Genomic DNA, 57,671 nt, shown 5'->3' on the forward strand with positions numbered 1-57,671 from the left:
GTCCGTCGGCGCCGACAGTCCCGGCGGCGGTGTGCATGGTCCGCGCCGGCTCGGTGGAGGCGGGCGCGGCCTCGCTCGCGCCGCCGAACGGCCGCCAGCCGCGGGTGATGTTCCACGCCGCCCAGGCCAGGGCCAGCAGCAGCAGGACGTAGATGATCGAGCCCAAAAACAGGGTCAGGATCGGGCGGGTCTCGGCCACGGCGGCGGCCGGGTCGTCGCCGATGGCCGCTATCACTGGTCCCAGCGCCGCCAGCACGCCCGCGCCGCCCAGGGTCAGCAGCATCGGGGTGAAGGCCAGGGCGCTGGCGGTCTTGATCCAGCCTTCGAACAGGCCGCGCGTGCGGGGAAAGAGCGCCAGCACGACGAACACGGGGCCGACCGCCAGCAACACCGCCAGCACGATGCGGGCGACGATCAGCAGGCCCGCCGTACTGATCAGCAGCATCAGGGCGCTGGCCCAGGTCAGCTTGACGGCCGTCTGCACCTGCGGGTCGTTGGCCGGTCCAGCCTGGCCGAGGTCCTTGGCCAGATCCGCCACCTGCTCGAACACCACGTCCAACCGCGCGGCGAAGGCCCTGGCCGCGCCGTGCGGCGCTCCCAGTAGGGCGGAGGCGATCTGGTCGGGTCCGCCGGTCAGCAGGCCGTAGACCACGGTCTGATAGGCCGGCCAGGCGGTGGCGAAGGTCAGGACGAGGCCCAGCACCACCATGCGCGGCGTCAGGGTCGACAGGCCAAGGCGCGTGCGGCCGGTGATCAGGCCGTAGGCGACGAAGGCGACATAGATGGTCAGCAGCCCGGTCAGGGTCGCGCCGAACACGCCGCCCATCCCGAACAGCCGGCCGTAGCCGGCGCTGACCGCCAGGTTCAGCTGGCAGTCCAGCGCCGCCATGCCGTCGGCCAGGCCGCCGTCGGCGGTCAGCAGGGCGGGGCAGGCGCTCACGAGACCGCGCTCCGCAGCGGGATGACGTCCTCGCTGGCGGCGGCGATGACCGCCACCGGCGTCGGGCCCGGATAGGGCGTCCCGGTCAGCTCCTGCCACCAGAAGGCCGGGTGGTCGCCCAGCCGCCGGCGCAGTTCGTCCAGGCGGCGCACCGTGGTCTCGCGGCCCGACAGCACGGTGACGATCTCGGGCATGTCCGACAGGTCCAGCCGCGCCACCACGCTGTGGGCGCCGTGCTTGACCAGGAAGCAGCGGGCGTGGGCGGGCAGGGCGCGCACCAGGTCCAGCTCGTGCTCGGTCAGGCCGAAGCCGTCGGCGTAATCCTCGGCCTGGGCGCGCGGATTGGGCATGAAGATCTGGGTGGCGGCCTGCTCGATGATCGCCGTCGAGACCTGGCTCTCCAGGGCGTCGCGGGCGCTCTGGGTGCCGAAGCCCAGGATAGCGTTGCGCTTGCGCAGGGTCTTCATCCAGTCGCGGATGCGGGCGGCGAACACCGGATCGTCCAGGGCCTTCCAGCCCTCGTCGATCAGGATCATGGTCGGCTCGCCGTCCAGCCGCTCCTCGACGCGATGGAACAGGTACATCATCGCCGGGGTGCGAAGGACGGGAGAGTCCAGCAGCTGGGTCATGTCGAAGCCCAGCACCTTGGCGTCGAGATCCAGGCGGTCGGTCTCGTTGTCGAACAGCCAGGCGTGCGGACCCTCGCCGCACCACGGGGCCAGCCGCGCGGCCAGGTCACTCGGCGCGGGCCGGCGGCGACCGCCCAGCAGTTCGCGGAAGTAGCGCAGGCGGCGGAAGGCCGGATCCTGATCGTAGTTGGCGTCCACCGCCCCGGCGACCAGCGCGGCCTCGTCCGGCGTCAGGGTCTCGCCCGATCCGCAGGCCAGGCGTGCGATCCAGTCGCGCAGGAAGGCGCGGTTGACCGGGCTGTCGGGCAGTTGCAGCGGGTTGAAACCGGTCGGCTCGCCCGGCCGCAGCACCGAGTAGCCGCCGCCGATGGCCCGCACGAAGATCTCGGCCCCACGGTCCTTGTCGAAGATCACGGTGCGCGGGCGGGCCTTCTGGGCCTGGGCGGCCAGGAAGTTCATCACCACCGTCTTGCCCGAGCCCGACGGGCCGATGATCGTGAAGTTACCGAGGTCGGCGGCGTGGAAGTTGAAGAAATAGGGCGTGGCCGAGGTGGTCTCGAGCACGGTGATCGCCTGGCCCCAGTGCACGCCCTTGGCGCGACCGGTCGGGAAGCTGTGCAGCGAAGCCAGGCTGGCGAAGGCGCCGGTCGAGATCAGCGCCCGGCGCGCGCCATAGGCCTCGTTGCCCGGGAACTGCGCCCAGAACGCCGGCTCCAGCCCCAGGTCCTCGCGCACCGCCACGGCGCCCAGGTCGGCGAGGGTCGAGAGGCAGGCCGCGGCCGCGCCGTCCAGGCTGGCCAGGTCCGGCGCGCGGACCAGCAGGCTCATCTGGTGCTCGCCCAGCACCGAGCGGCCGGACGACAGGTCGTCCTTGGCCTCGACCAGGCCCTGGCGCAGGCTGGCGCCGTCGTCGTCGGCCGCGCGGAAGCGGCGCAAGGCCGTGTCCACCCGCTCCAGCCCGATCTGCCGGTCGACGAAGGCGAAGCTCTCCGACAGGGTCATCTCGAAGGGCAGGCGCAGCAGGGCGTCCAGCATCCCCGGCGCGGCCGAGGGCGGATAGTCCTTCAGCGACAGGATCGCCGCATAGTCCTTGCCCTCGCCGAGGTCCGACCGCTCCAGGGCGTCGAGGCCGAAGCTGACCCGGCGATAGGGCAGGTGCTGGCCGACGTCGCCGGCCGGCCAAAGCATGGGCCGCAGTTCGCCGTTGAACAGGGCCGACAGGAACTCCAGCGGCTCGGCGCAGCGGCCGGCCGGGGTCTCGTAGCTGGCCAGAACGCGCGGACCATAGGCCTGCAGGGCGGCGCTCAGCGCCTCGCGGGCGGCGTCGAGGTCGCGCAGGTCGCGGGCCTCCTGCGCCTGGCGGGCGGTCTCGCCCATGCCGGCGTTCAGCAGGCGGGCGGCGCGGTCCGCCAGGCCCGCCTTGCCGCGCGCCGGGCGGTGCAGGATGGTCAGGAACAGGTCGTTGACGAACAGGCTGCGGCCGGCCATCCGCGCCTGCCAGCGCTGGTCGATCATCCGGCAGACTGGATCGGAGAAGCTGGCCGTCAGTCCCGCCTGCACCCGCCGGCGCAGGATGTGGTGGCGGACCACGAACCGAGAGCCGCCGATCGCCCGCAACGCCGCCTCGCGTAGGGCCTGGCGGTGGTTCAGCTCCTCGGTGTCGGCGGTCTCGAAGGCGAAACCTTCCAGGTGCAGCACCTGCATCAGCGAGCCGTCGCGCAGGCGCACGGTGCGCTCGTCGATCAGGCCGTCATAGGGCAGGCGGTCGCCGGCGCGCTGCTCGCCTTGCGTCCAGGCGGCGAAACCGGTCCAGTTGGGCTTTGCGCGGGTCATGGCCATGCTCTCAGGGGGCGTAGCTGTTGCAGCGCCAGCGGCGCCAGTTTCCGACGCGGGGGCACTTGCTCACCCGCGTCAGCCACAGATCAAAGATCCGCGGCTCCTTCAGGCAGGCGACGTAGCCGATCGCGTGCACCACGACCGCGACGATCAGCGCCCAGAACGAGCGGGTCACCAGGAAGGCTTCCGTCGTCACGATCCCGTTGATCACGAAGAAGCTGTAGGTGACGCCGGCGAACATCTGCGGCTGGGTCAGGGCGCGGAAGATCGGGGTGCGGACGAGATCGGCCATGACCGGTCAGCCCGCCGCGGCGCGGATGCCGGCGACGATGGTGCCGGCCCCGAACAGGATGAAGCAGCCCAGCACCACCGTGGCGCCGAACCGCCAGTTCATCCGGCCGGTCAGCATGAGAAAGCCGACCATGGCCACGGCGATCACCGCCACCGCCGTGGCGACGTTGCCCAGCAGCGTGCCCTGCACCCAGGCCACGGCGTTGGCGATCGGCTGGGCGCCCTGCGGGCTGGCGAAGGCCGGGGCCGAGACGGCCAGGGAAGCGGCCGTAACAGCGGCGAACAGGCGGGCGGTCATGGGGCTTCTCCAGAAAGGGCAGGGGGAGCGGCGGCCTTGGCCAGCCGGTCGAGATTGGTCGCCACGTAGGCGCGGGTTTCCTTGAAGGGCGGCACGCCGCCGTACTGGACCACGCGGCCGCCGCCGGCGTTGTAGGCGGCCAGAGCCAGGTCCACGGCGCCGTCGAAGCGGTCGAGCTGGGCGCGCAGGTGGGCCGCGCCGCCCATGATGTTCTGCGCGGGATCGGTCGGATCGACGCCCAGCGCGCGGGCGGTGGCCGGCATCAGCTGCATCACGCCGATCGCGCCGGCCGGCGAGACGGCCTTGGCGTCGTAGCCCGACTCCGAGCGGGCGACGGCGTCGATCAGGGCGGGGCTGAGGTCGTAGCGCGCAGCCGCGGCCAGCACGGCGTCGCGATAGGGCGCGGGGATGTTCGCCGTTTCAGCGCGTGGGGCAGGGACGGTTTCGATGGTCTGGGGCCAGCCGCCGCCGACCCGGCGCACCGCGCCGTCGTCTTCGATCTGCAACACCTGCGCGTGGGCCGCGCTGGTCGCGACCAGCGCCAGACCGCAGGCGGCCGCCAGCTTTCGCGATTGCTGCTGAAAAGTACGGAATCTTTGCGGTTCCCAACCCATGCAGCCAGTATTGGGAGGTCAAGTCGTCCGCAATTTGTCGTTATGTATTGGTTTTGTATCGCCTTTCGGGGTGCTGATACGCCCGAAATACCCATCCGGCATATTTCCAGCGAATTACACTGTTTCAAAAGCAGGACGCCGAAGCGCCGGCCCGAGCAACGCGGGCGGCAGCTCCGGACGCACGCACGGAGGAGCAGCGACATCATGCACGACGACCACCCCATCGAAGAGCACGATCTGGGCCTGCAGCATGACCTGGCGATCATGACCGCTCGCATCGTCGAGCGTCGCCGCATGCTGGCCTGGCTCGCCACGGGCGGCACGGCCGCCCTGGTCGCCGCCTGCGGCGGGGGCGGCGGCTCCAGCTCGGGCGGTTCGACCTCGTCTTCCTCGTCGAGCAGCAGTTCGAGCTCCAGCTCGTCCAGTTCCTCGAGCTCCAGTTCCAGCAGCAGCTCGTCGAGTTCATCCTCGGTCAGCAGTTGCATCGCCGACCCGACCGAGACCAACGGGCCCTATCCCAGCGACGGCTCCAACAGCGTCAACGGCACGGTGTCGAACATCCTGGCCGTCAGCGGCGTGGTGCGCAGCGACATCCGGTCCAGCTTCGGCAGCTCGACGACCACGGCGCCCGGCGTGCAGCTGACCCTGACCATCACCCTGGTCAACACCAACAACAGCTGCGCGGCTCTGTCGGGCTACGCCATCTACATCTGGCACTGCACCCGTGACGGCAACTACTCGCTCTATTCCAGCGGCATCCAGAGCGAGAACTACCTGCGCGGCGTGCAGGTGACCGACAGCAACGGCCAGGTGACCTTCACCACCATCTTCCCGGGCTGCTACTCCGGGCGCTGGCCGCACATCCACTTCGAGGTCTATCCCAGCCTGGCGACGGCCACGGGCTACGCCAACCGCGTGCTGGTCTCGCAGTTCGCCATGCCCAGCGCGGCCTGCGACACGGTCTATGCCGGGGCCACCGGTTACAGCGCCAGCGTCACCAACAAGGCCGCGATCACCATCGCCAGCGACAACGTCTTCGGCGACAACACCAGCGCCCAGATCGCCGCCCAGACGCCCAGCCTCAGCGGCAGCGTGTCAGCGGGCTACACCGGCACGGTCGTGGTCGGCCTGGCGGTCTGACGCATGGCCGTGGGGGCGGGAGGAGCGACGGCGAAGGCGCGATGGCTGGCGACCCTGCTGGTCGCCGTGCTGTCGGCGCTCGTCCTCGTCCCGCGCCTGGGGTCTCCGAGCCAACCGATCTGGGACGAGGCCTACTACCTGACCTCGACCCAGCGCTATCTGGAGTGCACCGCCCAGTTCGCCTCGCACCCGCCGCTCGGCCTGATGCTGATCGCGGCGGGCGCCCTGGTCGTCGACGACAACCAGGACCTGCCGGTCCACCGCCTGGCCGAGACCAAGTCGGTCAAGGGCGAGGACGTCCCCGTCGGCTACAGCTACTGGGGCGTCCGCGCCGCTTCGGCGCTATTCGGCGTGCTCGGGGCGACGCTGTTCTTCCGGCTGGCCCTGGTGCTGACCGGCGGCCGGCTTGGCGCGGCCCTGGCCTTCGCCAACCTCTATATCTTCGACAACGCCCTGGCCGTGCAGTTCCGGGCCGGGCACCTGGACGCCTTCCAGTCGGCCTTCCTGCTGGCGGCGCTGTTGGTCCTGGCTATCGCCGCGCGACGGGGGCGACCCAGGCCCGTCGAGGCCCTGGCCTTCGGCGGCCTGATCGGCTTGGCGGCGATGGTGCGGCTGAATGCTCTCGTCCTGGCGCCGATCGGCCTGCTGCTGCCGGCGCTCGCCCTGCGCGGACCCCGTCCGTGGCGAACGGCGACCGTTCACGCCGGCGCCCTGGCGGTCGGCGGCCTGGCGGCGATCGTGGCGACAATGGTCGTCCATCTGGCGGTCGCGCCCCTGCCGCCGATGCGCGGCGAGCCGGCCGGCGCGCGCGACGCCGCCTTCGTCTCGCCGGCCTATCGAGCCTTCCTCGAAGGACAACGCTCGCTGTCGCCGGCGGTGGTCTGGGCGGCGGGCGCGGATTATCGGCGCTACATCGCCGGCGATTTCGCCGGCACGCCCAAGGTCGACCCGAACGGCTCCTCGCCCCTGGCCTGGCCGGTGATGGGTGGGGCGATCAACTACCGCTGGGACAGCGACGGCCGCACGACCAGCTACCTGCAGCTGGCCGGCAATCCGGCGGGCTGGGCGATCGGGCTGCTGGGCGTGCTCGGCGCGACGGTTCTGCTCGTCCTGCGCGGGGCGAGGGATGACGAGGCTGCCACGCGTCGGCGCCTGATGCTGGCCCTGCTGGCGGGGTGGGCGATCTTCATGGCCGCCCATCTGGTGCTGGCCCAGCAGAGGGTCCTGTACCTCTACCACTACTTCCCCGGACTGCTGATCAGCTGGGCCCTGGCGGTCCTGGCCTTCGAGGAGGCCTGCGCCCGCTGGCCCGCCTTCGCGCGCCGGCGCGGCCTGCTGCTGGCGGGCGGGGCGGGCGCGGTGCTGCTGGGCTTTCTGTTCTACGCGCCCTTCACCTATCACCGCCCCTTGACCCACGCGGCCTGCGCCGCCCGAACCCTGCTGGATCCCCGCGTCGTCGATTGCCGTTAGGGCAGGGCTTGCGAGGTGATCGCGTCGCCCGCTACCACAGGTGTTCGCGGTGGTCCGCGAAGGGCCGAGCGGGACGCATGAGCGACATCACCATCGTCGATATCGCCAAGCAGGCGGGCGTCTCGATCAAGACCGTCTCGCGGGTGATCAACCGCGAGGAGGGCGTCGGTCCCGAGACCCGCGCCCGGGTCGAGGACCTGATCACCAAGCTGGGCTACCGCCCCAACGTCTCGGCCCGCTCGCTGTCGAGCCGTCGCAGCTACCTGATCGGCGTGGTCTTCATGCGGGTCGGCGCCTACCACTATGTCGGCGAGGTCCAGGTCGGGGCCATGCGCGCCTGCCGCCGGGCCGGCTATCACCTCGTCATCGAGCAGGTCGACGACCTGGGGCAGGGCAGGGGGCCCACCTTCGCCGAGGCGCTGAAGGCTGGCCGGTTCGACGGTCTCGTCCTGACGCCGCCGATCTGCGACGACCCCGAGATCCTGGCGACCATCGAGGCCCAGGGACTGGCCTATGTGCGCGTCGCGCCCGGTCGCGACTTCGGCCGTTCGCCCTACGTCTTCATGGACGACCAGCAGGCCGCCCACGACATGACCGCCCGCCTGTGGGATCTCGGGCATCGGCGGATCGCCTTCATCGACGGCCCCGCCGACCACGGTTCCGCTCGGCGACGGCGCGAAGGCTACATGACCGCCATGGCCGAGCGCGGCGCGCGCGTGCGGCCCGAATGGATCGCCAATGGAGACTTCATGCCGCTGTCGGGCCTGGAGGCCGGCGACCGACTGCTGGCGCTGTCCGAGCCGCCGACGGCGATCTTCGCCGCCAACGACGCCATGGCCCTGGGCGTGATATCGGCGGCGTCGAAGCGCGGTCTTTCCCTGCCGCAGGATCTCACCGTGGTCGGCTTCGACGATGGTCCGCTGGCGGAATCGTCCTGGCCCAGCCTCACCACCGTGCACCAGCCGATCGCCGAAATGGCCGAGGCGGCGGCGCAGATGCTGATCGAAGGATTCGGCGACCCCCGTTTCCGCAACCGCACGGCCGCCAGGCAGCTCGATTATCACCTCGTGGAGCGCGGCTCGTCGGCGGCTCCGAAGCCTTGAGCTCTCGGGGTGTTTGAGGTTGGTTGCGGTCGAGTTTTCGAGGTTTTGGGGATTCTTAATCCCCTAATTTCCGTGATTTAGCGATCAAAATTCCAGACAGCGGTGTCTTTTGAAAATGGCATAGACAACGTTGTCGTATCGTGATGTCAATCTACGACAACGTTGTCGTCGTCGGGACATCCCGCCAGCGCAGCGTCGGCTCAAGCCCCGGGACAAGGGGCGGAGGAAACATATCCCGGACGTCAAAACGGCGCCGGGAACCGGCTGGAACCGGCGGCGCGAAAGCGTCGATCCGTCGTCCGGTCCGCGCAGGAAAGGGGACAGACATGCGCACCATGCTCTTCGCTTCGGCCGCCCTGGCGGTCGTCTGCTTCAACGCGCCCGCCGCCTTCGCCCAGGAGGGCGAAGCCGTGCAGCTCGACGAGGTCGTCATCACCGCTCAGCGGCGTAGTGAGAACCTGCAGAAGACCCCGCTGACCGTCTCGGCGGTCACCGGCGACAAGCTGGAATCCCAGGGGGTCAAGACCGTGGTCGACCTGGCCAGCCAGGTTCCGGCCCTGCAGATCACCTCCAGCGGCGCCGGCACGGCTCAGGTGTTCCTGCGCGGCATCGGCAGCACCAACACCACCGAGGTCGGCGACCCGGCGGTGGCCTACCACATCGACGGCATCTACCAGGCCCGTTCCAGCTCGCTGGGCGCGCTGTTCTATGACGTCGACCGCGTCGAAGTGCTGCGCGGCCCGCAGGGCACGCTCTACGGCCGCAACGCCACGGCCGGGGCCATCAACGTCATTACCAAGAAGCCGGTCCTCGGCGAATACCAGGGCGCGGGTTCGCTCGACGTCGGCAACTACGCCGCCATCACCACCTCGGGCATGGTCAACGTGCCGATCGGCGACACCCTGGCCGTCCGCGCCTCGTTCCAGCAGAGCCGCCATGACGGCTACGTGGAGTCGATCAAGAACGGCTCGGGCACCGGCGGCAACGACCGCTACGACCAGGACGACAAATCGGCCCGCGTGCGGGTGCTGTGGAAGCCCAGCGACAGCTTCTCGCTGCTGGTCAACGCCGATTATCTGCACCAGGGCGGGGCCGGCGGCGGCGATGGCACCTACGGCACCAGCAGGGTCACCGGCGATCCCTGGACCTGCTACTGCTCGACCAACCTCTACCGCAACAACCGCTTCTTCAGCACCGGCGCCGAGGCCAACTGGGACCTGGGCTTCGCGACCCTGACCTATCTGGTCGGCTACAACTTCTCGGAACTCGACCGCACCGGCGAGAACGCCAGCACCGGCGCGCCCAACTACTTCTGGGGCAAGGACCACACCTGGTCGCACGAACTGCGTCTGGGCGGCGACACCGGCAAGCTGAAGTGGGTGGTGGGGCTCTACCGCTTCACCGAGGACAACGACGTCGACTTCCGCGTCTTCCTGGCGACCAACTCGTACCTGTCGTTCATTCAGCCCGAGATCACCGCCGAAAGCATCGCGGTCTTCGGCCAGACCACCTACGAGGTCACCGACCGGTTCCGCGTCACCGGCGGCCTGCGCTACACCGAAGACAAGAAGGGCCGCACCGGCGGCACCTACCTGACCAACTCCAGCGGGGCGATCGTCTCGACGGTGGTGGCCAACATCGCTGACGCCAAGTGGGACGCCACCAACTGGAAGATCGGCGCCGACTTCGACCTGACCTCGACCTCGATGCTCTATGCGAACATCGCCACGGGCTACAAGGCGGGCGGCTACTACGATGGCGTCACCGACAACGTCTACGCGCCGGAGAAGATCACCTCCTACGAGGCCGGCGTGAAGAACCGCTTCTTCTCCAACCGCCTGCAGGTGAACGCCACGGCCTTCCTCTACGACTACCGCGATTTCCAGGTCAGCGCCCTGGGCACCATCGGCGGCCAGGACGCCACGGTCACCCTCAACGCCGACAAGGCCAAGATCTACGGCCTGGAGTTCGAGACCAACCTGGCGATCACCGAGCACGACCGCATCGACGCCACCCTGGGCTGGCTGCACGCCGAATACACCGACTTCGTGCTGCCGCGCGGGGACTCGTTCTCCAACAACAGCGCCAATGCGTCGGTGGCGGCCTGCTACACGACCAACTACTCGGCCGCCGCGCCGCGCTCGACCGACTTCTCCGGTTGCCGCATGGCCCGAACGCCGGAGTGGAGCATCAACCTTGGCTACCAGCACATCTGGGACCTGAGCTTCGGCGGCACCCTGACCGGCCGGATCCAGAGCCACTACGAAAGCGCCAAGAACCTCGAGTACCACGGCTTCGCCCAGAACCGGGAAGGGGCCTTCACCAAGACCGACGTCAGCCTGACCTACGCCAGCGCCGACGATCGCTGGACCCTGCAGGGCTATGTCCGCAACCTCGAGGACGACGCGGTCCGCACCGCCTCGTCGCCCAACTCGACGACGGGCCTGGCCACCAACGGGGCCGGTGAATACTACGCCCCGCCGCGCACCTACGGCCTGCGTCTGGGCGTGACCTTCTAGCCTTCTCTACTTCCCCCTCGCGCCCGGCGGACCCTGCCCGCCGGGCGTGCTTTGTTTTCGTGTCACCAAGCGAGTTTAGCCGATGATCCTCGACCGCCGCCTTCTGCTCTTGGCCGCCTCGGCCGCGATCCTCGGCGGTGCGGCCTCCGCCGCACCTAAGCAACCCGAACTGGGCGTCCGCGACGGCAAGGTCATCACGGTCGACGGCCTGAAGTTCCGCGACCTCGACCGCGACGGCAAGCTGGAGCCCTACGAGGACTGGCGCCTGTCTCCCGAGGCCCGCGCCGCCGACCTGACCCAGCGCATGACGCTGGACGAGAAGGCCGGCCAGATGATGCACGGCACCCTGCCGGCGACCGGTCCGATGGGCGTGGCCGGCATGGGCTCGGGCTACGACATGGCCAAGGCGACGCCGCTGGTCATCGACCGCCACGTCACCACCTTCATCACCCGCCTGGCGGGCGCTCCGGCCTTCCTGGCCGAGCAGAATAACGCCATCCAGGCCGTCGCCGAGAAGGGACGCCTGGGCGTGCCGGCGACGATCAGCACCGACCCGCGCCACCACTTCCAGTTCACGGCCGGCGCCAGCGTCGAGGCCGGCGGCTTCTCCAAGTGGCCCGAGGCCCCGGGCCTGGCCGCCATCGGTGACGCCAAGCTGGTGCGGCGCTTCGGCGACGTCGCCCGCCAGGAGTACCGCGCGGTCGGCATCCACCAGGCCCTTTCGCCTATGGCCGACCTGTCGACCGAGCCGCGCTGGCCGCGCACCAACGGCACCTTCGGCGAGGACGCCGATCTCGTCGGCAAGATGACCAAGGCTTACATCCAGGGCTTCCAGGGCGGCGACACCGGTCTGGTCTCGAACGGCGTCTCGGCCGTGGTCAAGCACTGGGTCGGCTATGGCGCTTCCGCCAAGGGCTTCGACGGCCATAACAGCTATGGCCGCTACGCCGTCTTCCCCAAGGGCCAGTTCGACCTGCACGTGAAGCCCTTCGACGAGGCCTTCTCGGCTGGCGTCGTCGGCGTGATGCCGACCTACGCCATCCTGCAGGGCGTCTCCCTCGAAGGCACGGCGCTGGAGCCGGTCGCCGCCGGATTCTCCAAGCAGCTGCTGACCGATCTGCTGCGCGGCAAGCACGGCTTCAAGGGCGTGGTGGTGTCCGACTGGGCGATCACCAACGACTGCGGCGAGACCTGCCGCAACGGCTTCCCCGCCGGTGTGCGTCCCGGCTTCGAAGGCTTCTCCACCGCCTGGGGCGTCGAGGACCTGGCCAAGGTCGATCGCTACGCCAAGGGCGTCAATGCGGGCCTGGACCAGTTCGGCGGCGTCGAGGACACGGCCGAGCTGGTGGCCGCGGTGAAGGCAGGCAAGATCACCGAAGCGCGCATCGACGAGTCCGTGAAGCGCATCCTGGTGGTGAAGTTCGAGCAGGGCCTGTTTGAGAACCCCTATGTCGATCCCAAGGCCGCGACGGCCGTGGTCGGCTCCAAGACCTTCGTCGCCGAGGGCCAGGCGGCCCAGAGCGCGGCCCTGACCGTGCTGGAGAACAAGAACGGCCTGCTGCCGCTGAAGGCCGCCGGCCGCAAGGTCTGGCTGAAGGGCGTCTCGCCCGAAGTCGCCAAGGCCTACGGTCTGACGCCGGTCGAGGATCTTGCCCAGGCCGATCTGGCGATCATCCGCGCCGCGACGCCGTTCGAGACCCTGCACCCGAACTACACCTTCGGCAGCTTCCAGCACGAGGGCGACCTGTCGTTCAAGGACGGTAACGCCGACTACGAGGCCATCAAGGCCGCCTCGGCCAAGGTTCCCACCATCGTCAGCGTCTATCTTGACCGCCCTGCGATCCTGACCAATGTCCGCGACAAGGCCGCCGTGCTGATCGGCGACTTCGGCGCCAGCGACGAGGCCTTCCTCGACGCCGTGACGGGCAAGGCGCACGCTCGCGGCAAGCTGCCCTTCGAGCTGCCGTCGTCGATGGCCGCCGTCGAGGCCCAGGCCGAGGATGCCCCGCACGACAGCGAAAAGCCGCTCTATCCGATCCACTACGGCCTGACCTACTGAGGACCCGCGACCATGATCCGTCTGACGACCGCCGCCAGCATCGCGGCCCTTTCGCTGGCCTCCGCCGCGTCCGCCCAAACCGCCCAGCCGTGGATGAACACCAAGCTCTCGCCCGACGAGCGCGCGGCCCTGCTGGAGAAGGAACTGACCCTCGACGAGCGCATCGGCCTCGTCCACGGCCCGATGTCGATGCCGATCTTCGGCATCAAGAAGCCCGAGGGCGCGATCGGCTCGGCCGGCTACATCCCTGGCATCCCGCGCCTGGGCGTGCCGGCCCTGCAGGAAAGCGACGCCAGCCTCGGCGTCACCAATCCGCTGGGCGTGCGTCCTGGCGACGGCGCCACGGCCTTGGCCTCGGGCCTGTCGCTGGCCGCGACCTTCAACAGCAAGCTGGCCTATGAGGGCGGGGCGGTGGTCGGCCGTGAGGCGCGCGCCAAGGGCTTCAACGTCCAGCTGGCCGGCGGCGTGAACCTGGCCCGCGACCCGCGCAACGGCCGCAACTTCGAATATCTCGGCGAAGACCCCTGGCTGGCCGCCAACCTGGCCGCCGCCCAGATCAAGGGCATCCAGGACCAGGGCATCGTCTCGACGATCAAGCACTTCTCGCTGAACGGCCAGGAGACCAGCCGCCACTTCGCCAACTCCATCATCGACGAGGCCGCGCACCGCGAGAGCGACCTGCTGGCCTTCCAGATCGCCGTCGAAAAGGGCCAGCCGGGCTCGGTGATGTGCGCCTACAACCTCGTCAACGGCGACTACAGCTGCGGCAACCCCCACCTGCTCAACGACGTCCTGAAGGGCGACTGGGGCTACAAGGGCTGGGTGATGTCGGACTGGGGCGCGGTCCACGCCACCGACTACATCCTCAAGGGCCTTGATCAGCAGTCGGGCGAGCAGCTCGACGCCAAGATCTGGTTCGGCGAGCCGCTGAAGGCCGCCGTCGAGAAGGGCGAGGTCCCGGCCGCGCGCCTGGCCGACGCCAGCCGCCGCATCCTGCGCTCGATGTTCGCCGCCGGCCTGTTCGACAAGCCGGTCACCCCGGGCGGGACCATCGACTATGACGCCAACGCCGAGATCGCTCGCACCGCGGCGACCGAAGGCGTGGTGCTGCTGAAGAACCGCGAGGGCCTGCTGCCGCTGGCCAAGACCGCCAAGACCATCGCCGTGATCGGCGGTCACGCCGACGCCGGCGTGCTGTCGGGCGGCGGCTCTTCGCAGGTCGTGCCTCCGGGCGGCGCCAAGCGCGTCGTGCCGCTGGGCGGCGAGGGCATGATGGGCCCGTTCCGCAGCCAGTACTTCAACGGCTCCTCGCCGCTGGCCGCGATCCGCAAGAGCGCGCCGGACGCCAAGGTCACCTTCGACGACGGCCGCTACATCGCCTCGGCCGTGGCCGCCGCCAAGGCCGCCGACGTCGTGGTGGTGTTCGGCAACCAGTGGATGGGCGAGGGCGAGGACGCCTTCGACCTGTCCCTGCCCAACGGCCAGGACGAGCTGATCGCCGCCGTCACGGCCGCCAACCCCAACGCCATCGTCGTGCTGCAGACCGGCGGCCCGGTCTCCATGCCCTGGCTCAATGACGCGGGCGCGGTGGTCGAGGCCTGGTACTCGGGCGCCAAGGGCGGTGAAGCCATCGCCGACGTGCTGTTCGGCGCGGTCAATCCGTCGGGCCGCCTGCCGATGACCTTCCCGGCCTCGCTGAGCCAGTATCCGCGCGAAGCCCTGCCGGGCCGCGGCCTGCCCGAGAAGACCCAGTTCGACGTCAACTACACCGAGGGCGCCGACGTCGGTTACCGCCGCTTCGCCGCCACGGGCGACAAGCCGCTGTTCCCGTTCGGCTACGGCCTGTCCTACACCTCGTTCGCCTATTCGAACCTCAAGGTGGAAGGCGGACAAACGGTCACGGTCAGCTTCGACGTCGCCAACACCGGCAAGGTCGAGGGCAAGGACGCCCCGCAGGTCTATCTGACCGGCGCGGCGGGCAAGCCGTTGCAGCGCCTGATCGGCTTCGACAAGCTGGCCCTCAAGCCGGGCGAGACGCGTCGCGTCACCCTGACCGCCGATCCGCGCCTGCTGGCCAGCTTCGACGCCAAGGGTCATCGTTGGGTCGTCACGGGCGGCGACTATCAGGTGGCCGTCGGCGCCTCGGCGACCGATCTGGCCCTGAAGGGCGGCGCCAAGGTCAAGGCGCGGACGCTGAAGCCGTAGGGGAGGGCGTAGTGATGAAGTCTCTGGTTTCCGGCCTGGCGCTCGCGCTCGCCGTCGGGCTTCCCGTCCTCGCGGGGCCGGTGGTCAAGACCACGTCCGGTCCCATCGAGGGCGTCGAGGCCGGTTCGGTCGCGGCCTTCAAGGGCGTGCCCTTCGCCGCGCCGCCGGTCGGCCCGCTGCGCTGGCGCGCGCCCCAGGCCCCCAAGGCCTGGACCGCCGTCCGCTCCGCCGCCGAATACGGCCCCGACTGCGCCCAGAACCCGTTCCCGGGCGACGCCGCGCCCCTGGGCGTCAAGCCGGCCGAGGACTGCCTCTATGTGAACGTCTGGACGCCGAAGGACGCGATCAAGGCCAAGGCCAAGAAGCCGGTCATGGTCTGGATCTACGGCGGCGGCTTCGTCAACGGCGGCTCCTCGCCGGCGGTCTATGCCGGCGACCGCTTCGCCCGCGACGGCGTGGTGCTGGTCAGCTTCAACTACCGGGTCGGCCGCTTCGGCTTCTTCGCCCATCCGGCGCTTTCGGCCGAGAACGCCGACGGCGGCCTGCTTGGCAACTACGCCTTCATGGACCAGATCGCGGCCCTGAAGTGGGTGAAAGCCAACATCGCCGCCTTTGGGGGCGATCCGGAGAACGTGACGATCTTCGGGGAGTCGGCCGGCGGCATGTCGGTGCACGCCCTGCTGACCACGCCCCTGGCCGAGGGCCTGTTCGACAAGGCCATCATCCAGTCGGGCGGCGGCCGGCCGCGCCTTTTGCCCTCGCTGCCGATCAAGGCCGCGCCGGGCGAGCGCTCGGCCGAGAGCGTCGGCGTCGCCTTCGCCGCCAAGGCCGGCGTGACCGGGGAGGGGGCCGAAGCCCTCGCGGCGCTGCGCGCCCTGCCGGCCGACGCGGTGGTCGATGGCCTGAACATGGCCACCTCCGGCGTGCCCACCTGGAACGGCGGGCCGATGGTCGACGGCAAGCTCGTCGCCAAGCCGGTGCTCGACGCCTACGCGGCCGGCGAGTGGACCAAGACGCCCGTGCTGGTCGGAGCCACCGGCGCCGACGGCTTCTTCTTCGGCGGCACGCGCGACCAGGTCTTCGCCCCGTTCGGCGACAGGCGCGCCGAAGCCGAGACGCTCTACGACCCGACCGGCGACGGCGACATCAAGGTCTATGGCTGGAAGGCCGCCGGCGACCGGATGTTCATCGAGCCGGCCCGCGAGGTCGCTCGCACCCTGGCCGCCCAAGGCGCGCCGGTCTGGTCGTTCCGCTTCTCCTACGTGGCCGAAAGCCAGCGCAAGGACTGGTGGAGCGCCCCGCACGCCACGGAGATCCCGTTCGTGTTCGACACCGTCGACGCCCGCTACGGTGCGGCCCTGACCCCGGCCGACGCGGCCGCCGCCAAGGCCGCCCACGCCTACTGGATCGCCTTCGCGACCAAGGGCGCGCCTGACGCCGCCGGTCAGCCGGCCTGGCCGAAGTACGATGCGGCGAGCGACGTGATCATCGACTTCACCAATGACGGCGTGAAGGTCGGTCCGGACCCGTCGAAGGCGCGCCTCGACCTCGTCAAGGCGACCACGCCGCCGTCGGCGGGGAAGTGACATGGCCGAGCGTCTGGCCGACGCGGTGATCGACCGCGACACCTTCCTGGCCCTGCGACGGGTCCTGCCGGCGGCCACCAAGGCCTGCCTGCAGGACACTTTCGGCATCAGCGAGACCACCTGGGTCAAGCTGCGCGACGGCCGGCCGGTCAAGCGGGCGACGCTGGACCGGCTCTTGGAGCGCTATCGGCGGATGTGCGGCGAGACGAGCCGCAGGGCGGCGTGAGTGCGTGGTCCTCGTCCTTCGACAGGCTCAGGATGAGGACCATTGATGCGGCGGTTCAGTAGAAAACCTCACCCTGAGCTTGTCGAAGGGCGAGGTTTTCGCTCGGCGCGTCAGCCGCCGATCGTCGGCAGCCCATCCATGATCGCCGTCAGGGCCAGCACCGTCTGGCCCTCCATGGCGCTGTGGCCCGCGTCGGTCTTCACGTAGCTCGACGGCGGCGCGCCGACCTCGTCCAGCGCCGCGACTAGGCGCGAGGCCTGCGACAGCGGGCAGACCTGGTCGAAGCGGCCGTGGACGATGTGGATGTCGAGACCCTTAAGCGCGTCCGCGTTGCGCACGATGTAGTCCGGCTCCAGGAACAGGCCGTTGGCGAAGAAGTGGGCCTCGATCTGGGCGAAGCACAGGGCGAAGTCGGCCTCGCCGAACTTTCCGGCGTCGGCGTTGTCGGGGATCATGTTCGAGATCGTGCCTTCCCAGACAGACCACGCCACGGCCGCCTCGAGCTGGCGCTGGCGTTCGGCTTCGCTCGCCGGGACCATGTCGAAGATCGTCTTGTAGGCGCCCATGATGTCGCCCCGGTCTTCCGGCACGATCACCTCGACGAAAGCCTTCCACTCGTCGGGATAGGCGATGTAGGCGCCGGGCTCGGTCAAGGCGTAGGGCGTCTGGGTGAAGGCCGCCGCATTGCCCTGGTACATGTAGAGCAGGTCTTCGGTCGCGCCGAGGAAGATGCCGCGCAGGATCAGCGAGGCCACCTTGTCGGCGTGGCGGATGGCGTAGGTCAGCGCCAGGGTGCTGCCCCAGCTTCCGCCGAACACATGCATGCGGCCGGTGATGCCGAGCGCGTCGCGCAGCTTGTTGATGTCGTCGACCAGATGGTCGGTGGTGTTGTGGGTCAGGGCGACCTGTGGGCCGGCCGAGGCCACGGTCGGCTGGCTTTTGCCGCAGCCGCGCTGGTCGAACAGGATGACGCGATAGCGGTCGGGATCGAAGAAGCGCGCCATCGGCGGGGCGCAGGCACCGCCGGGGCCGCCATGCAGGAACATCACCGGCTCGCCGTCCGGATTGCCGTATTCTTCCCAGTAGAGCTTGTGGTCGGGCACGGTGTCGACCTGCAGCAGGCCGCTCTTGCTGGCGGTCGGCTGGGCGTACTTCCACTCGGTGGTGACCTTGCTGGTCGTGCGCAGCGTCGAGAAATTCATGACCGGTCTTCCGTAAGCGACTCCGTGAGGGTGGCTTACCAGTTCGGCCGGATCGAGGCTTGCAGCAAATGGCCTCGACCGCGCGCACTGGGGTGACGCGCGGCCGGGGTTTCAGAGGGCTAGTACTTGTAGGTGAAGCCCATGAAGAAGCGGCGACCGAAGTAGCCCTGCTCGATCAGGCGGATATCGCCGGCCGTCGAGATTTCCTCTTCCTTGGTCAGGTTCTTGCCTTCGACGAAGAGCTGCAGACCCTTCGGACCCGGCTTCCAGGTGATCTTGCCGTCCAGATAGCCGGTCGGCTCCTTGAACACCGGCTGGCCCGAGGTGTCGGCCGCCGAGGACAGGTACTTCGAACGATAGTTGTAGGCGAGACGGGCGTTGATCGGGCCCTTGTCGTACCAGACCGTCAGGTTGGCGCTGCTCTTGGACAGGCCCGGGAACGGCAGCGGCGAGCCGTCGAGGGTGGAATAGAGCTCGACGTCCTTGGCTTCCTGGTAGGTGTAGTTGGCGTCGACGCCGAAGCCCGACAGCGCGCCCGGCAGCCAGGTCAGGGCCGTCTTGCCGGTCAGTTCCAGGCCCGAGATCTTCGCGCCCTGGCCGTTGATGTAGGTGTTGTAGTTGTAGAGCACGCCGTCGCCGTAGACGTCGACCTTGCCGATCAGCGTGCGCGAGCTGACGTAGAACGACTTGATGTCCTTGTAGAACAGACCCAGCGACAGCTGGGTGTCGCTGTTGGGGTACCACTCGAACGACAGGTCGTACTGGTTGGCGCGGTACGGCTTCAGGTTCGGATTGCCGGCCGAGCAGCTGGGTTCGTCATATTCGCCGCTGGCGTCAGGCGAGTTGTCGGTGGTGCAGCTGACCGTCGGCATCAGGTAGTCCATCCGCGGACGGGCCATCAGCTGGGCGAAGCCGGCGCGGGCCGACAGCTTGTTGGGCTGCAGCCACAGGCCCACGTTGAAGCTCGGCAGCCAGACCGTGTAGTCCTTGGTCATGGTGGCGATCGAGTTGCTCAGCACGTAGGTGGTCGAGGTGCCGCCGTTGGTCGCCGCATAGGTCTCGCTGCGGGTTTGAGCGCCCGTGCCGGAGGTCTTGGTATGGACCCGGCGCCAGCCGAAGTTACCCACCACGTCGTAGTCGAACAGCGGGAACTCGTAGTCGAACTTCAGGTACAGCGCGTCCGTCTGCTCGGCGATCCGGTAGGGGATCTGCTCGTAGGTCTTGCCGTCGTTGCCGGTGGTGGTCACCAGGTTGTTCAGGTTGAAGTGCGACGTGTCGAGGTACTGAGCGACCTGGTTGAAGTTCGGATAGAGCCAGGTCGAGGGCAGGGAGCCGCCGCCGTAGTAGAAGGCGTCGGGCAGTTGGGTCATCGCCTGCGAGAAGACCGCGTTCGAGAACGCCCGCGACCAGGTCTCGGTCGTCGACCAGTAGCCGGTGGTGTAGGCCGCCGAGGCGGCGGTCGGGCTGGTCTGGTCAGCCGTCTGCGTGCTCAGGATCGTCGCCGTCGAATTGACCGCGTTGGTATAGAGGACGGTGTCGTCGGCGGTGGAGTAGTCGTTCGTGCCGCCGTCGAGGATGTAGCCGCCGTAGCCGTAGCCCTTGGTCGAGAAGTCGGTGGCGCGGCCGCCGAACTCGATCTTCTTGAGGAACGGCAGGTTGGTCTCGTAGTCGAAGTCGATCTTGTACTGCTTCTCTTCCGTGGCCGAGTTCGACGGACGGTACTGAATCTGCCACTGGCGGATCGCCGAGGCGTCCGACGGGCTGTAGCCGGTGGCGAAGGTGAACGAGGGTGCGCCGGTGGTGGGGTCGAGGGTGACCGTCATGCCGGGGGTGTCGAAGCTGACGCTGACGTTATTGGTCTGCGAGACGGTCGAGGTCTCGGCGCTGGAGGCCTGGAACTCGACCTGCAGGCGGTCGCCGCGGTAGTTGGCTCCGACGTTGTAGTAGTCGCTCGAGGAGTCGTAGGCGAAGTCGCGCGAGCTGATGCCGAAGCCGTTGTAGCCGCCGGCGCCCGACGTGGTGAGGCAGTTGCCCAGGGTGTACTGGATGACGTTGTGGTTGGCGTCCACGACGACGGAACTGGCCGTGGTGTTGGTCGACGAGCAGGCGCTGGCCGAGGCCGCGTTGCGCAGACGGGTCGCCGAGGTGAAGTCGGTGCCGTAGTTGATGTCGTTCAGGCGCTGCGACCGCTCATTGCGGTTGTAGCTGGCCCAGACATCGATCTTGTCGCTGACCCGATACTGAGCGGTGAACTCGGCCGAGAGGCGCTCGTCCTCGCGGGTCCAGACGCCGTAGCGGGCCACGCGCGGCGCGTAGTCGTACCACTGGCTCTGGCAGGCGGTGCGCAGGTTGGTCGTCGAGATCTGCGTCGAATCCGGCGTCGTCAGGCTGGAGCAGCCGGCGTAGGTCGTGACGCCGCGGGCCAGTTCGTTGATCTGGTCGCTGTAGGCGGTCGAGTAGTAGTCGACCGTCTTGTCGGCCGAGCTGTCGAAGTCGGCGAACCGGCCCCAGGACGAGTTGCGGACATAGTCGCCGCGGGTGTTGACCTTGTCGTAGGTGACGTTGGCCATCAGGCCCAGGCGCCCGTCGAACAGCTGGGTCGCGGCGAACAGGTTCGTGCGCGGCTTCCAGCCCTTGACGGTGTCCAGGTTCTGCAGCGAGCCGGTGAACGAGACCGTCGGCTTCTTGAAGTCCAGCGGCTTGCGGGTGGTGACGCTGACCGTGCCGCCGACGCCGCCCTCGGTCATGTCGGCCGTGAAGCCCTTGAACACGTCGATCGACTTGACCAGCTCCGAGGCCAACTCGCGGAAGTCGTTGGCGCGGCCGCCCCCGCCGTAGACCGCCAGGTTGCCGGCGGTCGACAGGGTGCTCATGCCGTTGATCTCGACCCGGTTCAGGTCGGGCTCGACGCCGCGGATCGACACCGCGTTGCCTTCGCCGAAGTCGCGGGCCAACTGTACGCCGGTCACCCGGCCCAGGGCCTCGCCGACGTTCTTGTCGGGGAACTGGCTGATGTCCTCGGCGACGATCGAGTCCGAGATCGTGCCCGCCCGTTTTTTGCGACCCATGGCCGACTGCAGGCTGGCGCGGGTGCCGACGACGACGATTTCCGCGACCTTGTTCTCGACCGTGGCTTCCGGTGCGGCCTTGGCCGTATCGGTGGGCTGGGCGGCTTGGGCCAGGGCGATCGACGAGCTCGAGCCCAGGATGGCCGCGGCCAGGCCCGTGGTCATCAGCAATTGGGTTTCGAAGCGTGATCTGCGGACGTTCTTCATGAGTTCCCTCCGAGAGTGCAGGCGGTGACCGCCCTTGTTCAGCGCGGCGCCCCCTCCGGTCGCCGCGGTGTGTGTTGGCCGAAATCGAGACGCGCCAAGTCGAGCCGCCGGACGCCGCTGTGATCGCGGGCGTTGCGGTTGGATCGAAGCTGGCGTGTGGAAACACCGGGGCCTTGGCGATCGGTCGCCGACGCTTCGTTGCGTCGGGAGCAGCGCTCGCTGGCAGAACACGAGCGCCGAAGTTTCGACGTCATGCCTCGATGTATTGACGATCGTACGCGGGGGTTATCGCGGCGTCGCCTATTGTGAGCGGTCTTCACGTTCGCTGCGGATCTTTGCGATCTCTGCAACGATTTTGGCAATCTTGTCGAAGTCGATGGTTTGTCAATTCGGAAGCGTGCGCTTCGTGACTATATAACGGCGAATTTCGGCCAATCTGCATTCGGGGAAAACGAATGGAAATCTATCGGAAATCTATGTTTCAATATTGAATTGCAATCTCAGCCTTCGAGGCGCTGTTTCCCAATTTGTGAAACGTTCGGCAGGCTTGTGGGAATCAAGATCGCCGCGCCCGAAGCCTGCTCACGCCGCCAGCGGTTCGGTGAACTGCCGACGATGGCGCGGAAGGTGCGGGACATGTGCGCCTGGTCGCTGAAGCCGCAATCCATCGCGATCTGGCACAGCGGCAAGCGGGTGTGCAGCATGAGGCTCTTGGCGCGCTCCAGGCGTTTGCGGATCACATATGCGCGCGGGGCGACGCCGAAGCTGCTCTTGAAGCAGCGCGAGAAGTGGCTGGGGCTGAAACCGACGCCCTCGGCCAGTTCGGCGACGCTGATCGGCTGACCCAGGCGCTCGTCGATATGGCGCACGACCCTGCGCTCCTGCCATGGCGCGAGCGTCAGGTCCGAACGCCGCCTCGGCGCGAGGCGGACGTCGCGGGCCGGCGCCAGAAGGCGCGACGCCTGGCCGATGAGAATCCGGGCCTGGCGGGGATCCACCTCCACCGCCCGGTCGGCGCGATCCAGCATGTCCAGTACGGTCAGCGCCATCAGGTCGATCGGCGAAGCGAGTTCTGTCTTGTCCATCGAGGGATCGCACATCGTCATTTCCGTCGGCGGCCGTCGCTTGCGTCCGCCCGGGGAGGCATTACGCACGGGCGACGAAAACCCTCATTCGCCGCCGGGGGCGCACCGGGGCGATCCGCCGGCCGAGCCGAGAAATATTTTTGATGAGGACTTTCGCCGGCGCTGCGTTCTGCCCTTTCGAAAGCCCGCGCCACATGCCGTTGGACAGGGATCGGAGTCTCTGATGGGAATGGCGCGAGGGGAGCCCATGTCCGACGCCTCCGAGGCCGCTGCGCGCGCGGACGTCTTCGCCCGCCAGGCGTCGGCGATGCGCGGACCGCTGGCCGCCTATTTCCGACGCCGGGTGCGCAACCCCGTCGAGGTCGAGGATCTGGTCCAGGAGGTGTTCCTGCGCCTGACCGTGCGCGGCACGCCCTCGAACACCGATCACGCCAGCGCCTACATCTTCCAGATCGCCGCCAGCGTCCTGGCCGACCGCTATCGGCGCCGGGCTGTCCGGCACGCCGACGTGCACGTGGTGCTCGACCCCAGCCTTCGTGACGAGCACGACTTCGACCCCGATCGCATCTATGCCGGTAAGCAGGCCCTGAACGCGGCCGCCGCCGCCCTGATGACCATGCCGGAGCGAACGCGGACGATCTTCCTGCTGCGCCGGATCGACGGCCTGCGTCATCAGGCCATCGCCACGCGCCTTGGCCTTTCGATCAGCACGGTGGAAAAGCACATGGTCCGCGCCATTGAGCACCTGATGGCCCACGCGGGAGACGCCCGATGACCCGCGACGCCACGACCCCCGCCCAGGCCGCGGCGCGCTGGCTGGCCCGCGACGACCTCGATCAGTCGCCCCAGCGCGAGCAGTTCGCGGCCTGGCTGGAGGAAAGCCAGGACAACCGCGACGCCTGGATCCAGGCCCATCGGGTCTGGGACGTCTTCGAGGACGCCGAGGACAGCGACCTGATCGCCGCCATGGCGCGGGCGGCGCGGCGGGCCAGGCCCGAACCGGCCGCCAAGCCGTTCTGGCCTCGGGCGGTCGCGGCTTCAATCGCGGCTCTGGCGGTGTCGGCGGCGCTGCTCACGGGCGTTCATCAGGGCTGGTTCGGCGGTTCAGGCGAGCCGGCCAAGGTGGCGGTCGAGGCGGGGCCTTCGCTCACCGCCGTCGGCCGGGCCGACTACGTCACCGGCAAGGGCCAGAAATCCATCGTCGATCTGCCGGACGGCACCCGGGTGACGCTGGACGTCGACAGCGGGATCGACGTGGCCTTTTCGGGCGGTCGGCGCGAGGTGCGCCTGCTGAGCGGCCGGGCGTTCTTCGACGTCGCCCATGACCGCGCTCATCCCTTCGCGGTTCGCGCCAGCGGGCGCGTGGTCACCGCGCTGGGCACCCAGTTCGACGTGCGCCTGACGCCGGGCGCCTTGCGGGTCGTGCTGGCCGAAGGCGTCGTGTCGGTGGCCCCGGTCCAGGCGCGGGCGAGCGAGCCGCCGGTCCGGCTCGTGCCCGGCCAGGCCTTCACCGCCAGGAACGGCGCGCAGGGCACGGTGGCGCCGGTCGATCTAGACGAGGCCCTCGGCTGGAAGCAGGGCGTTCTGGAGTTTCATGACCAGCCGCTTTCCGAAGCCGTCGGCCTGTTGAATCGCTACACGCGGGCCAAGATCGTCATCCGCGATCCGAAGGTCGCGGCCCTGCGCATCACCGGCGTCTTCAGGACGGGCGACGCCAAGCGATTCGGACGCTCGGTGTCGCAGGTGCTGCCGGTCCGGATGGTCGCTCGCGACGCCGACACCTACGAACTCGTCTCCACGCGGCGCTGAACCTCGGCTTCCAGGTCCGATCGAACTCCGGGGGCAAGGCGTCGGTCTTGCCCCCGGAGTCGATGTCGTCAGGGCTTGGGCGCGTCGGCCGCCTCGACATAGTCGGTGCTGGTCGGGCCAAAGCCGGAGATGTAGACGCTGGCGCCTTCCGCTCCGGTCATGGCGAAATGCTCCACCCCGGCCGGCTCGCTGTAAAAGCTGCCCGGCGGCAGGATCTTGACCAGGGTCTCGTCGGCCTTGCGCCCGTAGCCGAAGCGCCAGACGCCGGCGACGACCACGGCGGTGCGGTCGTCGCGGTGCCCGTGGGCGGCGATGCGGGTGTTGGGCGGGACTTGCAGCGCGATCGTGTATGGGCCGGCCTTGGTCGGGTCGCCGTACAGGACCGTTGTGCGGATGCCCGATACGCCCGAGGTGCCGGCCGTGGCGCCGCCCTTGGCCAGGCCGTCGATCTCGGACGGCGTCAGGCGAACCAGGGGCTCCGCGGCCCAAGCGCCGCCCGCGATGGCGAAGGTCGCCAGCAGGATCGCGGCGCCGGCCGATATGGCGACGGGGCGGCTCACGGCTTAGCGTCCAGGAAATCGCGCACCATCGCCACGGTGGCCTTGGGGTTTTCCTCCATGATCCAGTGGCCGGAGTCCGGAACGACGCCCTCGGTAACGTTGCTGGCCGCGAAGCGCATCACCGTCGCCATCATCGGTCCGAACGACTTCTCGCCGCCCAGCGCGAGCACCGGCACGGTCAGCTTGCCCTCGGCGACGAAGGCCTTGTTGTCGATGGCGTCCTGGTCGAAGGCGGCGAACTGCGAGAAGCCGCCGTGCATGGCGCCGGGCTGGGCGTAGAGCTTGGCGTAGTGCTGGCGCGAGGCCTCGGTGAACCGGGCGGGATTGGCCGAGAACTCGTTCCAGAAGCGGTCGAGATAGATGCGCTCGCGGCCGGCGACCAGGCGCTCCATGTCGGGACCGCCGAACCGGAAGTGCCACAGCAGCGGGTTCTTCAGGATCTCGTCCCACGGCCCGACGCCGGGCAGCGGCGCGTCGATCAGCACGAAACGGCCGACGCGATCGCGATGCTCGGCGGCGAAGGCGTAGCCGACCATGTTGCCGATGTCGTGGGTGACCAGGTCAGCCTTGGTGATCTTCAGGGCGTCGAGCACGCCGGCCACGTCCTGGCCCTGGTTCTTCTTGTCGTAGCCGCCGGAAACCGGCTTTGACGACAGGCCAAGGCCCCGCAGGTCGGGCACGACAACGGTGTGATCCTTGGCCAGTTCGACGGCCAGCGGTTCCCACATGTCGCCGGTCTCGCCATAGCCGTGCAGCAGCACGACGGCGGGCCCCGAACCGCCGACGCGGACGTGGATCGTCGCGCCGTTGGTGGCGATTTCCTGGGTCTTGAAGCTGGCCGGGAAAGGCTTGACCTGCGCCATGGCGGGGGTCGCGAGAAGTAGGGTCGCCAAGGCGATTGGCGCGAGCTTGAACACTTGCTGTCCTCCAGGGGTGAGGCGCGGCGCAAGGCCGCGTCTGGGCGTCCGGGCGGACGCCTTCAGCGGGGGAGAACGCAGGTTTTCCGAGAACCCTCATCCGGGCTCGCCCGGCTCTAGAAATGACCGACCAGGCCGAACTCGAAGCGCCGTCCGCGTGGGTCGCCATAGGGGCTGTAGGGCAGGGAGCGGTCTGACGGGCTCGACTGCGCGATCAAGGGCGGATCGTGATCGAGGACGTTCTGCACGCCAAAGCGCAGCTGGACTTCCCGCGGGCCGCCGGCCGTGGTTTCGAGCGCCACGCGACGGGTCGCGTAGAGGTCGACATAGGCCTGCGGCGGAACTCGGCTCGCGCCCTGCTGCAACACCTTCCTGGCCACGGTGTCAGCGCTGTCGGCACCGCCGTATACGCGGTAGCCGTCGTAGAAGGCGATGTTCACGCCGAGGGTCGTGGCCCCCTTCGCCCAGTCCAGGCCGCCGTTCGCGCGCCAGACCAGCGGACCGTCGGCGTAGCCCGCCGCTTCGACCGCCTCGCTCCGCGGATCGGCGCGCCGTTTCAGGTGCGGCTGCCAGGTCGCCGCCGCGCGTAGCTTGAAGTCTCCCAGGCGCGCGGTCGGGATCAGGTAGTCGCCCTGCAGGTCGATCGCCTCGACCAGCGTCCTGCCGATGTTCAGGGCCGTGGTGTCCACGGCGGTGACGACCCCGGCGGTGAAGCCCTTGGCGCGATCGGCGTCGCTGAGCGGCGCGCGCGTCACGCGCCCGGGAAACAGCGTCTCGTTGTCGAGGAAGTAGTCCACGTCATGGGCGCTGGAACTGACGATCTCCCGCCGCTTGTCGATCCGGGTATAGTCGATGGAGACCCGCAGCCGCTCCAGCCAGGTCGGTGTCAGCACGACGCCGGCGGACAGGCTGCGCGCGCGCTCCGGCAGCAGGTTCGTCGATCCGCCCTCGACGATGTCATAGCCGCCCGCGAGGCCCAGCGCCTCACCGCCACGCCTGGGGTCCTTCGGGGCGAACGAGGCCGGCAGGTAGAGATAGCGCGACGAGTTCGCGAACGTGTCGGGGTCCGAGGTGTAGGAGCCGGTCGTCGACCACAGCTGGTCGGTCCGAGGCGGCAGGAAGCCCGACGCCGCGCTGGCTCGGACCATCACGCCGGTGACAGGAAGGAACTTGAAGCCCGCGGTGTAGACCGTGGTGGTCTGGGCGGCCTCCTTCGTCATGGCGTAGCGCGGATCCTCGGAGGCGAGGTTGGCGGCCAGGCGTTCCCGGTTGCGCTCGCGGCTGAGGACCAGCTGGAACTCCAGGCCCTTCAACCCGGTCGGGCCGTCGCGTCGGTCCGTCAGCGGCGCGCGGAGCTCGGCGTAGTAGTGGTGGGCCGATTGGGTCAGGCTCGTCATCGGCGTCTCGGTGGCGAGGCCGGTCAGTGTGTCCCATCGACGATAGACGGAGCTTGGGACATGGTCGCGCCGGTCCTCCGCCGTCAGCGACAGGGTCAGCGGACCGCCCCCCAGGTCGAGGATCGGTCCCGCCAGCCGGATCGACCGGTCCTGGAAGCGATCGACCTGCGAAAACGCATAGCCGGCGTCGACGGCATGACTGGCCAGCGCGCCGAGAAACGCGTCCAGCCCGCCCAGGGGACTGAGCGGCGCGCCGCCATCGAGGCCTCGGCCCTGCATGACCGCAGTGGAGACGATCGGCCCCGGCGGTCTGGCGGTCAGGGCGACGTCGATCCGCGCGCGGCCGGCGCTGTAGTCGGCGCTGAGCTTCCAGCCGCGCGACAGCTCCGCGATCACCCCGACCGTTCCTCTCGTCGTCCGGCTGCGGTTGCGGACGACCGGGTCGAAGCCGGGCGCCGGAAAGGTGACGTAGATGTCCTGCTGAAACGGATTGGTCGGGGCGCCCGCAACGATGCGGACGGCTTGCGACGTGTTCCACGGGATCACCGCCTCGCCGTCGTTCTGCAGCACCAGCAGGTCGGCATAGGCCTCGATCGCGTCGCCGAACCGGCGGCGGACGCTGCCGATCAGGGACGAGGTCTCGCGCTTGCTCAGAAGCGTCTGGCGCTCGCCGCTAACGTCCGGCGACAGGCTGAGGTCCAATCGTCCGCCGTTGGTCAGCAGCAGGGCGCCGCCGTCGGTGGTCGCGCCGCCGTAGGACGCTGGCGCGAAGGTCGTCGCCGCGGCCAGGCCGGCGCCGCCATAGGCGGGATCGAGCACCAGGGCGGCGCCGGAGGCGCTGAAGATGTTGATCGATCGGCTGACGGGGTAGTCGGCGAGGGCGGCGGCGGGATCGTTCGCGACGCGCCGCGCCCGGGCCCTGGCGCCGTAGTCGCGCGATCCTGCGCTCAGGGCGTCGGCGCGCAGCAGGCCGAAGGCGACCATCACTTCCGTGCGGCCATCGTCAGGGGAAAAGCCGACGCGTCCGTCGAGCCGGCGGGTCGAAGCGTCGCCGCCGTCGGTGATCCCGTAGGCGCCCGAGAGATCTGCGCCCTGATAGTCGCGTTTGAGCACCACGTTGATCGCGCCGGCGGTTGCTCCCGACCCGTAGACGCCGCCGGCCGTGGAATTCAGGACCTCGATCCGTTCCACCGCCGCGAGCGGCAAGCCGTTGAGGTCCGATTGCAGGATGGAGGCGGAGGCGCCCGAAGGCAGGGCGGGCATCCGCCGGCCGTCCACCAGGACCAGCGTCTGGTTGGAGCCCAGGCCCCGCAGGTCGACCTCGGATCGGTTGCTGGCGTTGTTATCGGCCGGGGTCTGCAGCGCCGACGCGATCTGGGCGTTGGCGGTCGTCGTCACGCGCAGGAAGTCGTTGATGTCGGTCGCGTCGGCCTGCTCGATGCCGCGACTGGTCCAGACCTTGTAGGGCTGGATGTCGTTCTCGGTGCGCTGGATGTCGCTGTTCTGGCTGCGCGCGGTCACGAGCAGTTCGGGCAAGGCGACCGGAACCTCTGGCGCTGGCGGCGGCAGTCTCGGCGCGACCTCGATGATGTAGACGCCATCGGCGGAGCGGCGGTGGCCAAGGCCCGATCCGGCCAGCAGCAGCGGCAGGGCTTGGTCGAGCGTGTAGCGGCCCTTGAGGCGGGGCGCGTCCCGCCCGCCGATCGTCGGCGCGGCCAGCAGCAATTCGCGTCCCGATCGCCGGGCGATGTCGGTCAGGGCCGTGGCCAGCGACTGGCCCGTCGTGTCGATCTGCAGGGCGCGCGCGCTCTGTGCCTGCGCCGGCGACACCGAGCTCGCGGCTGCGGCAATGCCCCAGGCCAACAGCGCTGCGTACGCACCGTTCCTGCGCATTAGGGATCCCCTCACGCGCCGCCCACTAGCAGGTAGAGTAACGACGATCAATCAACCGCGCCGCAAGAAAGCGGCGACTACGGGATCCGGCGTCCTAGGTGCAGCGCAGCCGGTCAGCCCATCCAGCGGCTGACCGGCACGGCGGCTTCCTCCAGCGGCTGGGAGATCACGTCGATCAGGGTGGGGCCGTCGTGGGCCAGGGCGGCGCGGACCACGCCGTCCAGCTGCGCCGGATCGCTCACCGACCAGGCCTTCAGCCCGAAGGCCTCGGCGATGCGGGCATGGTCGGAGCGGCGGAAATCGACCGAGAAGTAGCGCTCGCCATAGCCGCTCTTCTGGCTGGCCTTGATCCAGCCGTAGGAGGAATTGGAGAACACGATCAGGGTGATCGGCAGGCGCTTGCGGACGATGGTCTCCAGCTCGCCCACGGCGAAGCCGAAGCTGCCGTCGCCCATCACCGCCACCACCTTGGAATTGGGCGCGCCATAGGCCGCGCCGATCGAGGCGGGCAGGGAGAAGCCCAGCGCCCCGTGCGCCCGGTTGGTGATGAACCGCCGGCCGGTGACGTTGAAGTCGAAATAGCCCGAGAAGTAGGGGCAGGGCGTGCCCGGGTCGGCGACGATGATCCCGTCGCGGGGCAGGGCGGCTTGCAGCGCCGCCAGCACGCGCTCGGGGCGGATCGGGCGATCCGTGGACCGGGCCAGGTCTTCGAACCGGGCGCGCTTGGCCTGGCGCATGGCCTTCAGGCGTTCGGCCGCGCCGGTGTCGCGCGCCTCGCCGTCCAGCCGGCGGGCGATCGCCGCGCCCAAGGCGGCCAGGCACAGCCGGGCGTCGCCGACCAGGCCGGCCTCGACGCGATAGTTGGCCCCGACCACCATCGGATCGACGTCGATATGGACGATCGGCACGTCGCGGCCGGGGACCTCGCCATGCTCGGTGGTGGTCGAGCCGGCGCGGCAGCCGACGAAGATCACCGTGTCGGCGCCAGCCACGACCTCGCGCGTCTGGTCCACCCCGCCATTGGCCCCCACCACGCCGACAGCCAGCGGATGGTCGTCGGCGATCGCGCCATGGCCGCTGACGGTCGAGGCGACCGGCGCGTCGAGCAGTTCCGCCAAGGCGGCGAGTTCGGCGCTGGCGGCGGAGATGATTACGCCGCCGCCGACCACGAACACCGGCCGCTTCGCCGCAAGGATCACCTCGGCGGCGGCCGCCACCAGGTCGGGCGACGGCCCGCTCCGGAAAGCTGGGAACGACCCATGCTCGGCCTGGGCCCAGAGGTCGAAGTCCGCCGTCTGCTTCTGCAGGTCGTAGGGCAGGCCGATGTGGGTCGCGCCCGGACGGCCGGTGGTCGCCGCGCGGAAGGCGGTGCGGAAGACGTGCGGGATCTGGCCGACGTGATCGACCACGGTGTTCCACTTGGTCAGCGGCCTAAACAGGGCCTTCTGGTCCAGCTCGGTCAGGGGATAGCGGCCGCGGGCGGTCACCGGCACGTCGGAGGTGATCGACAGCAAGGCGATCGACGACTCGTTGGCCTCGACCACGCCGGGCAGGATGTAGGTCGCCCCGCCGCCGCTGGGGCCTTCGCAGACCCCGACCTTGCCGGTCACCCGGGCATAGGCGTCGGCCATGTAGGCGGCGCTGCGCTCGTCGCGGGTCAGCACGTGCTCCATGCCGTGGTCCAGGCGGGCGAGCGCGTCGTAGAACGGCAGGCTGGTGTCGCCGCACAGGCCGAAGATGTGCTTCACGCCGTGATGCTGCAGCATCCGCACGGCGGCTTCCGCGCCCGTGGTCATGGTCCTGGCTCCTCCCGTAGCCGTCCTTGGTACGGGGCGGCGGGATGGGCCGGCCATTCAAGACGGGCCGGCGGCTATCGGTTCTGTGCGAAGGAACGCGCCCTGAGGACGCGCCCCGCGTGACTGTTCCGTCCGGGCGGCGCTAAAGGTGCGCGCACCGCCGCCGTCCGATCGCGGCCAGGAGTATTCGATGGCCCAGCCGCGCCACCCCTTCGCGTTCGCCAGCTTCCGCTATTTCTGGACGGCGCGGATGTGTTCGGTCCTGGCCCAGAACATCCTGGTCATCGTCGTCGGCTGGCAGGTCTACGACCTGGCGCGCGCCACCATGGACACCAAGGACGCCGCGCTTCAGCTCGGCTTCGTGGGCCTGGCCCAGTTCGCGCCGCTGTTCGCCCTGACCCTGGTGACGGGCTGGGCGGCCGACCGTTACGATCGCCGGCTGATCGTCTGCCTCACCACCTCGCTGCAACTGCTGTGCGCCGTCGCCCTGGGCTGGCTGACCTGGTCAGGCGGGGCGACCATTCCGGCCCTGCTGGGCGTGGCGGTGTTTCTCGGCGTGGCGCGGGCCTTCTCGATGCCGGCGCTGAACGCTCTGGGACCCAACATCGTACCGCCCGATGTGCTGCCCCTGGCCATCGCCACCAACGCCATCGCCGGCCGTGTCGGCTCGATCCTCGGCCCGGCCGCCGGCGGGTATCTCTACGCCTGGTCGCCGCCGGTTCCCTATGTTGTCAGCGCCTTGCTGTTCGCCCTGTCGCTGCTGTGCATGCTGCTGGTGCGCCCGGCCGCCCGTACGATCGGCCCGCCGCGCAAGCCCTGGAAGCTGATGATCGAGGGCCTGTCCTACGTCCGCGCCAACAAGCTGGTGCTGGGGGCGATCTCGCTCGATCTCTTCGCCGTGCTGCTGGGGGGCGCCACGGCCATGCTGCCGATCTTCGCCCGCGACATCCTGCATGTCGGGCCGGAGGGACTGGGCCACCTGCGCGCCGCCCCCGCGGCTGGCGCCATGGCCACGGCGCTGCTGTTCTCCTGGCGGCCGTTGAAGCACGACGTGGGCGTGAAGATGCTGGTCTCGGTCGCCGTCTTCGGCGTCGCCACCGTGGTCTTTGGCCTGTCGCGCTGGCTGCCGCTGTCGCTGGGTTGCCTGGCCGTGCTGGGCGCGGCCGACATGCTGTCGGTCTATGTCCGCCAGTCGCTGATTCAGCTGTCGACGCCCGACGAAATGAGGGGACGCGTGGCGGCGGTCTCGTCGCTGTTCATCTCGGCTTCCAACGAACTGGGCGAGGCGGAGTCCGGCTTCCTCGCCGCCGCTATCGGACCAGTGCCGGCGGTGGTGTTCGGCGGCGTTGGCGCCATCATCGTCACCGGCCTCTGCGCCTGGTGGTTTCCAGCCCTGCGCCGGGCGCGGACCTTCGAATCCGCCCAGGTCGAAGAGCCTCCGCGCCGAAATGGATAGGGCCGGACGCAATTGTGATCGACACGCCGGGCCTTCCTCCGGCTTAGCCTAGAAGAACAAGAAGACGGAGCCGACGCCGTCCGACGAACACCAAGCCGCCGCGTGACAGGCGGCGCGTACCAGGAGGAATACATGGACCGCCGACACTTCCTCGCCGCTGTCCCGGCCGCGTTGATGGCGGGCAAGGCGATGGCCGCGGCGCCCGCATCGTCTCCGGCGGGGGGCAAAGGCGTGATGCTGATGAACCGCATCGGCCCGTCGTCGTCCGAGCTCTACATCGCCAATGCCGACGGCTCGAACGAGCGCAAGCTGCTGTCGAGCTCGGTGTTCGACTACCACGCCAGCTTCAGCGTCGACGGCAAGTCGGTGATCTTTACCTCCGAGCGCAACGGCGACGGCCAGTCGGACCTGTTCCGCGCCAGCCTCGACGGCTCCAACATCCAGCCGCTGGTCGTCGGTTCGGCGGTCGACGACTCCGGCGAGCTGTCGCCCGATGGTACGCGCCTGGCCTTCGTCTCGACCCGCCAGGGTTACGTCGCCAACGTGTGGATCCTGGACCTGAAGACCAAGCGCCTGACCAACCTGACCGGCGCGCCCGAGGTGCAGGGCGATCCCAGCCTGCCCAACGGCTTCTTCCGCCCGTCCTGGTCGCCCGACGGCAAGCAGATCGCCTTCTCGTCCGACCGCAACACCGACTGGCGCGGCCACCACGAGGGCAAGGGCTGGGAGCACACCCAGGAACTGTCGATCTACGTCATCGGCGCCGACGGCAAGGGCTTCCGCCGCATCGCCTCCAAGCCCGGTTTCTGCCTGGGCTCGCCCAAGTGGTCGCCGGACGGCAAGCGCGTGGCCTTCTACGAGCTGACCACCGAAGACACCTGGTTCACCCGCCGTCCTGACACCGTCGGCGGCGTCACCTCGCAGATCGTCTCGGTCGAGGTGGTCACCGGCGCGCGCGCCGAGCTGACCTCGGGTCCGGGCTTCAAGCTCTTCCCGCAGTTCCTGAGCAACGACGTCGTCGCCTATCAGCTGAAGGGCGGACCGGAGGAGGGGCTCTACACCACCGACGGCAAGCCCCCGGTGAAGCGCGTGTTGCGTTCGCCCGTCTGGTCGCCGGACGGCAAGAGCGTGATCTACGAGAAGGTCGGTTTCAAGGCTCGCGGCCAGTTCAAACCGCTTTACAGCTGGGACCCCAAGTTCGACTACCTGCACACCGACGTCTTCCCGGTCGTCTCCAAGGACGGCGTCCTGGCGATCACCGAGAAGCAGCAGGGCAACTCCTCGCTGGTGACCATGAACCGCGACGGCTCCAACCGCCGCGTGGTGTTCGATGTCGAGGGCAAGGGTCTGGACCCGGTGCTGCTCAAGAAGGGCCTGGCCGGCGCCTTCATGCCGGGCTGGTCGCCCGACGGCCAATGGCTGACCTTCGGCATGGGCGTCTGGTTCCAGGAGCGCGCCAAGGGCAAGGCCACCCTGATGCGGGTGCGCGCCGACGGAACCGACTACGAGCCCCTGACCGACGGGACGATCCATTCGGGCTTCCCCAGCTACTCGGCCGACGGCAAGGAGATCGTCTTCCGGGTCTGGGGCGAGAGCGAGAAGGGCCTGCGGGTCATCAATCTCGACACCCGCCAGATCCGGGTGCTGACCACCGGCTACGACAACCTTCCGTTCTGGTCGCCGGACGGCAAGCGCATCGTCTTCACGCGAAAAGTGGACGCGGTGAACTTCGACGTCTTCACGATCCGGCCGGACGGCTCGGACCTGCAGCGCCTGACCACCAACCGCGGCAACGACGGCCACGCCGTCTGGAGCGCCGACGGCCGCATCCTGTTCAGCACCGGCATGTACGGCTTCCGCGAGGAGGCCGCGCTCTACGACAACACCTTCCAGCCCTATGGCCAGATCATGGTCATGAACGCCAACGGCACGGGCAAGCGCCTGCTGACCGACAGCCTGTGGGAAGACTCCATGCCCATGTACCTGCCGGCCAGATAAGGGAAACGGCGTTCGGTAAAGCTATCGGGCGCTGCGGGTTTTCGATCCCTCTCTTCCGTCTTCCGCCTGATCTACTTCAACTCGGAGATCAGCGGGGGCGGGAGAGACCTCAGGGGATCGTCAGCAGACATCGAGAGCGCGTCTCGGCGCAGGGCTCCGTCGCTTGTCGCGGCGGGCGCGCGAGGCTTCGCGTCTTGATCTCTGGCGATCCTCCGAGGGCTCGGACCCCGCGAAATTCAGGTCGGCGACCGGTCGTGTGCGGGGCCGTCGATCCAAGAACCAATCAACGACCCCAGTCCAAAGAGGCGGGGCGATGACATATGAGGGAGGTTACGAATGAGGGGTCAAACCATGCCCGGACGTCGCCCGCTGAAGGCCGCGCTGCTCGCCGGGGTCGGCATCGCGATCGGCTGGAGCGCCGTCGCCAACGCCCAGGCCGCCGGCCAGGCGCCGGTCGAGCCCGCCGCGCTGGAAGAGGTGGTGGTCACCGCCCAGAAGCGCAGCGAAAACGTCCAGAACATTCCGGTGGCCGTCACGGCCATCAGCGCCGACAGCCTGGAGAAGCAGGCCGCGCCGAACCTGCAGGCGCTGCAAGGCTCGGCTCCCAACGTCGAGATCAATTCCAGCAACGCCGCCACCGGCGTCGCCATCCGCGGCATCTTCAGCACCAATGACGGCCCGCAGGGCGACCCTGCCGTCGCCTATCACATCGACGGCGTCTATCTGGGCCGGCCGCAATCGACCGGCGGGCTGATCTACGACATCCAGCAGGTCGAAGTGCTGCGCGGCCCGCAAGGCACGCTCTACGGCCGCAACGCCACCGCCGGCGCCATCAACGTCATCTCGGCCCGTCCGCGCTTCGACTTCGAGGCCGCCCTTGGCGCCGAGTACGGCTCCTACAATCAGGTCGGCGTCAGCGGCATGGCCAACCTGCCGCTCAGCGACAAGGTCGCCGCCCGGGTCGCCATGCGCACCCTGAAGCGCGACGGCTACGCGGCCGACGGCAAGAGCGAGGATCAGGATTCCCGCGCCTTCCGCGGCCAACTGCTGGTCAAGCCGACCGACGACCTGTCGATCCTGCTGGGCGCCGACTACGACCTGCGCACGGGCGTGGGTCCGGCGGCCTACAAGCTGAACGTGGCCGGCGTGGATCCGCGCTCGACCAACACCACCAACCCGGGCGCCCACATCGACAACCGCAACTGGGGCGTCCACAGCGAGATCACCTGGGACTTCGGCCCGGCGACCCTGACGGTGCTGCCGGCCTATCATGAGATGAAGCTGGACAACCTCTACGCCAGCGACCGCCGCATCCAGCTGAACCAGGAAGCCAAGCAGCAGTCGGTGGAAGTGCGCCTGGCCTCGCCCGGCGACCAGACCGTGTCGTGGATCCTCGGCGCCTACTACTGGGGCGAGGCCCAGAGTTCCTACCAGGTGCTGCTGGCGCCGCCGACCCAGGTCACCTTCGGCTATCCGGACATCGACGCCTTCTCGCGCGCCCTGTTCGGCCAGGCCACCTGGCATGTCACCGACAAGCTGCGCCTGACCGGCGGCCTGCGCTACACCAACGACCAGAAGAAGCAGACCGGCAGCACCCAGGTGCGCAACGCCGCGGGCGTGCTGCTGTCCAACATCACCAACTCCGCCAACGCCGAGTGGAAGGCCACCAACTGGAAGGCCTCGGCCGAGTACCAGCTGGCCGAGCGCTCGCTGATCTATGTCACCGCCGCGACCGGCTACAAGGCCGGCGGCAACTACGACGGCCTGCCGCCCAACTCCTACGAGCCCGAGAAGGTGCTGTCGTTCGAGGCGGGGTCGAAGAACCGCCTGTTCAGCAACGCGCTGCAGCTGAACCTCACGGCCTTCCACTACGGCTACAAGAACTACCAGGCCAGCCAGCTGGGTTGTCTGAACCTGCCGTCCAACCTGGCGGCCTGCACCGCCTCGGGCCGGATCACCTACAACGCCGACAAGGCGACGGTGTACGGCCTGGAGCTGGAATCGCAGTGGGCCATCAGCTCCGCCGACCGTCTCGGCGTGGTCGCGGCCCTGACCCATTCGGAGTTCAACGACTTCGTACTGCCGGTCACGCCCTATTCGTCGGGCGGCGACTTCTCGGGCAATCCGCTGCCCAAGTCGCCGAAGTCGACGGTGACCGTCGACTACTCGCACCGCTTCGACCTGCCCAACGGCGGCAGCCTGACGGCGGCGGCCCGGGCCCGGTTCGTCAGCAAACAGTACCTGCTGTTCGACATCCGCAGCCCGATCATCCGCCAGGACGCCTACACGACCGGCGACCTGAACCTGAGCTACGACTCGCCGGAAGGCGTGTGGTCGGTCACGGCTTACGCCAACAACATCACCGACGAACTGGTGAAGTCCTACGCCTTCGCCACCTCGACCGCCGGCGTCTACTACGGCTCCTACCTGCCGCCCCGCACCTACGGCCTGCGGGTGGGCGCGAAGTTCTAGCGCAAGGCCTCGCCGGAGGCGCCTGGGCGCTTCCGGCCGCTTTTTCGAGAATGCAGAAAGGGCGAAGCCATCGCGGCTTCGCCCTTTTCTCATTCGGCTTCCACCAACCGCCGAGCATCCCCGCGAAGGCGGGGATCCAAGCCGAGTCCATGAGCGGCAAGGCGTCTGCAGGTCGTCCTGAGAGCCTGCTTGGACCCCCGCCTTCGCGGGGGACTGTCGGTAAAAGCTAAGCCAGCACCTCGTCCGGCAGCAGCTCGGTGTCGATCTGCGCCTGGGCCTCGGCCGGATAGCGCGGGCCATGCACGGCGTCGCCGGCGAACAGGGCGTCGATGCGCGCGACCACATCGGCCGAAAGCGTCACGTCCGCCGCGCTCAGGTTCTCCTCCAGGTGCGCCACGCTCGTGGTCCCGGGGATCGGCACGACATGCTCGCCGCGCGCCAGGGTCCAGGCCAGCGACAGCTGGGCCGGCGTCAGGCCGAGCTCCGTCGCCAGGGCGTCGAAGGCCCTCACGGCGCCCAGGTTGTGGGCCAGGTTCGGTTCGACGAAGCGCGGCATCCAGGCGCGGATGTCGCCCTTGGCGTAGGCCGCGCTGGTCACGCCGCCGGCTAGCAAGCCGCGCGCGACCGGCGAGAAGGCCACGAAGGCGACGCCGAGGCGCTTGCAGGCCTCCAGCACCGCCACCTCGGGATTGCGCACCATCGGCGAATACTCGCTCTGCATGGCGGCGACCGGATGGACGGCGTGGGCCCGCTCCAGCGTGGCGGCCGACATCTCCGACAGGCCGATCGCCCGGATCTTGCCGGCCTCGACCGCGCGCGACAGGGCGCCGACCGAGGCCTCGATCGGCACGTTCCGATCCAGGCGGTGCAGGTAGAAGAGGTCGATGTGATCGACGCCCAGCCGTTGCAGCGAACGGTCCAGGCTGGCGGTGATCGCCTCGGGCGAGCCGTCCAGCACCCGTCTGGCGCCGTCCATGTCGAGCACGCACTTGCTGGCCAGCACGTATTCGTCCCGGCGATGGCCGACCGCGCGGCCGACCAGCTTCTCGTTGTTCCCGCCGCCGTAGAGGGCGGCGGTGTCCAGCAGGGTGACGCCCAGGTCCAGCGCCCGGTTCAGCAGCCGCTCGCCATCCTCGGCTGGCGGCGGCGCGCCGTAGGCGTGGCTGAGGTTCATGCAGCCCAGGCCGATCGGGGCGACCTCGAACGGGCCGATCTTGCGGTTAGGGGAAGCTTTCACAGGATGTCCGTCGATGGGCGCGACCTAGCGGGCGGCCAGGAACGCGAGGCTGGTGGGCTTGCCGACCGGCAGGGACTGGTCGGTGGGGGCGAGAAGACCTGAGGCCGGGTCTCGCGCCAGGACGGTCACCGTATTCGAGCCCTGATTGGCCGCCAACAGCCAGCGGCCGGTCTGGTCGATTCCGAAGCTCCACGGCGTCTGGCCGCCCGAAGCGATGCGCTGGATCTCGGTCAGGGCGCCGGTGCGCGGATCGACGGCGAAGGCGACGATGACGTTCTCCACCCGCACCGAGGCGTAGACGAAGCGGCCGTCGCGGCTGACGGCGATCTCGGCCCCGCTGGCCTTCGGGGTTTCGGACAGCGGCGGCGTCGCATGCGTCGGCGTCAGGCGGCCCTTGTGAGCGTCCCAGGCGTAGGTGCGAAGTTGCGGGACCAGTTCGCTGATCAGGAACACGAAGCGGCCGCCCGGATGGAAGGCCAGGTGACGCGGTCCCGAGCCTGGCGGCAGGGCGAGGCTGCCCGTGCTCGCCGGTCCCAGCCGCCGAGCGCGACGGTCGTAGGGATAGATGAACACCCGGTCGGCCCCGAGGTCGGCGACCAGCGCGAAGCGGCCCGACGGATCGACGACCGAGCCGTGGGCGTGCGGACCCTTCTGGCGCGGCGAAGGGCCGGAGCCCTGGTCGGCCTGCGCCGAGGCCGGCGGCTCCAGCCCGCCATCGGGGCGGACGGGCAGGGCGGCGACATGGCCCGAGGCGTAGTTGGCGACCAGCAGACCCTTGGCCGCCGCATCGAGCGCCAGGTGGGTCGGCCCGCCGCCGCCTGAGTCCACCGCCGAGATCGGGTTCAGCCGACCCGTGGCCGGATCGGCGCGCAGGGCGTGGACCTTGCCCTGCACCTGGCCGTCGGCGGCGCCGGTCTCGCTGACGGCGTAGAGCAACGGACGCGAGGGATGGGCCAGCACCCAGGTCGGGCGGGCGATCTCGGCCACGACGCCGAGTGGCGTCAGTCGGCCGGTCTTCGCATCCAGCCGCGCGGCGACCACGCCCTGGCCGGCCTCGTTGGCCTGGGTCCCGACATAGACCAGCGTCTCGGTCGGCGGCGCGGCGCGCGCGGCCCCGGCCGTCAGCAGCGACAGGGCGCCGGCGCCGACCGCTCGGCGGGTCGGCGTGCGATGTGGGGAACCGGTCATGCTTTTCCTTCGTCCGGCTTTAACGGGGCGGGTCGCGCCGGGCTTTGCGAACCGGCGCGCTTTTCGGGATCAGGGGTCGACCCGCAGTTCGACGCCGGCTTCCACCAGCGCCTCTTGCAGGCGGGTCGTCTGGTCGCCCGCGCCATGGACGGCGGCCTTGCCGTCCTTCAGGTGCAGGAAGGGAACCTCCCCGGTAGACGGATCCAAGACGTTGTTCAGCAGCCCGACGCCGATCATCGCCGCGTTGTAGAGCTGGCCAAGCCAAGCGCCGCCCTGACTTTGCAACGCGGCGGGGCTGGACCACACGAACGGTTGGGCGGCGTTCGTCGCCGGTTCCGGCGTCAGCACCGCATATCCGGACGACGCCAGTCGTTCGGCGATCTCCTGCGCTCGGGGCGCGCCGTCCGGCTCGCCCACGTGGAGGAACACCCCGGGCCAAGGGCCTTCGCCGGCGGGCGTGTGGAGGAAGGCTGGGTGCGGGCCGTCGGCCGTTTCGAGTTCCACGGTCTGGATGGGCATGTTCGAAGTGTCCCGGATTACCTGTGCGGTCGTCGATGCTAGCCGCCTTCAGTCAAGCTGGCGACGAAAGGGGCGGAAGGACCGTCAGCCGGCGTGCCGCACCAGGGTCGGGGTCGTGGTGTCGGCGGTGTGGCGGCGCAGCAGGTCGATGAACTCCTGGTGCAGGGCCGTCGGCAGCCAGCCGGCCCGCATGGTCACCCCGATGGCCGGCGCCGGTCCGGCGGGGCCGAAGGGCAGGGCGGTCAGGTCGCTTTCGTGCATCACCTCGTACGAGGTCATCAGCGCCAGGCGGTCGCTGCGTAGCAAGAGGTGGCGGACGATCGGCAGGGCGCTGGTGGCGATCGAGGTCTTGGGCCCGGGGCCGCCCTCGAACATCCGCTCGAAACAGGCCCGGCGGCTGGAGCCGGGCGTGCCAACCACCCAGTCGTATTGCAGCAGGTCCTCGAGCCGGATCTCGCCCTGCCGCGCCAGCTTGTGGCCGCGGCGGGCGACGACGGTGTAGGGCGTGCGGGCCAGGGCCTCGTTGACCAGGTCGTCGGCCGTGGTCTCCTGCACCAGGCCGATGACGAAATCGACCTCGCCGTCCCTCAAGCGCTTCAGCATCTCCGAAGCGCTTTCGTTGACGATCTTGACGTCGACCTTGGGGTTGGCCTGCACGAAGGCGTCGAGCACCGAGGCCAGCAGCATGCTGCCGCCGAACGGCATGGCCCCGATGGCGATCTGGCTGGCGACGCTGCCGCGCGCGGCCTCGATCTCCTGGATGCCCCACTCGATCTCCTGGGTGGCCAGCTTGATCCGACGGCCGAACTCCACCCCGGCCGGCGTCACCATCACGCCGGCGGCGGTGCGGTAGTAGATCGACTTCTTGAGGTTGCCCTCCAGGTCGCGCGCCGCCCGTTGCAGCGAGGCCTGCGACAGCTCCAGAGACTGCGCCGCCTGGGCGAAGGAGCCGCTCTCGACGATGGCGATCAGGCTGCGGGCCTGGGAGCGGGAAATGCGCTTGGCGATCACCGGCGCGGTGTCTTCCGGCACGCCCAGGATCGTCAGCGCCTGCTCGAACTGCTCGAACAGGCGGGTGGTGCGGCGGTGGAAGATCTCGCCCAGCTCGTTGAGGTAGCTGCCGCTGGCGCGGCGCTCCAAGAGGACGGCGCCGATCTGCTGTTCCAGCTTGGCCAGGGCCTGGGTCACGGCGGGCTGGGAGAGATTGCACTCCTCCGAAGCCCTGCGGACGCTGCAAAGCCGCCCGACGCTTTCGAACAGCTTCAGCTGGCGAAAGCTCAGCGACGCGGCCCTGTGTTCAGGATCCATGTCGATCATTTTTCTTCCTCCGATCGCCAACGGGTAACAGGAATCAATCGGGGTGCAAGTCGGGCGGGAAGGGGTCGAATACGGTCGGTTTGGGCGCCGATCCGGCCGCGATGACGCCTTTGAAGACCTCCATCTCACGAGCGAAAACAGCGAAAAACATCGGAAATTTCGCAATCATTCCGGGCTCTTGGCCAGAGCGTTTGGTTGCGGTCGAAACGCGTGCGTTTGCGCCGATGTGGAGCTCTGGGGTGATAAGAAACCCGTCTTCAGACGCACGATCTATGATGCCGTGCGGCGCAAAACTTATCACCCGTCGCGCCGAACCTATCGCGGGCCTCGCACGCCGCCGATAGGAAATGGAGCGCGCCCTGAAGGTTTCGCGGTGCGTCGGTTGCGATCGTTCGAGCGTCAACGCCTCTGTCGGTGCGAACGGGGACGACGCCTGGTCCGATGACCGCCGGCCATTCCCCGGATACAGACAGATCCAAGGAGAGGAACTTTGGCCGGGAAGAAGGTGCCCCTTAAGATCGCCGTGGCGGAACATCCGCACACGTCGGCCATCCGCGACGGCTCGATCCCCATCGAGGGCGTCGAGGCCGAGATCATCACCGTCAAGCCGCAGATCGGGGCGTTCCGGCGGATGGTGCGCGACGTCGAGTTCGACGTCTGCGAGATCGCGCCCACGACCTACATCATCGCGCGGGCCTATGGCGCGCCGTTCAAGGCGCTGCCGATCTTCGTGGTCCGCCGCTTCCACCACTCGGGGATGCTGATCCGCCCCGACGCCGGCATCGTCACGGCCAAGGACCTGGAAGGCAAGAAGGTCGGGGTGCGCGCCTACTCCGTCACCACCGGCGTCTGGCTGCGCCAGGCCCTGATGGACGACTGCGGCCTGGATCCCTCGAAGGTCACCTGGGTGGTCGACGACGAGGAGCACGTCCGTGAGCTGAAGCTGCCGGGGAACGTCATCCACGCCACCCGCCCGCTGGCCGACATGATGGCCGACGGCGAGCTGTCGGCCGGCGTCGAAGGCGCGGCCGGCATCGGTCGCACCGGCGCCCCGACCGGCGGCTGGCAGGAGGTCGAGGCCGACTATCCGGACCTGCTGCCCAACGCCGCCGAGCTGGAGGCCGACTACTTCCACCGCACCGGCGTCTATCCGATGCACGGCACCATCGTGGTCAAGGACTCGGTGCTGGAAGAGCATCCGTGGGTGGCCCAGTCGCTGTACAAGGCCTTCAAGCAGGCCAAGGACGAGTGGCTGGAGCGCGTGCGCGCCGACGGCCCGCAGAACGCCACCGAGAAGAAATACGTCAAGCTGACCGAAATCGTTGGTCCCGACCCGCTGCCCTACGGCATCGAGGCCAATCGTCCGACCATCGAGGCGCTCGAGCGCACCGCCTTCGCCCAGGGGCTCACCCCCAAGCGGATGAGCATCGACGACCTGTTCGTCGATCCGGACAAGCAGTGAGCGTTGGGGAAGACACGACCATGATCATCGATTGCCACGGCCACTTCACCACCGTTCCGAAGTCGTTCCGCGACTGGCGCCAGCGCCAGGTCGACGCCGCTGACAGCCCGTCCACCGCGCCGCCCGTCTCCGAGGCTCACGTCAGCGACGACGAGATCCGCGAAGGCGTCGGCAACGGCCAGCTGAAGCTGCAGCAGGAGCGGGGCAGCGACGTCACCCTGTTCTCGCCGATCGCCGGCCTGATGAGCCACCATCTCGGCAATGAGCGCACCAGCCTGCAATGGGCCGAGGTCTCCAACAACCTGGTCAAGCGGGTGACCGAGATCTATCCGGACAACTTCGTACCGGTCTGTCAGCTGCCGCAGTCGCCCGGCGCGCCGCCGGCCAATTCGATCCCCGAACTGCGCCGCTGCGTCGAGGAACTGGGCTTTGTCGGCGCCAACGTGAACCCTGACCCGACCGGCGGCTATTGGACCGGCAAGCCGCTGACCGACCGCGAGTGGTATCCGCTGTTCGAGGCCCTGTGCGATCTGGACGTGCCGGCCATGGTGCACGTGGCCGCCTCGTGCAATCCGAACTTCCACGGCACCGGCGCCCACTACCTGAACGCCGACACCTCGGTGTTCATGCAGATCCTGCAGAGCGACCTCTTCAAGGATTTCCCGACCCTGCGCCTGGTGATCCCGCACGGCGGCGGCGCGGTGCCCTATCACTGGGGTCGCTATCGCGGCATGTCGCTGGAGATGGCCAACCGGCCGCTGGAAGGCCTGCTGGACAACATCTTCTTCGACAGCTGCGTCTACCACCACCCGGGGGTCGACCTGCTGACCAAGGTCATCCCATCGAAGAACGTGCTGTTCGGTTCGGAGATGATCGGCGCTGTCCGCGGCAAGGATCCAGACACCGGCCACTACTTCGACGACACCAAGCGCTATGTCGACGCCTGCGTGGGCCTGACCGACGAGGACCGCTTCAACATCTACGAAGGCAACGCCCGTCGGGTCTATCCGCGTCTCGACGCCCACCTGAAGGCGCAGGGCAAATAGGCTAAGATATCAAGGCGCTAGGAGGGCGCGGTGCGGGCGATCCGCGCCGCGCCCTTTGTCGTTCCGACGGGCTTTCGGAGCGGCCCGAAACTTATACCTCGCCGCATAGCTTCGACTGCTCCCAGCCTGCGATCTCGCGTTCCATGGCCCTCGAAACAACGGCGGCGAACAACCCGCCGGAGGCCAGTCTAGGGAGCGCTTATGTCCTCGGTGATCGACATCCATCCGCACGTGATTTCGGATGACGAGGGCCGTTATCCGCCGGCGCCGCTGTTCGGCAAGCGCTCGGACTGGTCGCAGGAGCGGCCCTGCGTCGTCGAGACCCTGATCGCGGCCATGGACGAGGCGGGCGTGGCCAAGGCGGCCGTCGTGCACTCCTCCACCACCTACGGCTTCGACAACAGCTACGTCGTCGACGCCTGCAATCGGTACGCGGACCGGCTGATCGCCGTCGGCTCGGTCGACGTGCGTGCGCCTGACGCTGTCGAGACTATCAAGGCCTGGACCGACAAGGGCCTGGCCGGCCTGCGCATCTTCACCGGCGGCAGCACCAAGGATTTCGACCCCACCGAACTGGAGGACGAAAGCGCCTATCCGGCCTGGGAGCTGCTCGGTGAGCTGGGCCTGACCATGTGCATCCAGACCGGTCCCGTCGGCCTGCCGCAGGTGCGGGCCTTGGCCGAGCGCTTTCCGAACGTGCCGATCATCCTCGACCACCTGGGCCGCCCGGAGGTCGCCGACGGCCCTCCCTATGCGGCCGCCCAGAGCCTGTTCGACCTGGCCGACCTGCCGTCGATCTACATGAAGCTCACCCCGCGGATCATGGGCGACAGCACCAAGGGCTCGGCCACGCCGGAGACCTGGTTCCCCAAGCTGGTCAAAGTGTTCGGCGCGAACCGCCTGGCCTGGGGCTCCAATTTCCCGACCTCGCCGGGGACGCTGTCGGAGATCCTCGACACCGCCCGCCAGCGCCTGGCCACGCTTTCGCCGGCCGACCAGGAATGGGTCTTCGGCAAAACCGCCCAGACGCTGTATCCGAAGCTGGGCGCATAAGATGACAAATGCTCGGGAGGAAAACATGGCCAGCATCGATCCGGCCGCGACGGCCGCCCATGCCGCCACCAAGGCGGTCGAGAACGCCGCCTGGAAGCGGTGGGCGATCCTCGCGCTGCTGGCCGCCGGAGCGCTGATCGCCTTCGTCGACCGCACCAGCATCTCGTCGGCCCTGGCGGTGCCGTCGTTCAAGGCGCACTTCCATCTCTCCAACCTCGACCGGGGCTGGATCAACTCGGCGTTCTTCTGGTCGTACGCGGCCCTGCAGATCCCGATGGGGTGGGTGGTCGACCGCTACGGCGTGAAGGTGCCCTACACGATCTGCTTCGTGCTCTGGTGCCTCGCTTCGGCCCTGACCGGCCTGACGACCACCCTGGCGGCCCTGATCGTCATGCGCCTGATCGTCGGCGCTGCCGAGGCGGTGGTAGTTCCGGCTAGCTACCGCTGGATCCGCAACAACTTCCATGAGGGGCAGAGCGGCACGGCCGTGGGCCTCTACATGCTGGGCAACAAGTTCGGCCCGGCCATCGGCGCGCCGGTCGCCGCCTGGCTGATCGTCGCCTACGACTGGCGCGCCATGTTCGTGATCACCGGCGCGGTCGGCCTGTTGTGGCTCGTGCCGTGGCTGTTCGGGGTCAAGAACGACCTGCCGGCCAAGAGCGACATGGTCGCCGTGCGGGCCAAGGCCTCGGCCGTGCCGCTGAAGAACATCCTGGCCAGCCCGCTCGTCTGGGGCACGCTGGTGGTCAACTTCTGCTACAACTACTTCACCTTCTACTGCATGACCTGGATGCCGGCCTATTTGGTCGAGCATCGCGGCCTGACGCTGGAGAAGATGGGGCTCTATTCCTTCTTCAGTTTCGCCGGCATCGCCATCGTGGCGCTGGTCGCCGGCTGGACGGCCGACAAGTTGATTGCCCGGGGCGGCGACGCCGTGGTGGTGCGCAAGAGCTTCGTGGTCGCCGGCTTCCTGGTCGCTTCGACGGTGATCCTGGGCGCCAAGACCGAGAACACGGCCCTGGCCCTGTTCTGGAACGTGTTCTCGCTGTCGGGCCTCGGTCTGGCCACCGCCAACAACCTGGCCCTCTGCCGCCTGACCCTGATCCCCAAGCCCGCCGTCGGCGTGGTCACGGGCATCCAGCAGGTCGCCGTCAGCCTCGCCGGCATGGTCGCGCCGATCCTGTCGGGCTGGCTGCTCGACGTCAGCGGCGGCTACGCCGTGCCGATGTACGTGATCTTCGCCTTCCTGCTGCTGGGCGCCCTGACGACCCTGTTCGTCCTGCGCCGCGACTGGGCCCCGAAAGTGCCCGAGGGCGTGGTGGTCTGATCCGAATATCCCGGCGTGAAGCGATCACGCCGGGCCTGAAACGAATTGGCGAGTCTGGGGCGCGAGCCCTAGGCCTCGCCGATCAAGGAGACGCGTATGGCCAAGATCGTATTTGGCATGGCTGTGCCGCACAGCGGCATGCTGGGGCAGGCCCCCGAGGACTGGCTGACCAACGGCGAGCGGGACCGCAAGAACCCCGAGCTGTGGTTCCGCAACCGCACCTGGACCTATCCCGAACTGGAAGCCCACCGCGAGGCCGCCTTCGAACCGTTCCTGACGATCGAGGAGCGCACCGAGCGCGCCGGCCGCTGCCGCGCCGCGCTCGACAAGATGGCGCAGGCCTATGGTCGGGCCAAGATCGATGTCGCCATCGTGCTGGGCAAGGACCAGAAGGAGATCTGGCCCGACCAGTCGCCGTCGATCACCATCTACACCGGCGAAGACGTCCACAACGGCCCGCCCCAGCGCCCCGTCTACGCGCCCGACCACCACGTGGTGCACAAGGCCTATCCCGAGCTGGCGACCTATCTGATCAAGGCCTTCCAGAAGGAGGGCTTCGACCTCAACGACCTGCAGGCCTGGCCCGACAACGTCTGGATGGAGCAGCGCCAGGGCATGAAGCCGGACTATCCGGTGGTGCCGCACGCCTACAGCTTCGTCTATCACCAGATCATGGGCGACCAGCCGCCGCCGCACGTGCCGGTGCTGTTCAACCTGTTCTATCCGCCGACCCAGCCGTCGATGAGCCGCTGCATCGAGTTCGGCCGCGTGCTGCGCGAGGCGATCGAGGCCTGGCCGGCCGACGTGCGCGTGGCGATCATCGCTTCGGGCGGGCTGTCGCACTTCGTCAACGACGAGGAGTTCGACCGCGACGTCATGGGCAAGCTGGCGGCCTACGACTACGACGGCCTCGCCGCGATCCCCGACGGCTACTACCAGTCGGGCACTTCCGAGGTGAAGATCTACAGCATCGTCATGATGGCCCTGCAGCAGACCGGCGCGAAGATGACCCTGGTCGACTACGTGCCCTGCTGGCGCACCGCCGCCGGCACCGGCGAGGGCATGGGCTTCATGTACTGGAATCCCGAGGAGGCCGCCGTCTCCGCCTGATCTCTCCCGATCCTCTTCTCGAAGCGCATGAGGACGACTCGCGCGCGGGGGCTTGACCGGCTCCCGCGCGCTTTTTCTATCGGCGGGGAAGGTTCATCGATCAGGGCGAGACGGCCGCGCGGGTCTAGCTCAGTCGGACAGAAACCACGGGGAAGAACCATGACCGACACCCGCCTGAACGGCGTCATCCGCGCCTGGGAAGCCGGCAAGCCCGCCTTCACCTGCTTCGCCAAGGCCGACAAGCAGAGCGCCATCGACCTCTCGGACTCGCCCTATGACGGCCTGGTGTTCGAGATGGAGCACAATCCGTGGGACATGGCCGCCCTCGGCGATTCCCTGCAGTACCTGCTGAATCGCAAGCAGATCCATTCGGCGCCCACCCTGGCCCCGCAGGTCACCCCGATCGTCCGCGTGCCGGCCAACGGCGTCGAGATGAACCAGGCCTACGCCAAGCAGGCGCTCGACCGCGGCGTCTACGGCGTGATCTGGCCGCATATCAACGACGTGGCCCAGGCCTACAACGCCGTCGCCTCGTGCCGCTACGCCCGCCCCAGGAACGCCCCGCTGTACGAGCCGCGCGGCGTGCGCGGCGATGGTCCCGCCACCGCCGCCCGCTACTGGGGCCTGTCGATGGCCGACTACTACGCCAAGGCCGACGTCTGGCCGCTGGCCCCGCAGGGCGAGCTGCTGGTCGGGCTGATGATCGAGAGCGTCAAGGGCGTCGAAAACCTCGACGAGATCCTGAAAGAGGTGCCCGGCATCGGCTTCGTGCTGATCGGGGAGGGCGACCTTTCCCAGGAGATGGGCTTCCCGCGCCAGTACGACCATCCCGACGTGCGCGACGCCATGAAGAAGGTTGCCGAGACCTGCGTGCGCCACGGCGTGCCGGTCGGCAACCCGCACACCAACGCCGGCAATCTCGAGCGCCTGCTGTCGGAAGGCTATCGCTGGCTGATGGCCGCCCCGCAGCGCTCCTACGGCGTGGTCGGCAAGGGCAAGGAACTGGCCGGCTACTGACGTCCGGAAAACATCCCAAGGGCCGGAAATCTATCGCTTTCCGGCCCGATTGGATTGGAGGCCGCCCCCTCCGCCGTGGTCTCAACTTCCCATGATCGAACAACACCCGGCCGCGTAATCGCCGGGGAACGGGGAGTGACCATGAACGGCGCCGAAAGCCTTGTGAACACGCTGGCCGACCAGGGCGTCGAGGTCTGCTTCGCCAATCCCGGCACCTCGGAAATGCACTTCCTGGCGGCGCTGGAAAATCCCCGCATCCGCAGCGTCCTTTGCCTGTTCGAAGGCGTGGCCACCGGCGCCGCCGACGGCTGGGCCCGGATGAAGGACAAGCCGGCTTCCACCCTGCTGCACCTGGGGCCGGGCCTCGCCAACGGCCTGGCCAACATCCACAACGCCAAGCGCGCCGGCGTCGGCATGGTCAACATCATCGGCGAGCACGCCGCCTCGCACCTGAAGTACGACGCGCCCCTGACTTCCGACATCCAGGGGCTGGCCCGGCCGCTGTGCCACTGGGTGCGCACGACCGACAGCTCGGAGTCCATCGCCACCGATACCGCCGCCGCCGTCGCCAAGGCCAATGAAGGCCTGGTCTCGGCCCTGATCCTGCCCGGCGACGCCAGCTGGGGCGAGGCGGGCGATGTGCCCCAGCTCCCCAAGCGCGAGCCGACCCGCCGCGCGCCGCCGGCCGACAAGGTCGAGCACATCGCCAAGGTCCTGCGCTCGGGCGAGCCGACCCTGATCATCTTCGGCGGCAAGTCCATGCGCGGGAAGTCGCTGGACCTCGCCGGCCGTGTCGCCGCCAATACCGGCTGCCGCATCGCCACCCAGTTCTTCAGCGTCCGCATCGAGCGAGGCGCTGGCCGCACGCCGCTGGAGCGCATTCCCTATGCCGTCAACCAGGCCGTGGCCTTCCTCAGCGCCTTCAAGCACATCGTCACGGTCGAGACCGACGAGCCGATCGCCTTCTTCAGCTATCCCGACAAGCCCAGCGTGCTGAAGCCCGCCGGCTGCCAGGTGCACGAGCTGGTCGCCAAGGACGAGGACAGCGTCCTCGGGCTTGAAATGCTGGCCGAGGCTCTCGGCGCGCTGAAGGCCGATCCCGTGCTGCAGGCGCGCTCGGAGCAGGCGGCCCCGCAGGGCGCGCTGAACCCCGTCAGCATCGCCCATGCCCTCAGCTACGCCATGCCCGAGAACTGCATCCTCGTGGACGAGTCCCTGACCACCGGCCGGGAGTCGATGGGCCTGACCGCCGGGGCGCGGCCGCACGACACCATCCAGAACATGGGCGGCTCGATCGGCTACGGCACGCCGGTGGCGACGGGGGCGGCCATGGCCTGTCCGGATCGCCGGACCTTCTGCATGGTGGGCGACGGCAGCGCCATGTACACGATCCAGTCGCTGTGGACCCAGGCCCGCGAAGGCCTGCCGGTGACGACGATCATCTTCGCCAACAACAGCTACGCCATCCTCAAGGCCGAATATTCGAACATGGGCGCGGGCGCCGCGCCGGGGCCGCGCGCCCTGTCGATGATCGACATCGGCAACCCTACCATCGACTGGGTCGCCATGGCCAAGAGCATGGGCGTGCCGGCGGTCAGCGTCGAGACGGCGGAAGACTTCACCCAGGCCATGATCAACTCCACCCGCGAGGCGGGCCCGGTGCTGATCGAAGTCAAACTCTAAGAACGAACCGGGAGGGACCGCGTCATGAGCGACGTTGCGGCCGAAGTGCTGACTCTGAAGACCAACCTGGCCGACTATCCGGTGACCAAGGCCATGAAGGACGGCCGGGTGACGTCCGACATCGTCACCCTGGACTTCTGCGGCCCCGAACAGGCCCACAACGGCTTCAAGGACATGGTCCGCCGCAACCAGTACGACGCCGGCGAACTGGCGATCGTCACCTACCTGCAGGCCAAGTGCTACGGGAAGCCCTACGTGCTGCTGCCGGCCCCGATCTCGGGCCGCTTCCAGCACCACTGCGCCGGCTTCAACAAGGAGCTCGGCCACCTCGACCCCAAGGACATCGAGGGCAGGGAAGTGGGCGTGCGCACCTACGCCCAGACCACGGGCCTGTGGATCCGCGGCGTGCTCCAGCACGAATACGGCGTCGATCTCGACAAGGTCACCTGGCGCACCACCGGCGACGGCCACCTGGAGGAATACAGCGATCCGGCCAACTGCGTGCGCCTGCCCAAGGGCTCGGACATCGGCCAGATGATGCTGGACGGGCAGTTGGCCGCCACCCTGCAAGGCGTCGACCTTCCCAAGGATCCGCGCGTGCAGTACCTGGTGCCGGACCCGTTCAACGCCGCCAAGGCCTGGTTCGAGCGCGAGCAGGTCGTGCCGATCAACCACATCTTCGTGGTCCACGAGGATGTCGCCAGGCAGCGTCCTGACGTGGTCCGCGAGATCTACCGGATGATCGTCGAGAGCCGCGCCCTGACCGAGGGCGGCCCGCCGGCCGTCTATCCGCCGTTCGGCCTGGAGGCCAACCGCAAGGGCCTGCAGCTGGCCATCGACTGGGCCTTCGACCAGAAGATCATCCCGCGCAAGCTGTCGGTCGACGAACTGTTCGACGACCTCACCGCCAGCCTCGGCGCCTGATCCAGATCATCTCGGTTTCTTCGACGCCGGCGCGTCTGGACCTCGCGGTCCGGACGCGCCAGCGTTCGTCGTTGTGAAGTCGTCACAAAATATTTCTTGAGATTCCGGCCGGTCGCGGCGGCGAAAAATGAATAGGCCTGTCCGGTAAAGCAATCATCGGGCGAGGCGAAGGCGCGTCATCCTCCTGACGCTGCGTCAATGAACGCGGCGAACCATAAGAACAGGCCGACCGGGCAGCGGATACGGCGTGGAGGGAACGATGAAGAACCTCGGAAGGACCGCCGTCTTTCTGGCCGGGGCCAGCGCGCTCGCGCTCGCCACCTCGGCCTTCGCCCAGACCAATCCGCCAGAAACCCCGCCCGCCGGCGACACCGTCGAGACCACGGTCGACGCCGTGGTCGTCACCGGCTCGCGCGTGATCCGCAACGGCGACGCCAGCCCGTCGCCCGTCACCGTCGTCCAGACCGACGACGTGCTGCGCGCCGCGCCCGGAAGTCTGGCCGAGGCTCTGAACGTCCTGCCGGTGTTCGCCGGCTCGCGCGGGGCGGGGGTCAATCCCACCTCGACCGGCAGCGTCGGGGCCGGCAACGCCTCGGCCAACCAGCTGAACCTGCGCAACATCGGCGCCAATCGCACCCTGATCCTGCTGGACGGCCTGCGCGTGCCGCCGACCTTGCTGAACGGCGTCGTCGATGTGGATCTGATCCCGCAGATGCTGGTCCAGCGTGTCGACACCGTCACCGGCGGCGTCTCTGCGGTCTATGGCTCCGACGCCGTCACCGGCGTCGTGAACTACATCGTCGACAAGAAGTTCGAGGGCCTGAAGATGTTGGCCCAGACCGGGATCTCCCAGCAGGGCGACGGCGAGAAGGTCGATGTCGGCCTCGCCGCCGGAACCCGCTTCGCCGGCGGCCGCGGCCATGTGGAGGCCAGCTACGAGTATCGCGACGAGAAGGGTATCGCCTACCGCTCCGACCGCGACTGGATGAACGTCTGGGGCGTGGCCGGGGCCGGCACGGCGGCCAATCCCTATGTGCTCTACAGCGACCTGCGCCAGGCCGGCTTTCCGTTCGGCGGCCTGATCACCAGCGGCGCGCTGTCGGGCCAGACCTTCGCCACGAACGGAACCCTGCGGGCCTTCGTTCCGGGCACGGCAACCGGTTCGTCGGCCCTCCAGGTCGGCGGCGACGGCGGCTATTACGACTCCTCGCTGCTGGCGCCGATGAAGGGCCACCAGCTGTTCGGCCGCGTCGACTACGACCTCACCGACACCATCCACGGCTATCTGCAGGTCGGCGGCAACCTCAAGACCAACGCCAACTATTCCGACTACGTCCGGCTTACCAACGTCACGCTCAGCTCGACCAACGCCTTCCTGGCGCCGACCTACCAGGCGCAGCTGGCCGGCGCGAACCAGTCGACCTTCCGGCTCAGCGAACTGATGAGCAGCGGCGGGCGGCTGGAGGCGCGCTCGAAGTCACGGCAGTGGATCTACATGGGCGGGCTGAACGGTTCGCTCGGCGACTACAAGTGGGGCGTCGACTTCACCCACGGCCAGACGCGCCTGGGCACGACCCTGGCCAACAACCTCAACAACCAGCGCCTGGCCGCCGCCCTCGACGCCGTCGTCGATCCGTCCAGCGGCAAGATCGTCTGCAACATCGCCCTGACCAATCCGAGCCTGGCCCAGGGCTGCGCGCCGCTGAACGTCTTCGGCCCCACCGCCGCCAGCGCCGAGGCCATCGACTACGTCTTCCAGGAGACCCACTACACGGCCCGCACGGTGATGGACTCGGTGTCGGGCCATATCGACGGCTCGCCGTTCAGCACCTGGGCCGGCCCCGTGGGCCTGGCTTTGTCGGGCGAGTGGCGCAAGCTGAGCTTCGAGTCCTCCAGCGACGCTCTGCCATCCGACGTCGTGAACTGCACGGGCATCCGCTACAACTGCACCGCCGGTTCGGCCCTGTGGACCCAGACCTTCGCCAGCAGCCCCAAGGTCAGCCAGACCGTCAAGGAGGCCGCGCTCGAAGCCGACGTGCCGTTGGTCAAGGACCTGCCCCTGATGCGCGCGCTCAGCATCAACGGCGCGGCCCGCTTCACCAGCTACGACACCAGCGGCGACTACTGGACCTGGAAGCTGGGCCTCGACTGGCGTCTGAACGACACCGTGCGCCTGCGCGGCACCCGCTCGCGCGACATCCGCGCGCCGACGCTCTACGAGCTGTTCGCCCCGGTCAATTCGGTGCCGGTCAGCACCCAGGATCTGCTGACGACCCTCAGCCCGACCGTGGCCTCGGTCGATCTCTCCAACCCCGACCTCAAGGCCGAGATCGGCGACACCGCCACGCTCGGCGTGGTCTGGAGCCCGATCCCGCGCTTTTCGGTGGCGCTGGACGCCTACCACATCACCGTCAAGGACGCGGTCACCCAGGTGAACGGCGCCACGGCCGCCTATCAGCGCGCCTGCTACGATAGCGGCGGGACCTCGCCGTTCTGCGCCTTGCAGGACCGCCTCAACGGCTATGCCGACAAGAGCGCCTCCAACGTCGTGCAGCGCTGGTACACCAAGTACTACAACATCGCCCAGGTCGAGACCTGGGGCGCGGACCTGGAGGTCAACTACGCCACGACGGCCTTCGAGCGGCCCGCCTCGCTGCGGTTCCTGGCGGCCTTCCAGCCGCACGTCTACTACCGCCAGCCGGGGGTCACGACCACCGACCAGGGCGGCGTCGCCTTCGGTCCGCTGGGAGCTGCCGCCGGCCCGTCGCTGCGCCTGACGGCGCTGGCCCGCTTCCAGCCGCTGGAGAACCTGACGGTCGACGTCATGCAGCGCTGGCGTGACGACATGAAGCTGGGCGGCGACCCGTCGCAGATCTGGGCGAACAACAAGATCGCGTCCTTCGCCACCACCAGCCTGACCCTGACCTATCAGGCCGACACCCGGGCGGGGCGGACGGACTTCTTCTTCAACGTCCAGAACCTGTTCGACGCAGATCCGCCGCCCGGGGCCTACGCCCTCAACGGTACGCGGGCGGGCCTGCGCGACGGCTACGCCATCGGCGACGACGTCATGGGCCGCTACTTCACGATCGGCGCGGGGCTGAAGATGTAGCGATGAGCGGAAACGGCCGGAGAGCGTCTCCGGCCGTTTCACGTCGTGGTCTATGGCGAGAGGTCAGCCGACCGGATGGCCCTCGAACCAGAAGGCGGCCGAGGTCAGCATCAGCGTCCAAGCGGACGCCGGGCGCGCGGCTTGCGGGCGAGGGGGCTTCTGCGTCGGCGAGCGCGTGGAAACCGAGGCGCGCGGCGCCGTCGCGGCAATTGACCTGGACACTTCCAACCCTCGTATTTTTCGCGAGTAGGCGCGGAAGGCGCGGGCGAAGCAACGGGGCGGGCCGGTGAGGACCCTGGTCGTGCGCGAAACTTATCGCGCCGAACGACAAACTAATATGCGGGCCGCGTCAGGGCGGTGCGGGCGCCCATCCATGCGAGGGCGCGGCCAGGCCGCCGTCCTCGGGTTCCGTTCAGCGCGCTGGCAGAGGACGCGTTGAAGCCGTGCGGAGCATCTTACGCAGGGCTGGCCGAATGGCCGGCCGGCGCTCGCTACCGCATCGGATTTTAGGAAGGGAAATGGTGGATGCTGCAGGGATTGAACCTGCGACCCCCTCGGTGTGAACGAGGTGCTCTCCCGCTGAGCTAAGCATCCGCCGGGTGGGCTGGGCCTTCCGAAGAAGTCCCCGCCGCGAGAGGAAGGGGGCTATAGACCGCTCTTTTCCGCGCCGCAAGAGCCCAAAAGCGAGATTGCCGCCTCGGGGACCTCGGAAAAGCGATCTATCAACAGATCTCCGCCGAGCGTCTCGACCGGGGCCTCGGTGTAGCCGAACGAGACCAGCAGGGCCGGCACGTTCGCGGCCTTGGCGCTCAGGACGTCGTTGATGCTGTCGCCGACCATCACCGCCCGGGTGGGATCGCCGCCGACCGCGGCGATGGCCGCCAGCACGTGACGCGGGTCGGGCTTGGGCGCGGGGGCGTCGTCGGCGCCGACCACGGCGTCGAAGAATCGGGTCAGGTCGACGGCGTCCAGCAGGGCGACCGACAGGTGGGTCAGCTTGTTGGTGCAGACGACGAGGCGCGCGCCGGCGGCCTTCAGGTCGGCAAGCACCTCGACCACGCCCTCGAACGGCGCGCTCTCGTGGGCGATGCGGCCCAGATAGATGGCGATGAAGCGCTCGACCAGCCGGGGCGCGCGCTCGGCGTCCAGCGGCGCGCCGGCGGCGGCGAAGCCGCGCTCCAGCAGCGCCTTGGCCCCACGACCGACCATCTTGCGCACGTCGTCAAAGGGCAGGGCGGGCAGGCCCTCCTCGGCGAGTATAGTGTTCAGCGCGCCCACCAGGTCCGGCGCGGTGTCGACCAGTGTGCCGTCGAGGTCGAAGGCGATGGTGGCGTCCCGAAGGGCGGTTTCGTGGGCGTGCGGAAGAGACATGCTCTGGCCTTTCGGCTAAAGGCGCGGCTAATGCAACTTTGGTTCGCTTCGGAGTCGCTCTGGTCATGACTACGACCACCTCATCCCACGGCAGTGGCCGTCCGCGCGCGGCGGTGATCCTGGCCGCCGGCCAGGGCACCCGGATGAAGTCGCCGACGCCCAAGGTGCTGCACAAGGTCGGCGGCCGGCCGATGCTCGACCACGCCATCGACGCCGCGCAGGCCCTGGGCTGCGAGCGCATCGTGGTGGTCGTGGGCGCGCACAGCCCGCAGGTCGGCGAGCACGCCAGGAAGCGCCTGGGTCCGAACGCCACCGTCGTGCAGGACCCGCCGCTGGGCACGGGCCACGCCGTGCTGGCCGCCAAGGACGCCCTGGCCGACTTCGACGGCGACGTGGTCGTCACCTATGCCGACTGCCCGCTGCTCAACGCTCCGGTGATCGCGCCGCTGTTCGACCTGCGCGCCGCCGGGACCGACGTCGCCGTGCTGGGCTTTGAGGCCGCCGATCCCGGCGCCTACGGCCGCCTGGTGCTGGCGCCCGGCCACGTGCTGCTGCGCATCGTCGAGGCCAAGGACGCCGAGCCGGCCGTGCTGGCGCTCAAGCACTGCAATTCCGGCGTGCTGGCCGCCGACCGCGCCCAGCTGTTCGACCTGCTGGCCGCCGTCGGCAATGACAACGCCAAGGGCGAATACTATCTGACCGACATCGTCGGCATCGCCCACGATCGCAAGCTGGCCACTCGCGCCGCCTTCGCGCCCGAGGCCGCCGTGCAGGGCGTCAATTCCCAGGCCGAGCTGGCCGCCGCCGAGGCCGTCTGGCAGGCCGGCCGCCGCGCCGTCCTGATGGCCGAGGGCGTGACCATGCCCGCGCCCGAGACCGTCCACCTGTCGTGGGACACGACGATCGCGGCCGGCGTCACGGTCGAGCAGTTCGTGGTGTTCGGCGCGGGCGTCAGCGTCGCTTCCGGCGCAGTGATCAAGGCCTTCAGCCACCTGGAAGGCGCGTCGGTCGGGGAGGGCGCCCTGATCGGCCCTTACGCCCGCCTGCGTCCGGGGGCCGAGATCGGTCCCGAGGCCCACATCGGCAACTTCGTCGAGGTCAAGAAGGTCAAGGTCGGCGCGGGCGCCAAGGCCAACCACCTGAGCTATCTGGGCGACGGCTCGGTCGGCCCGAAGGCCAACATCGGGGCCGGCACGATCTTCTGCAACTACGACGGCTTCGAGAAGTTCGAGACCCATGTCGGCGCGGGCGCCTTCATCGGCTCCAACTCGGCCCTGGTCGCGCCGGTGCGCATCGGCGACGGGGCCATGACCGGCTCGGGCTCGGTGATCACCGCCGACGTTCCCGCCGGCGACCTGGCGCTGAGCCGCACGCCGCAAGCCAACAAGACCGGGTGGGCGGCCAAGTTCCGCACCCTGAAACAGGCCAAGAAGGACAAGAAGGCATGAGCGCCGACGCGCAGAAGAAGGCTTCGGGCGAAGCCGCCGCCCTGCTGGTGGAGCCGGGCATGGTCGTGGGCCTGGGCACCGGCTCGACCGCCGCCTGGTTCGTGAAGGCCCTGGCCGCCCGCAAGCTCGACGTTCGCGGCGTGCCGACCTCGGAGGCGACCGCCAGCCTGGCCCGCGAGCTCGGCATTCAGTTGGCGACGCTGGACGACGTCATGTCGATCGACCTCACCGTCGACGGCGCCGACGAGATCGGCCCTGGCCTGTCCCTGATCAAGGGCGGCGGCGCGGCCCTGCTGCGCGAGAAGCTGGTCTGGGAGGCCTCCAAGCGCTGCGTCGTCATCGCTGACGCCGCCAAGCACGTGAAGGTCCTGGGCAAGTTCCCGCTGCCGATCGAGGTGGTGCGCTTCGGCCATCCTCACACCGGGCGTCGCCTGGCCGATATCGCCGCCGAGTTCGACCTGCCGCCGCCGCGCCTGCGCATGGCCGACCGCGGCGTCGTCGCCACCGACGGCGGCAACGTGATCTACGACATGGCCTCGGGCGCGATCCCCGACCCGGCGGCCCTGGCGGCGGCCCTGAAGACCGTCACCGGCGTGGTCGACCACGGCCTGTTCCTCGACTTGGCCGACGAGGCCCTGATCGGGACCGACGAAGGGGTGGTCAAGCTTCTGCCTTGATCCCATATCCCGATCCCGCTGTTTCCAGTTCGCTTTGATCCGGAGCCGATGATGGCTGAGTACGACTTCGACCTCTTCGTCATCGGCGCCGGCTCGGGCGGCGTGCGCGCCGCGCGGCTGGCGGCCCTGTCGGGCGCCAAGGTGGCCGTCGCCGAGGAATACCGGGTCGGCGGCACCTGCGTGGTGCGCGGCTGCGTGCCCAAGAAGTTCATGGTCTACGCCAGCGAGGTCTCCAGCCAGCTGAAGACGGCCAAGGGCTATGGCTGGACGATCGGGCAGGCCAGCTTCGACTGGAAGACCTTCCTGCACGACAAGGACGTCGAGATCGCGCGGCTGTCGGGCATCTACGTCACCAACCTGCGCAAGGCCGGCGCCCACCTGCTGCATGGCAAGGCCCGCATCCT

The 57,671-nt window shown here is 68.8% G+C and carries 42 protein-coding genes and 1 tRNA gene (1 of these 43 running past the window's edge); 25 read left to right on the forward strand and 18 right to left on the reverse strand.

Annotation, left to right across the window (positions count from 1 at the left end; genetic code table 11):
* The 5 genes from AC2YHT_RS19170 to AC2YHT_RS19190 form a co-directional block, all read right to left on the reverse strand.
* On the reverse strand, positions 1 to 940 hold a 940-nt coding region (locus AC2YHT_RS19170), incomplete at its 3' end, for a TrbL/VirB6 family protein (RefSeq protein ID WP_487291510.1).
* On the reverse strand, positions 937 to 3,402 hold the full coding sequence (locus AC2YHT_RS19175; protein ID WP_487291511.1) for a VirB4 family type IV secretion/conjugal transfer ATPase: 2,466 nt from the start codon (positions 3,400 to 3,402) through the stop codon (positions 937 to 939). The genes AC2YHT_RS19175 and AC2YHT_RS19170, both read right to left, overlap by 4 nt.
* A 10-nt stretch (positions 3,403 to 3,412) precedes the next feature.
* Positions 3,413 to 3,697, reverse strand: a complete 285-nt coding sequence (locus AC2YHT_RS19180; protein ID WP_110119444.1) for a VirB3 family type IV secretion system protein — start codon at positions 3,695 to 3,697, stop codon at positions 3,413 to 3,415.
* A gap of 6 nt (positions 3,698 to 3,703) precedes the next feature.
* Positions 3,704 to 3,994: a TrbC/VirB2 family protein gene (locus AC2YHT_RS19185; RefSeq protein ID WP_487291512.1), complete on the reverse strand. Its 291-nt coding sequence runs from the start codon at positions 3,992 to 3,994 to the stop codon at positions 3,704 to 3,706.
* On the reverse strand, positions 3,991 to 4,608 hold the full coding sequence (locus AC2YHT_RS19190; protein ID WP_487291513.1) for a lytic transglycosylase domain-containing protein: 618 nt from the start codon (positions 4,606 to 4,608) through the stop codon (positions 3,991 to 3,993). The genes AC2YHT_RS19185 and AC2YHT_RS19190 overlap by 4 nt, the downstream gene beginning before the upstream one ends.
* Positions 4,609 to 4,812: 204 nt before the next feature.
* Here AC2YHT_RS19190 and AC2YHT_RS19195 point away from each other — a divergent pair, with 204 nt between their 5' ends.
* From AC2YHT_RS19195 to AC2YHT_RS19230, 8 genes are all read left to right on the forward strand, one after another.
* Positions 4,813 to 5,748, forward strand: a complete 936-nt coding sequence (locus tag AC2YHT_RS19195) for an intradiol ring-cleavage dioxygenase (RefSeq protein ID WP_487291514.1) — start codon at positions 4,813 to 4,815, stop codon at positions 5,746 to 5,748.
* Between the two features lie 3 nt (positions 5,749 to 5,751).
* Positions 5,752 to 7,218, forward strand: a complete 1,467-nt coding sequence (locus tag AC2YHT_RS19200; protein WP_487291515.1) for a phospholipid carrier-dependent glycosyltransferase — start codon at positions 5,752 to 5,754, stop codon at positions 7,216 to 7,218.
* A 77-nt stretch (positions 7,219 to 7,295) separates the two neighbouring features.
* Complete coding sequence (locus AC2YHT_RS19205) at positions 7,296 to 8,321, forward strand: LacI family DNA-binding transcriptional regulator (RefSeq protein ID WP_487291516.1); 1,026 nt, start codon at positions 7,296 to 7,298, stop codon at positions 8,319 to 8,321.
* 326 nt (positions 8,322 to 8,647) lie between these two features.
* Positions 8,648 to 10,840: a TonB-dependent receptor gene (locus tag AC2YHT_RS19210; RefSeq protein ID WP_487291517.1), complete on the forward strand. Its 2,193-nt coding sequence runs from the start codon at positions 8,648 to 8,650 to the stop codon at positions 10,838 to 10,840.
* A gap of 82 nt (positions 10,841 to 10,922) precedes the next feature.
* Entirely contained in the window at positions 10,923 to 12,899 is a 1,977-nt protein-coding gene (locus AC2YHT_RS19215) for a glycoside hydrolase family 3 protein (RefSeq protein ID WP_487291518.1), read from the forward strand.
* A gap of 12 nt (positions 12,900 to 12,911) precedes the next feature.
* Complete coding sequence (locus AC2YHT_RS19220; RefSeq protein WP_487291519.1) at positions 12,912 to 15,104, forward strand: beta-glucosidase; 2,193 nt, start codon at positions 12,912 to 12,914, stop codon at positions 15,102 to 15,104.
* A gap of 14 nt (positions 15,105 to 15,118) precedes the next feature.
* Positions 15,119 to 16,690 (forward strand): carboxylesterase/lipase family protein, encoded by a 1,572-nt coding sequence (locus tag AC2YHT_RS19225; RefSeq protein ID WP_487291520.1) that lies wholly within the window; start codon positions 15,119 to 15,121, stop codon positions 16,688 to 16,690.
* 1 nt (position 16,691) lies between these two features.
* Positions 16,692 to 16,916: a hypothetical protein gene (locus AC2YHT_RS19230; protein WP_487291521.1), complete on the forward strand. Its 225-nt coding sequence runs from the start codon at positions 16,692 to 16,694 to the stop codon at positions 16,914 to 16,916.
* A 110-nt stretch (positions 16,917 to 17,026) separates the two neighbouring features.
* Here AC2YHT_RS19230 and pip read toward each other — a convergent pair whose 3' ends face one another.
* From pip to AC2YHT_RS19245, 3 genes are all read right to left on the reverse strand, one after another.
* On the reverse strand, positions 17,027 to 18,118 hold the full coding sequence (gene pip, locus AC2YHT_RS19235; protein ID WP_487291522.1) for a prolyl aminopeptidase: 1,092 nt from the start codon (positions 18,116 to 18,118) through the stop codon (positions 17,027 to 17,029).
* 119 nt (positions 18,119 to 18,237) lie between these two features.
* The gene (locus tag AC2YHT_RS19240) at positions 18,238 to 21,393 is read right to left on the reverse strand and encodes a TonB-dependent receptor (RefSeq protein ID WP_487291523.1); all 3,156 of its coding nucleotides are present in this window, start codon (positions 21,391 to 21,393) and stop codon (positions 18,238 to 18,240) included.
* A gap of 500 nt (positions 21,394 to 21,893) precedes the next feature.
* Positions 21,894 to 22,478, reverse strand: a complete 585-nt coding sequence (locus AC2YHT_RS19245) for a helix-turn-helix domain-containing protein (RefSeq protein ID WP_487291524.1) — start codon at positions 22,476 to 22,478, stop codon at positions 21,894 to 21,896.
* Between the two features lie 247 nt (positions 22,479 to 22,725).
* On the opposite strand from AC2YHT_RS19245, the gene AC2YHT_RS19250 reads away from it, so the two are divergent.
* Both AC2YHT_RS19250 and AC2YHT_RS19255 read left to right on the forward strand, forming a co-directional pair.
* The gene (locus AC2YHT_RS19250) at positions 22,726 to 23,253 is read left to right on the forward strand and encodes an RNA polymerase sigma factor (protein WP_487291525.1); all 528 of its coding nucleotides are present in this window, start codon (positions 22,726 to 22,728) and stop codon (positions 23,251 to 23,253) included.
* Positions 23,250 to 24,287 carry a FecR family protein gene (locus tag AC2YHT_RS19255; RefSeq protein ID WP_487291526.1) on the forward strand — a complete coding sequence of 346 codons (1,038 nt, stop codon included), beginning with the start codon at positions 23,250 to 23,252 and terminating at the stop codon, positions 24,285 to 24,287. Before AC2YHT_RS19250 ends, AC2YHT_RS19255 begins: the two co-directional genes overlap by 4 nt.
* Before the next feature lie 68 nt (positions 24,288 to 24,355).
* On the opposite strand, the gene AC2YHT_RS19260 is transcribed toward AC2YHT_RS19255, so the two are convergent.
* From AC2YHT_RS19260 to AC2YHT_RS19275, 4 genes are all read right to left on the reverse strand, one after another.
* On the reverse strand, positions 24,356 to 24,847 hold the full coding sequence (locus tag AC2YHT_RS19260) for a cupin domain-containing protein (RefSeq protein ID WP_487291527.1): 492 nt from the start codon (positions 24,845 to 24,847) through the stop codon (positions 24,356 to 24,358).
* Positions 24,844 to 25,764 carry an alpha/beta fold hydrolase gene (locus AC2YHT_RS19265; protein WP_487291528.1) on the reverse strand — a complete coding sequence of 307 codons (921 nt, stop codon included), beginning with the start codon at positions 25,762 to 25,764 and terminating at the stop codon, positions 24,844 to 24,846. Before AC2YHT_RS19265 ends, AC2YHT_RS19260 begins: the two co-directional genes overlap by 4 nt.
* Positions 25,765 to 25,880: 116 nt before the next feature.
* Positions 25,881 to 29,054, reverse strand: coding sequence for a TonB-dependent receptor domain-containing protein (locus AC2YHT_RS19270; protein ID WP_487291529.1), 3,174 nt, complete (start codon positions 29,052 to 29,054; stop codon positions 25,881 to 25,883).
* Positions 29,055 to 29,167: 113 nt separating this feature from the next.
* Positions 29,168 to 30,850, reverse strand: a complete 1,683-nt coding sequence (locus tag AC2YHT_RS19275; protein WP_487291530.1) for a thiamine pyrophosphate-binding protein — start codon at positions 30,848 to 30,850, stop codon at positions 29,168 to 29,170.
* Between the two features lie 190 nt (positions 30,851 to 31,040).
* On the opposite strand from AC2YHT_RS19275, the gene AC2YHT_RS19280 reads away from it, so the two are divergent.
* The 3 genes from AC2YHT_RS19280 (at position 31,041) to AC2YHT_RS19290 (ending at position 36,776) form a co-directional block, all read left to right on the forward strand.
* Complete coding sequence (locus tag AC2YHT_RS19280) at positions 31,041 to 32,306, forward strand: MFS transporter (RefSeq protein WP_487291531.1); 1,266 nt, start codon at positions 31,041 to 31,043, stop codon at positions 32,304 to 32,306.
* 132 nt (positions 32,307 to 32,438) lie between these two features.
* Positions 32,439 to 34,304, forward strand: coding sequence for a hypothetical protein (locus AC2YHT_RS19285; RefSeq protein ID WP_487291532.1), 1,866 nt, complete (start codon positions 32,439 to 32,441; stop codon positions 34,302 to 34,304).
* Positions 34,305 to 34,655: 351 nt separating this feature from the next.
* Positions 34,656 to 36,776 (forward strand): TonB-dependent receptor, encoded by a 2,121-nt coding sequence (locus tag AC2YHT_RS19290; RefSeq protein WP_487291533.1) that lies wholly within the window; start codon positions 34,656 to 34,658, stop codon positions 36,774 to 36,776.
* 226 nt (positions 36,777 to 37,002) lie between these two features.
* On the opposite strand, the gene AC2YHT_RS19295 is transcribed toward AC2YHT_RS19290, so the two are convergent.
* The 4 genes from AC2YHT_RS19295 to AC2YHT_RS19310 form a co-directional block, all read right to left on the reverse strand.
* Positions 37,003 to 38,013 (reverse strand): aldo/keto reductase, encoded by a 1,011-nt coding sequence (locus AC2YHT_RS19295; protein ID WP_487291534.1) that lies wholly within the window; start codon positions 38,011 to 38,013, stop codon positions 37,003 to 37,005.
* Between the two features lie 24 nt (positions 38,014 to 38,037).
* The gene (locus AC2YHT_RS19300; RefSeq protein ID WP_487291535.1) at positions 38,038 to 39,201 is read right to left on the reverse strand and encodes a lactonase family protein; all 1,164 of its coding nucleotides are present in this window, start codon (positions 39,199 to 39,201) and stop codon (positions 38,038 to 38,040) included.
* Positions 39,202 to 39,270: 69 nt separating this feature from the next.
* Positions 39,271 to 39,720 carry a dienelactone hydrolase family protein gene (locus tag AC2YHT_RS19305; RefSeq protein WP_487291536.1) on the reverse strand — a complete coding sequence of 150 codons (450 nt, stop codon included), beginning with the start codon at positions 39,718 to 39,720 and terminating at the stop codon, positions 39,271 to 39,273.
* 84 nt (positions 39,721 to 39,804) lie between these two features.
* On the reverse strand, positions 39,805 to 41,037 hold the full coding sequence (locus AC2YHT_RS19310) for a LysR family transcriptional regulator (protein ID WP_487291537.1): 1,233 nt from the start codon (positions 41,035 to 41,037) through the stop codon (positions 39,805 to 39,807).
* Between the two features lie 490 nt (positions 41,038 to 41,527).
* Between AC2YHT_RS19310 and AC2YHT_RS19315 the strand changes: the two genes are divergently transcribed.
* From AC2YHT_RS19315 to AC2YHT_RS19355, 9 genes are all read left to right on the forward strand, one after another.
* Complete coding sequence (locus AC2YHT_RS19315) at positions 41,528 to 42,499, forward strand: ABC transporter substrate-binding protein (RefSeq protein ID WP_487291538.1); 972 nt, start codon at positions 41,528 to 41,530, stop codon at positions 42,497 to 42,499.
* A gap of 20 nt (positions 42,500 to 42,519) precedes the next feature.
* Positions 42,520 to 43,545, forward strand: coding sequence for an amidohydrolase family protein (locus tag AC2YHT_RS19320; RefSeq protein ID WP_110118528.1), 1,026 nt, complete (start codon positions 42,520 to 42,522; stop codon positions 43,543 to 43,545).
* A 201-nt stretch (positions 43,546 to 43,746) separates the two neighbouring features.
* On the forward strand, positions 43,747 to 44,598 hold the full coding sequence (locus AC2YHT_RS19325; RefSeq protein WP_487291539.1) for an amidohydrolase family protein: 852 nt from the start codon (positions 43,747 to 43,749) through the stop codon (positions 44,596 to 44,598).
* 25 nt (positions 44,599 to 44,623) lie between these two features.
* Positions 44,624 to 45,925: an MFS transporter gene (locus AC2YHT_RS19330; protein ID WP_487291540.1), complete on the forward strand. Its 1,302-nt coding sequence runs from the start codon at positions 44,624 to 44,626 to the stop codon at positions 45,923 to 45,925.
* Positions 45,926 to 46,021: 96 nt separating this feature from the next.
* The gene (locus AC2YHT_RS19335) at positions 46,022 to 47,035 is read left to right on the forward strand and encodes a DODA-type extradiol aromatic ring-opening family dioxygenase (RefSeq protein WP_487291541.1); all 1,014 of its coding nucleotides are present in this window, start codon (positions 46,022 to 46,024) and stop codon (positions 47,033 to 47,035) included.
* A gap of 159 nt (positions 47,036 to 47,194) precedes the next feature.
* Positions 47,195 to 48,052, forward strand: coding sequence for an HpcH/HpaI aldolase family protein (locus AC2YHT_RS19340; protein WP_487291542.1), 858 nt, complete (start codon positions 47,195 to 47,197; stop codon positions 48,050 to 48,052).
* Between the two features lie 141 nt (positions 48,053 to 48,193).
* Positions 48,194 to 49,735, forward strand: a complete 1,542-nt coding sequence (locus AC2YHT_RS19345) for an acetolactate synthase large subunit (protein ID WP_487291543.1) — start codon at positions 48,194 to 48,196, stop codon at positions 49,733 to 49,735.
* A gap of 24 nt (positions 49,736 to 49,759) precedes the next feature.
* A complete protein-coding gene (locus tag AC2YHT_RS19350; RefSeq protein ID WP_487291544.1) occupies positions 49,760 to 50,659 on the forward strand; it encodes a substrate-binding domain-containing protein in 900 nt (299 codons plus the stop codon).
* Between the two features lie 259 nt (positions 50,660 to 50,918).
* Complete coding sequence (locus AC2YHT_RS19355; protein ID WP_487291545.1) at positions 50,919 to 53,771, forward strand: TonB-dependent receptor plug domain-containing protein; 2,853 nt, start codon at positions 50,919 to 50,921, stop codon at positions 53,769 to 53,771.
* 519 nt (positions 53,772 to 54,290) lie between these two features.
* On the opposite strand, the gene AC2YHT_RS19360 is transcribed toward AC2YHT_RS19355, so the two are convergent.
* Together AC2YHT_RS19360 and gph are read right to left on the reverse strand one after the other, a co-directional pair.
* Positions 54,291 to 54,365 (reverse strand) — tRNA-Val (locus AC2YHT_RS19360).
* A 51-nt stretch (positions 54,366 to 54,416) separates the two neighbouring features.
* The gene (gene gph / locus AC2YHT_RS19365; protein WP_487291546.1) at positions 54,417 to 55,142 is read right to left on the reverse strand and encodes a phosphoglycolate phosphatase; all 726 of its coding nucleotides are present in this window, start codon (positions 55,140 to 55,142) and stop codon (positions 54,417 to 54,419) included.
* 65 nt (positions 55,143 to 55,207) lie between these two features.
* Here gph and glmU point away from each other — a divergent pair, with 65 nt between their 5' ends.
* The 3 genes in view from glmU to gor are tightly spaced (at most 51 nt apart) and all read left to right on the forward strand, a layout consistent with a single transcriptional unit that may run on beyond the window.
* Positions 55,208 to 56,590: a bifunctional UDP-N-acetylglucosamine diphosphorylase/glucosamine-1-phosphate N-acetyltransferase GlmU gene (gene glmU / locus AC2YHT_RS19370; RefSeq protein ID WP_487291547.1), complete on the forward strand. Its 1,383-nt coding sequence runs from the start codon at positions 55,208 to 55,210 to the stop codon at positions 56,588 to 56,590.
* Complete coding sequence (gene rpiA, locus AC2YHT_RS19375; protein WP_487291548.1) at positions 56,587 to 57,267, forward strand: ribose-5-phosphate isomerase RpiA; 681 nt, start codon at positions 56,587 to 56,589, stop codon at positions 57,265 to 57,267. The genes glmU and rpiA overlap by 4 nt, the downstream gene beginning before the upstream one ends.
* Before the next feature lie 51 nt (positions 57,268 to 57,318).
* Positions 57,319 to 57,671, forward strand: partial view of a glutathione-disulfide reductase gene (gene gor, locus AC2YHT_RS19380; protein ID WP_487291549.1) — the 5' end (the start) only. Its footprint extends 1,042 nt past the window's final position; only the first 353 of its 1,395 coding nucleotides appear in the window; it begins with the start codon at positions 57,319 to 57,321; its stop codon lies off the right edge, out of view.

Source organism: Caulobacter sp. SRI_008 (genome assembly GCF_057586355.1).

What these genes read in the sequence shown, in the direction of transcription:
- AC2YHT_RS19175 (WP_487291511.1), bottom strand. Translation starts at nt 3,402, where the DNA reads ATGACCCGCGCAAAGCCCAACTGGACCGGTTTCGCCGCCTGGACGCAA.
- AC2YHT_RS19180 (WP_110119444.1), bottom strand. Translation starts at nt 3,697, where the DNA reads ATGGCCGATCTCGTCCGCACCCCGATCTTCCGCGCCCTGACCCAGCCG.
- AC2YHT_RS19185 (WP_487291512.1), bottom strand. Translation starts at nt 3,994, where the DNA reads ATGACCGCCCGCCTGTTCGCCGCTGTTACGGCCGCTTCCCTGGCCGTC.
- AC2YHT_RS19190 (WP_487291513.1), bottom strand. Translation starts at nt 4,608, where the DNA reads ATGGGTTGGGAACCGCAAAGATTCCGTACTTTTCAGCAGCAATCGCGA.
- AC2YHT_RS19195 (WP_487291514.1), top strand. Translation starts at nt 4,813, where the DNA reads ATGCACGACGACCACCCCATCGAAGAGCACGATCTGGGCCTGCAGCAT.
- AC2YHT_RS19200 (WP_487291515.1), top strand. Translation starts at nt 5,752, where the DNA reads ATGGCCGTGGGGGCGGGAGGAGCGACGGCGAAGGCGCGATGGCTGGCG.
- AC2YHT_RS19205 (WP_487291516.1), top strand. Translation starts at nt 7,296, where the DNA reads ATGAGCGACATCACCATCGTCGATATCGCCAAGCAGGCGGGCGTCTCG.
- AC2YHT_RS19210 (WP_487291517.1), top strand. Translation starts at nt 8,648, where the DNA reads ATGCGCACCATGCTCTTCGCTTCGGCCGCCCTGGCGGTCGTCTGCTTC.
- AC2YHT_RS19215 (WP_487291518.1), top strand. Translation starts at nt 10,923, where the DNA reads ATGATCCTCGACCGCCGCCTTCTGCTCTTGGCCGCCTCGGCCGCGATC.
- AC2YHT_RS19220 (WP_487291519.1), top strand. Translation starts at nt 12,912, where the DNA reads ATGATCCGTCTGACGACCGCCGCCAGCATCGCGGCCCTTTCGCTGGCC.
- AC2YHT_RS19225 (WP_487291520.1), top strand. Translation starts at nt 15,119, where the DNA reads ATGAAGTCTCTGGTTTCCGGCCTGGCGCTCGCGCTCGCCGTCGGGCTT.
- AC2YHT_RS19230 (WP_487291521.1), top strand. Translation starts at nt 16,692, where the DNA reads ATGGCCGAGCGTCTGGCCGACGCGGTGATCGACCGCGACACCTTCCTG.
- pip (WP_487291522.1), bottom strand. Translation starts at nt 18,118, where the DNA reads ATGAATTTCTCGACGCTGCGCACGACCAGCAAGGTCACCACCGAGTGG.
- AC2YHT_RS19240 (WP_487291523.1), bottom strand. Translation starts at nt 21,393, where the DNA reads ATGAAGAACGTCCGCAGATCACGCTTCGAAACCCAATTGCTGATGACC.
- AC2YHT_RS19245 (WP_487291524.1), bottom strand. Translation starts at nt 22,478, where the DNA reads ATGGACAAGACAGAACTCGCTTCGCCGATCGACCTGATGGCGCTGACC.
- AC2YHT_RS19250 (WP_487291525.1), top strand. Translation starts at nt 22,726, where the DNA reads ATGTCCGACGCCTCCGAGGCCGCTGCGCGCGCGGACGTCTTCGCCCGC.
- AC2YHT_RS19255 (WP_487291526.1), top strand. Translation starts at nt 23,250, where the DNA reads ATGACCCGCGACGCCACGACCCCCGCCCAGGCCGCGGCGCGCTGGCTG.
- AC2YHT_RS19270 (WP_487291529.1), bottom strand. Translation starts at nt 29,054, where the DNA reads ATGCGCAGGAACGGTGCGTACGCAGCGCTGTTGGCCTGGGGCATTGCC.
- AC2YHT_RS19275 (WP_487291530.1), bottom strand. Translation starts at nt 30,850, where the DNA reads ATGACCACGGGCGCGGAAGCCGCCGTGCGGATGCTGCAGCATCACGGC.
- AC2YHT_RS19280 (WP_487291531.1), top strand. Translation starts at nt 31,041, where the DNA reads ATGGCCCAGCCGCGCCACCCCTTCGCGTTCGCCAGCTTCCGCTATTTC.
- AC2YHT_RS19285 (WP_487291532.1), top strand. Translation starts at nt 32,439, where the DNA reads ATGGACCGCCGACACTTCCTCGCCGCTGTCCCGGCCGCGTTGATGGCG.
- AC2YHT_RS19290 (WP_487291533.1), top strand. Translation starts at nt 34,656, where the DNA reads ATGCCCGGACGTCGCCCGCTGAAGGCCGCGCTGCTCGCCGGGGTCGGC.
- AC2YHT_RS19300 (WP_487291535.1), bottom strand. Translation starts at nt 39,201, where the DNA reads ATGACCGGTTCCCCACATCGCACGCCGACCCGCCGAGCGGTCGGCGCC.
- AC2YHT_RS19305 (WP_487291536.1), bottom strand. Translation starts at nt 39,720, where the DNA reads ATGCCCATCCAGACCGTGGAACTCGAAACGGCCGACGGCCCGCACCCA.
- AC2YHT_RS19310 (WP_487291537.1), bottom strand. Translation starts at nt 41,037, where the DNA reads ATGATCGACATGGATCCTGAACACAGGGCCGCGTCGCTGAGCTTTCGC.
- AC2YHT_RS19320 (WP_110118528.1), top strand. Translation starts at nt 42,520, where the DNA reads ATGATCATCGATTGCCACGGCCACTTCACCACCGTTCCGAAGTCGTTC.
- AC2YHT_RS19325 (WP_487291539.1), top strand. Translation starts at nt 43,747, where the DNA reads ATGTCCTCGGTGATCGACATCCATCCGCACGTGATTTCGGATGACGAG.
- AC2YHT_RS19330 (WP_487291540.1), top strand. Translation starts at nt 44,624, where the DNA reads ATGGCCAGCATCGATCCGGCCGCGACGGCCGCCCATGCCGCCACCAAG.
- AC2YHT_RS19335 (WP_487291541.1), top strand. Translation starts at nt 46,022, where the DNA reads ATGGCCAAGATCGTATTTGGCATGGCTGTGCCGCACAGCGGCATGCTG.
- AC2YHT_RS19340 (WP_487291542.1), top strand. Translation starts at nt 47,195, where the DNA reads ATGACCGACACCCGCCTGAACGGCGTCATCCGCGCCTGGGAAGCCGGC.
- AC2YHT_RS19345 (WP_487291543.1), top strand. Translation starts at nt 48,194, where the DNA reads ATGAACGGCGCCGAAAGCCTTGTGAACACGCTGGCCGACCAGGGCGTC.
- AC2YHT_RS19350 (WP_487291544.1), top strand. Translation starts at nt 49,760, where the DNA reads ATGAGCGACGTTGCGGCCGAAGTGCTGACTCTGAAGACCAACCTGGCC.
- AC2YHT_RS19355 (WP_487291545.1), top strand. Translation starts at nt 50,919, where the DNA reads ATGAAGAACCTCGGAAGGACCGCCGTCTTTCTGGCCGGGGCCAGCGCG.
- gph (WP_487291546.1), bottom strand. Translation starts at nt 55,142, where the DNA reads ATGTCTCTTCCGCACGCCCACGAAACCGCCCTTCGGGACGCCACCATC.
- glmU (WP_487291547.1), top strand. Translation starts at nt 55,208, where the DNA reads ATGACTACGACCACCTCATCCCACGGCAGTGGCCGTCCGCGCGCGGCG.
- rpiA (WP_487291548.1), top strand. Translation starts at nt 56,587, where the DNA reads ATGAGCGCCGACGCGCAGAAGAAGGCTTCGGGCGAAGCCGCCGCCCTG.